The following is a 57470-nucleotide window of genomic DNA, read 5'->3' on the forward strand; positions in this document are numbered from 1 at the left end:
GGCGCGCTGGCCAGGGTTTCGAAGTCGTCGTCGGGATCAGACGTGAAACCGCCGTCCGGCACGAAGCCGCCTTCGGCTTCGAAGGGAATTTCTTCGTCGACCCAGGACGGGGGGCCTTCGCTGTCGTCCACGGCGGGCGCGACGGCGGCAGCGGCCGGCGTCACGGCGAGCGGTGCGGATTTGGTGGCGACGGGCGATCCGGCGACGGGCGATCCTGCGGCAGGCGATCCTGCGGCAGGCGATCCGACGGCAGGCGAACCTGCGGCGGGCGTTCCCGCGGCGGGCGGCGATGCCGGCGAGTCCGTTGCCGCATTCGCAGGAGCAGACGGTTGCGCAGGCGCGGCCGGCGCGACGGATTGCGCCAAGGCGTCAGCGGGGAGTTCTTCCCAGGGCGGGATGCCAGCCGACGGCGCTTGCGCAGCGGCTGCCGGGTTCGCAGCGGCGGCTGCGGCGGCAACTGGAGCGACGGCCGGTGCGGCGGCTGCGGGGCTTGCGGCAGGTTCGTCTGCCACGCTGGCGACCTGCACCGGAGCAGTCGGGGCCGAGACAGGGGCCGGCGCGGGCGTCGCCGCAGCGGCCTGGGCAACCTGCACTTGCGCCGCGTCGGGCTGCGCCGTCGGGGGCGGATTCGTGGCGGCCAGGGTGGCCGGCGCTTGCCCGACGGACGCTTGCGCGGCCTGAGCTTGAGCGGCGGCGGGCGCCTGATCGACGGGTACCTGAACAACGGGTGCCTGAACAACGGCGGCTTGTGCAACGGGCGACGGTGCCACCGCAGCGGGCGCCGCGACTTGCACGGCAGGCGCCGACGACGACGCCGCGGGTGCGGCTGCGACCGGCGCAGCCGGCGCCGGCTGCGCGGCCGCCGTGGCCGGCTCTGCCGTCTGGCGGGCCGGTGTGGCGGGCGCCTCGAGGGCCGTCTGCGGACCGGCGTCGCCATTGAGCGCCAGCATGCGCAGGCAGGCCATGATGAAGCCGGCGTATTCGTCCGGCGCCAGCGTCAGTTCGCCGCGGCTGTGCACCGCCACGGAATAGAACAGTTGCACGGCGTCGGGATGCAGGACCTGGGCCAGGCGGGCGATGTCGGCCGCCAGCGGGTCTTCGGCGGGCATCGCGCCGGTCACGCGCTGCTCGATGGCCACGCGCGACAGCAGCACGGCCAGGTCGGCCAGTGCGCCGGCATAGGACAGGCCGCGCGTCGCCAGTTCGTCGGCCACGGCCAGCACGCTCTTGGCGTCGCCAGCAGACAGAGCGTCGAGCAGGCGCACCAGATGGCGCTGGTCGATCGTGCCGAGCATGCCGCGCACGGCGTCTTCGGTGAGATTGCCGGCGCTGTAGGCGATGGCCTGATCGGTCAGGGACAGCGCGTCGCGCATGGAACCCGACGCGGCCTGGCCGATGAGACGCAGCGCGGGGACTTCAAAGCCCACCTGCTCTTCACCCAGCACCGCCTGCAGGTGGCCCACGATGGAGTCGGCCGGCATCTGCTTCAGGTTGAATTGCAGGCAGCGCGACAGCACCGTGACCGGAATCTTCTGCGGGTCGGTGGTGGCGAGAATGAATTTGACGTGCGGCGGCGGTTCTTCCAGCGTCTTGAGCATCGCGTTGAACGCGTGCCCGGTCAGCATGTGCACTTCGTCGATCATGTAGACCTTGAAGCGGCCCGCGCCCGGCGCGTAGACGGCCTGCTCCAGCAACTGGGTCATTTCCTCGACGCCGCGGTTGGACGCCGCGTCCAGCTCGAGGTAGTCGACGAACCGCCCGGCATCGATCTCGGTACACGCGCGACAGACGCCGCAGGGCTTCGAGGTGATGCCGGTTTCACAGTTGAGGGATTTGGCCAGGATGCGCGACAGCGTGGTCTTGCCGACGCCGCGGGTGCCGGTGAACAGCCAGGCATGGTGCAGGCGCTGGGTGTCGAGCGCATGCGTCAGCGCGCGCACCACGTGATCCTGTCCCACGAGGGTTTCGAACGATCGCGGCCGCCACTTGCGGGCCAGTACCAGATAAGTCATGGCGGGATTGTAGAGCCTTTGCAAGAGCCTAAGCGATGGCCGGCATGAAATGCAAAGGGGACGGAATCATCTTCCGGGGAATCCCCCTTGGAAAACAACCCCGTCCCCTTTGAGAAACCGGTTGGCGAGCCTTACTCCGGCACTGACCCTAAACGACTATGGCTGCTTCGTTCCCGACCTGACCAGGTTCACCGTCGAACCATGCGAAGGGGCCCGCCAATCAAGATTCTAGCAGAGCTTCGCGTTGCTCGCTTGCTAGCCTCTTGATTGGCGGGCCCCAGGGGGCTGTAGGGGGCCCCCTCCCCGGCCCTCCCCCCGGGGGGGAGGGAGAGAGGACTTTGCTTCGCTTGTCCTTTTGGCTCGCTTCGCTTTGCCTTGCTTGCTTGCTCGCTTCGCTTGCTTGCTTGCTTGCCTTGCCTTGCTTTGCTTTGCCTGCTTGCCTTGCTTTGCCTGCTTGCCTTGCTTTGCCTGCTTGCCTTGCTTTGCCTGCTTGCCTTGATTCTTGGCTGGCTTTATTTGCCTGGGTGAGAGTGTGGCTTGCTTGTCTTGTGGTGCGCTGGCTTCGGTTTGTCTTCTTTTGGTTGGGCGCGGGGTATTGGGTGTGGAGTGGCTGACTTAGGGGGGTGGGGTCAGGTCTATCCAGGCTTTGGCGCGGGGGAAGTAGAGGGCGGCGCGGGCGGGGCGGCCGTCCAGGGCGGTGACTTGGGCGCAGTAGCGCAGGAGTTGGTCGCCGTGGCGTTGGCGCATGCGTTGGGCGAAGGCGGGGGGGGATTCGTTGGGTTGGGGGCGGCCGGTTTTGTAGTCGACGATCAGCCAGCCGTCTTCGGTGCTCAGGGCCAGGTCGATGACCGAGACCTTGCCGGCGGCGTCGATCAGGGGCCATTCGCGGCGGGCGCCGGATTGGGACAGGAGCCAGAGGCCGCGGTCGTCGGACAGGGTCGCTTGCAGGGTGTCCAGCACGGCTTCGGAGGCGGCGTCGGCCTGGCTGGCGGGGATGCCGGCGCGGGTCAGTTGGCGGCGCATGGCGGGCAGGCGGTCAGCCAGTGATTCTGCCGGCCAGGCGGCGACGCCGTCTTGGCCGATGCGGGCCAGCCATGCGTGGGCCAGCGTGCCGATGGCGGCGTCGTAGCCGGATTCGAGTTGCCAGGCGGGATGCTCGCCGCTGTCGCCCCAGGCGCCGCGCGCGGCGGCGGCGAAGCCGGGGCTGATGGCGATGTCTGCCTGGCGCGACAGGTGAGCCAGGCCGGTCGTGTCGATACGGCGCAGGGGTTCGCCCTGCCACTCGGGGACATCATCGGGCGGCGCGGCCGCGTCCTCGCTCGCCGACGGCGGCTCGGGCGGAGTCAGGCAGGGCCACAGGCGGCCCAGCAGGCTGGCCGATGAGGGGGGCTTGGGCTGGCCGCTGGCCTCGTCGATCGAGACGTGGCCCACCAGGTGCAGGCGCTTGCGGGCGCGGGTGGCGGCCACGTACAGCAGGCGGTCTATTTCGTAGGAGGCGCGGCGCGCTTCGCGGGCGCCCAGGTAACGCGACACGGGGTCGGCTTCGGTTTCGGCGCGGGGTTTGACGGGGCCGAACAGCACGCGGCCGCCGCTTTGCTCGAAGCGCACCAGCGGCGGTTGGTCGCCGCGCGGCGCGCGGTGCAGGCCGTACAGGATGACAGTGTCGAACTGCAGGCCCTTGGACTTGTGCATGGTCATGATTTCGACCGCAGCTTCTTCGTCGGCCGCATCGGGCGCGGCAAACAGGCGGGCGATGCCGGCGTCCAACGCGGCCGGATCGATGGCGCCGTGGGGCGCCAGGCGTTCGACCAGTTGGAACAGGCTTTCGGCGTCGGTGGCCACCGACGGGCCGCTGTAAAGCGCCGGGCCGCCCAGGCGGCGCCAGAGCGCTTCGACCCAGGCCGCGAACGGCATGGCGCCGGATGCGTTGCGCGTGTCCAGCAGCACCATCGCCACCTGGCGCAGGCGGGCATATTCGTCCGGGCGCAAGAGCGTCTGCGCCAAGGGCGTCGCCGGTGTGTCGGCGGATGGGTCCCCTTGAGGCGGGGCCTCGGTGTCGTCGAACAGCGATCCGTGGGGCGACGTTTCCGTGTGATCGAACAGCGATCCCTGTTGCGCGACATTGGCGTGATCGAACAGCGCCCCCTGTTGCGCGACGTCGGAGCGATCGGACCGCTTCCCTTGTGCCAAGCTCGCGGCGGCATCGAAGGCCCCTGGGGCCGTCTTGGCCGGCACGATGCGCAGCGCGCGTTCCAGCAGCACCGGCACCGGCGTGACGTGGTCGGCGCCGAACAGGCGTTGCAGCGATTCCAGTGTCAGGCCGCAATACGGCGCACGCAGCACCGACAGCCAGGCCAGCCGGTCGCCGGGATGCGACAAGGCGCGCACCAGCTGCACCAGGTCGGCCACCACCGGCCGCAGGGCCAGCGGCACCAGGTCGACGGCGCGGCAACGGATGCCTTCCTGCGCCAGCCGGCGCGTCAGGTTGCCCAGGTGGCTGCGAGCCCGCACCAGCACCGCGACGGGGTGCTTGCTGCCAGCGTTTTCCGCCAGCGCCTGGCGCACCAGGCCCACGGCGATGTCTTCGGCCTGTTCTTCCGCGGGGGCGGCGCCAGCGCGCGACCAGGCAGGATGAAAGCGCACGGCCGGGTCCGGCAGGGCCTCGTGGAACGCGCTGGACGGGCTGTACTTGATGGCGCCCGCGGCGGCGTCGCTGCGCTTGGGCAGCAGCTGCGCAAAGGACTGGTTGACCCAGTCGACGATGCCGGCTTGCGAGCGGAAGTTGTCGGTCAGGTTGAGAAAGTCGGGTTGCAGTTCGCCCACGCCCTGTTCAGCGACTTCCAGGAACAGTCCGACTTCCGCCTTGCGGAAGCGATAGATGGACTGCATCGGGTCGCCCACCAGGAACAGGCTGCGTCCGTCGCCCTGCTGCCAGCCGGATGTGAGGGTGGACAGCAGATCCAGCTGCGTCTGGCTGGTGTCCTGGAACTCGTCGATGAGCAGGTGCCGGATGGAGGCGTCCAGCTTCAGCAGCAGTTCGCCGGGATCGTCGGCGCTGCCCAGCGCGGCGGCGGCGCGCTGCGAGATTTCGATGAAGTCGACCTCGCCCGTGTCGGCAAACCGCAGGCGCAGTTGCGCAACGGCCAAAGCCAGCGTCATCAGCTGCGCGCCCAGCACTTCCCATTGGGCGTCGGAGAAATGGGGCGCGGGAATGTCGCGCACGGCGGCCAGGCGCCGCACCCAGGCGGCGTCGGGGTCGGCGCTTTCCAGCCAGGCCACGAAGGGTTCCTTGTGGGCGCACTTGGCCGGAAAGCCCAGGTTCTTGTTGACGGTCTTGCGCAGCGTGCCGGTACCCGTCAGCAGCAGGTGCGCCACGGCGCGCCATTGGTCCAGTACCTCGGCGTCGGCGGGCAGTTCGTCGGTCCAGTCGAGCAGCGCGGCCAGCTTGTTGTCGTCGTCGCTGTCTTGCAACTGCGTGGCGGCCATGCGGGCCGGCCCCGACAGGGCGTCGGCCCAGCCAAAGGGCATGGCCTCGCACAGGGCGTCGAGATCTTCGCCGATGGCCTCGGCCAGGGTGGCTTCCAGGGCCTCGCGGTCGGAACCGTGGCGTAGCAGCGGCAGCCATTGGTCGCGCTGGCCCAGCATGGCGGCAATGGCTTCCTTGGCGGCTTGCACGTCCACGTCCAGGTGGCGCAGCAGGATGCGCACGGCGTCGTAGTCGTCGGCCAGGTCGAGCGTGGCGCGCGCCGCGGCTTCGTAGTGCGCGCGCGCGTCGTCGGTGATTTCGGGCATGCCGCCCAATTCGGACAGCCACGGCATGCTGCGCACCAGGCCTGCGCAGAAGGAATCGATGGTGCGGATGGCCAGGCGCGCCGGGTGATCCAGCAGATGCCAGCCCAGTTCGTCGTTGCGCGCCAACGCGGCGCGGGCCAGGTCCCAGCTGCGGCGTTCGTGCGCGGCGTCGGGCGGGGCATCCAGGCCGCGGCGCAGCTTGCTGAGCACGCGCGCATGCATTTCGGACGCGGCCTTGCGCGTGAAGGTGATGGCGACGATTTCTTCCGGGCGGTTCACCGTGGCCAGTAGCGCCAGGATACGGTCGGTGAGCAGTTCGGTCTTGCCCGAGCCCGCGGGGGCCTGCACCAGGAACGAGCGCGCGGGGTCCAGCGCGGCCGCGCGCGCGGCGTGGTCCTGGGGCTGGCGTTCTGTATCGGCCATGACTCAGGCGTCCTCGTCATCCAGGTGCAAGCGCAGGAAAGGCAGCGCATCGCAGTATTTCAGGTCATCGCGGCGGTACGCCACGTTGGCGGCGTAACCCGCCACATATTCGTCCGCCAGAGATTCGATGGCGCTGCGCCAGCGCTGGCGGATTTCGGGCCAGGTCAGGCCATCGAAGTATTTGCTGTCGGCAGCGAGGGTGATGCCGGGCATGCCGAGATCTTCGTCGGCCAGGCCCTGCGCCGCCACCTGGCGCGCATGGATCTGGGCCAGCACCAGGCCGGCAACCTCGCCGCCCGCGGCGTCGGCCAGTACCGACGCGTAGAACGGCAACTGCACGTTCACGGGACGGCTGCGCGACCAGTCGGGTTCGGGTTTGGCGGCGGCCACGCCTGTCTTGTAGTCGACGATGACATTGCGGCCGTCGGCCAGGGCATCAATGCGGTCCAGCCGCAGTTTCAGGTGCAGCGCGCCATGGCGCCACTCGTGGTTTTTTTCGACCTGCGCCACGGCGAACGGCAGGCGCTGGGCTTCCATGTCGAGCCACGACGCCAGCACGGTCAGCGCCCGCGCGCATTCCAGCGCCTTGAGCGCCGGGGGGTATTCCTTGAGTTCTTCGTCGGCAGCCTGCGCCACCGCCTGTTCCAGCAAGGCGGGCAGGCGGCCGGTGGCCAGCGTGTCGTGCAGCGCGTCTTGATCGGGCAGCATGCCCCACACCAGTTCCAGCGCCTTGTGCAGGAACTGGCCACGCACGTTCACCGTGGCGGCATCGGCATACGGCGCCAGTTCGCGCCCGCCCAGCCGGTGCCGCACAAAGGCCCAGAGCGGATTGCGAGCCTGGGTGTCGAGCACGTCCAGGCCGCCGCCGCCGCGGTCATCGGGCGCCAACGGCGGGCCTTGCGCGTCGTCCAGGGATTCCTGGGGCAGCGCGGCGATGCCTTGCACAGGCGCGGGCGCCCAGTCGGTGGGCTGCGCCGCCGCGATCAGGGGCGACGGCCGCAGTTCGCGTTCGCCGTCCATGCGGGCATGGCTGACGATGAGGGCAGGCGCGCAGCGGCACAGCGCGGCATACATGCCTTCGGCCCATTCGCGTTCGCGTTCGGGGGTGGCCCGCGGCGCCTTGGCCTGGCGCAGCACGGCCAGCGGCAACAACGGATTGGGCTTGGGCGAAGCGGGCAGCACGTCGTCGGTCAGGCCCAGCATCCAGACGCCGTCCCAGAAGCCGCCTTCGGCTTCCAGCAGGCCCAGCACGTCCAGCCGCGCCAGGGGATCGCGCTGCGGCTGGAACGAGGCCGACCGCGCCACGCTTTGCAGCAGGTTGACTGCCGCCACGCCGCCCAGCTTGCCCGCCGCGGGCGCCAGCGCCGAGAAACTGGCCAGCGCATCGCCCAGCGCACCCAGCACCTGGTAGCCGACGCTGTCCAGCACGCCTTCGCCGGGAAAGCCCAGCGCCGTCAGGGCGGCCTTCATGCGCAGCATCCAGACATCGCAGGATGCGCGGTTGCCGCCCTGCGTCCAGATTTCCATGGCCTGGCCCCAGGCCTGTGCCAGGGGCGGCACCACGGCCAGCTGCTTGCGCCATTCGGCCGCGGCGACGTGCACCTGGCCGCGGCGGCGCCAGCGCGCATCGATGGTGGCCAGCCGCGCGCGTTCGCTGACATCGCCCGCGCAGTGGCCCGCCAGCAGGGCCGCGCCCAGGATGTCGACGCCGCAGCCCTTGCCGGCCGCGCATTCGGCCAGCGCCCGCAGCCAGGCCAGCGCGGCGCGCGCCAGGGGCCATTCGTTCAGCGGCCGACCCACCGCGACGTTGAACGCAAACGCGGGTTCACCGCCCCGGCCAGCCAATGCCTGGCTGAGTATGCGGCGTGCGAATGGCGATTCGGCTTCGAGTTGCGGCGAGACGATGGCGTAGCGGCCTTGGGGATGCTGCTTGAGCTGGCTGGCTGCCCATTCCGCCGCGGCGCGCCATTCGGCGCCCTGGTCGGGCGCTTCGTAGCGTTGCGGCGTGGCCGGCGCGCGCTGCGCGTCGCGCCATTGGGCGATCAGGCAGCCCTGTTCTTCAAAGGCTTGCAGCAGGCGGCGAAAGCGCGGCGACAGATCGGTGAAACCCGCCAGCACCAGATGCCCCGGCGTGGCCAGGCGGCCGTCTTCCAGCGCACGCAAGACCCGGGCGTAACCCTGGTTGGCGTCTTCGGCATCGATGGCGGCCAAGGCCTTGCGGTAGCGCTGGCGCCAGCGTGCGAACCCGCGGTATTCGTCGGTGTCGGCGCCGGACGGCACTTGCAGCGCCCATTCGTCCATGAGCAGGTCGGCGTCCATCGACAGGCGCGCGGCCTGGCTGGCGTCGAGCAGCACGCGTTCGGCTTCTTCGGCGCGGATGGCCTCGGTCCAGACCAATTGGGTGGCGAAGCTGTCCAGCCGGTAGGCGGGCACGCCTTCGTCGGCCTCGAACGCCAGTTCGTTGGCGGATTCGGCCAGCCAGGCGGACAGGGGCAGGATGCGGGGCAGTTCGCTGACCTGGCGCTCTTGGCGCAGCAAGCCGGCCAGCTCGAGCGTGAGCCGGCGCGACAGGCGGTTGTTGACCGTGAGCACGAGCATGTCGGCGGCGGGCAGGCCGCCGATGTCGGGCAAGCCGAGGTCGGGGTAGGAAAGCGGTGTGTCCTGCATGGAAGGCGAAGAAGAATTCACCGCCGTAGGATACCGCGAGCCGCCCCCTTCTACGTGGCTAAAAACCGCACAGTGAGGCCAGGTTTTCCCAGTGGATCTGCATCTCGGGCGTGGTGTAGCCCCAGAAGGCCAGGCCCAGCACCAGCGCCAGCGCGGCCCAGCCGGCCACGCGCCAGCCGGTGTGGCGTCTGGGCGAAGCGGGCGGCGAGGCTGGCGCGGGATTCATGGCGGACCCGGGGTGATTACGCGGACGCGGCAGCCGGTTGCGTCACCGGTTGCTCGCGCACCGGCAGGCACAGCAACGCGGCCACCACCGCCAGCACCACGCCCAGCCACCAGACCAGGTCGTAGTTGCCGGTCGTGGCATAGGCATAGCCGCCCAGCCACACGCCGATGAAACTGCCCAACTGGTGGCCCAGGAACACGATGCCGGACAACGTGGCCGCATAACGCAGGCCGTAGATCTGCCCGATCAGCCCCTGGGTCAGCGGCACGGTGCCCAGCCAGAACAGGCCCATCCAGGCAGCAAAGGCATACAGCACCCAGGGCGACAGCGGCATCCACAACAACAGCAGGATGCCGAAGGCGCGCATGCCGTAGACCACCGCCAGAAGCCGCTTCTTGCTGTATTTGCCACCCAGCTTGCCGGCGTAGAACGAGCCCAGCACATTGAACAGGCCGATCAACGCCACGGCGGTGGCGCCCTGCCCCGGCGTCAGGCCGCCGTCGGTGACGTAGGCCGGCAGGTGCAGCGTGATGAAGGCCGTGTGGAAGCCGCAGACGAAATAGCTCCAGAACAGGAAATGGAACGACGGATGGCGCACGGCTTGGCGCACCGCGGCCGCCAGCGATTGCTGCGGTCCGCCTTGCGCTTGCGGCCGGCCGCGCAGGAAATACGCCAGCGGCGCGGCGCAGGCCACGAACAGCGACAGCACCCACAGCGCGCCCGGCCAGTCCAGCCCGGAGATCAGCACCTGGCCGGTCGGCACCACTGCAAACTGGCCCAGCGAACCGCCCGCGCTGGCAATGCCCATGGCCGTGCTGCGGTAAGCCGGCGGCACGGCGCGCGCCACCACCGGCAGGATCACCGGGAACGTGGTGCCCGCCTGGCCCAGCCCGACCAGCACGCCCGCGCTGAGGTACAGCGTGGCCTCGTCGGTGGCGAAACGCGTGCCGATCATGCCCAGCATGTACAGCACCGCGCCCAGCGCGATGGTGCGGCCGGACCCATAGCGGTCGGCCAGGATGCCCATGAAGATACAGGCCACGCCCCAGACCAGGTTCTGCAGCGCGAAGGCCATGGAGAAAACGTCGCGGCCCCAGCCATGGGCCAGTCCCATCGGCTGCATGAACAGGCCGAAGGTGGCGCGCACGCCCATGGCCAGAAGCACGACCAGAGTGCCCAAAACGAGGGTGCGCACGGAAAGCGTATCGGTATTGCCAGACATGATTGTTGTTATTGATGAAGAGAGACGCCCCCTCCTCGGGACGATCCGGCCGCAAGCCGGACCTTCACATGATAATCAAATCGCCCACCCGTCCCGGCAATAACCGCGTCGCCATGAATGGCGTCCGCCTTCGAATATAGTTGATTTTATCAACCAAATATTCCAGAATGGGATTTTCTCCAGACAAGAAGACCATGACGCTGCAGACCCCGTTGACCCGCTTGCTGGGCACGCGCTATCCGATCATCCAGGGCGGCATGAGCTGGGCCTCGTCCAATGCGGCGCTGGCGCTGGCGGTATCGCGTGCCGGCGGGCTGGGCGTGATCGCCGCCGGCCCGATGTACCCCGACGTGCTGCGCGCCGCCATCCGCGACGTGCGCGACGGCACCGACGCGCCCTTCGCCGTCAACATTCCGCTTTACAACAAGCGCGCGCAGGAACACATGGACATCGCCATCGGCGAAGGCGTGCCGGTCATCATTGCGTCCCAGGGCGGCCCGCAGAAGCACATCGGGCGCGCACGCGAAGCGGGCATCAAGTGGTTGCAGGTCATTGCCAGCCCCGAGCATGCCGCCAAGGCGCAGGCGGCGGGCGTGGATGCCGTGATCGCCGTGGGCTTGGAAGCCGGCGGCCACCCTGGTCCGGACGAGATCGGCCTGCAAGTGCTGGTGCGCGCGGTGGTGCGCCGTGTGACGGTGCCGGTGGTGGCGGCTGGCGGCATCGCCGACGGCGCGGGCATCGCCGCCGCGCTATGCCTGGGCGCGGCAGGCGCGCAATTGGGCACCCGCTTCCTGTTGACGCCCGAAGCCGGCGTCTGCGACGCCTACAAAGACGCCGTGCTGGCGGCCGGCGTGGCCGACACGACCTTGGTAGGCCGCGGCCGTTCGCCGGTACGCATGCTGCGCAATGCCTTCGCGCACGACTACCTGGCCGCCGAACGTGGCGGCGACGCCGCCGCGCTGGACGCGATGTTTGCGGCAAGCTCGCTGAAACAGGCCGCCTTCGACGGCGACGTGCAAGGCGGCAAGGTCGAGGCCGGACAAAGCGCCGGGTTGATCGACAGCCTGCAACCGGCAGGCGCCGTCGTGGAACAACTGGTGGCTGAAACGCGCGAGGCGCTCAAGCGCGTGGCGGCGTTGGCGGAGTGACCTATATGAGACCGTGCCTCTTGCGCCGCGAGGGCTCCTATTCAACTCCTCGGAGATGACCAAAAGTAGGTGGCAATTTGCGGCGCTCTCGCTCGAAAGAGGGCGCAGGCCAATCGATGCCTACCGTCAATAGAACCAGCCGAAAGCGCGGTAAATCCAATTCGATATCAGAGAGCCCTGACATCGACAAAACATCCACAATGCTGCGCCTTTCGCTTGTCGGACGCAGAGACTCGTCAATATTCAGCAATACGTTCGTGGGCTTATCTCGCCATGAGATGCACTCGCGGCCACAAGTAGGGGATTTTGTAGCTCTGATCACATGCCGAGTTGAATCCATACAGGTAGGGGAATATCTTCAGTAGGATGAAGCACCTACAACGTATGTAATGTTAGAGGTACATCACGACCCCAGGAAGACGCAATCAACAAAAATGTTGGAAAGCGGACTGTTTAACGCCGCTTCCGGGCTGCGGCACCTAGCCGCAGCCCGCCCGCCTTACTTCTTCATCAACCCCGCCGCCTGTACCAGCTTGCGCATGGCGGTCTGGTCTTTTTCCACGAATGCCGTGGCTTCCTGCGGTGTCATGTTCCACAGATCCACGCCCTGCGCCTGCATCAGCTTGGCGTATTCGGGATTGGCATTCACCTTCGCCACCGCGTCGTTCAGGCGTTGCAGCACCTCGGGCGGCGTGCCCTTGGGCGCGGCCAGGCTGTACCAGGACGCGGATTCGGCGCCCTTCACGCCGGATTCGGCCAGGGTTGGCACGTCGGGCAACAGCGGCGAACGCTTGTCGTTGGCGTACGCCAGCGCCTTCAGGCGGCCGCTGCGGATGAATTGCAGGCTGGCGGCCAGGTTCAGCACGGCCATGTCTACCTGCCCGCCCACCAGGTCATTGATGGCCGGCGCCGCGCCGCTGTAGGGAATGTGGACGATGTCCACGCCGGCGCGTTCGCGGAACAGTTCAGCGCCCAGGTGCGGCGAGCTGCCCGGGCCGGCCGAGGCGTAGTTGATGCGGCCGGGTTCCTTGCGCGCCATGGCGATCAACTGCTCGATGTTTTCTGCCTTCAGCGTGGGCCGCACCACCAGCATGTTGGGCTGGTTGGCGACGATGGACACGAAGGCGAAGTCCTTGATGCCGTCGTACGGCGTCTGCTGCATGAGCGGCGTGACCACATGCGCGGCGGACGTGCCCAGCAGCAGCGTGTAGCCGTCGGGCTTGGCGCGGGCGACGAAGTTGGCGCCGATGGCGGCGCCGCCGCCCGCCTTGTTCTCGACGATGACGGTCTTGCCCAGCTGCTTTTCCAGCTCGCGCGCCAGGGCCCGGCCCAGCACGTCGGCGGGGCCGCCCGCGGCATAGGGGTTGACCAGCGTGATCGGTTGCGAGGGATACGAATCGGCCGCGACGGCCGAGGCGCTTAACGCGCCCGCCGCCGCGACGCATAACAGGCGCTGCAGAATCTTCATGGGTTGTCTCCTGGAATATTGTTTTTTTGGGGGGGTGAATCAGGCAAGGCCCGGGGCGTCATGCCCCAAGGCCTTGATGCCTGCTGAAACGGAATACGCGCCTGGCACGGCAGTCCTAGATCGCGCCCTGCGCGCGCAAGGCTTCGATCTGCGCGGGCGACAGGCCCAGCCGCCCGCCCAGCACGCTGTCGGTGTGCTCGCCGAGCAAGGGCGGGCGCTCCAGCCGCGGATCGTCAAAACCGTCGAACTTGAACGGCACCGGCACGGCACCGAAGCGGCCGATGGACGGATGGTCGTAGCTGGCCACCATGCCGCGCGCCAGCACATGTTCGTTGTGCAGGATCTCTTCCACATCCAGGATCGGCCCGGCCGGCACGCCGCGTGCATCGCAACGGCGGCACAGTTCGTCGCGGGTCAGCCGCGCCGCGGCGGCCGACAGGCCGGCCATGACTTCTTCGCGGCGCGCCACGCGCACGGCGTTCTTCGCCAGGTCCGGGTCATCGGCCCACTGCGGCAATTCCAGCGCTTCGCACAGCGGCTTCCAGTGCTGGTCGCTGCCGGTGATCTGGACCCAGCGGCCATCGCCGCATTCGAACGCGGCGGACGGCACCCGCCCCGGGTGCTCGGTGCCCAGCCGCGGCGGCACTTCGCCCAGCGCGAAATAGCGTGCGGCGGCCAGCGACAGCAGACCCACCTGGCCATCGAGCATCGAGAAGTCGATATGGCAGCCCTGGCCCGAACGGGCCCGCCCCACCAACGCGGACAGGATGCCGATGGCAGCCCACAGGCCCGACGTCAGGTCGCTGACCGGCAGGCCCGGCTTGACCGGGCCGCCGCCGCGTTCCCCCGTCAGGCTCATGATGCCGCCCATGGCCTGGAACACGGTGTCGTAGCCCTTGCGCGGCGCATATGGCCCAGTCATGCCAAAACCGGTGCACGAGAAATAGATCAGGCCGGGGTTGTCGGGCGCGATGTGGTCGCGGTCCAGGCCGTACTTCGCCAGTGTGCCCACGGGGAAATTCTCGACCACCACGTCGCAGGTCTGCGCCAGGCGCCGGATCACCGCCTGGCCTTCGGGATGCCGAAAGTTCACCGTGACGGATTGCTTGCTGCGGTTGAAGGCCAGGTAGTAGGCCGATTCCGATCCGCCTTCGCCCTGCACTTTCGGTTCGAAGCCGCGCGTTTCGTCGCCGCCGCCGGGTTGCTCGACCTTGATCACATCGGCCCCCAGCTCGGCCAGGATCATCGACGCAAACGGGCAGGCCAGCACGCGCGACAGGTCCAGGATGGTGACCCCATCCAGCGGCCTCATCGCACCGCTCCCTGGCGAAAGCCGCGCATGATGACGTTGGCGTCGCGGCCCACGCCCAGCGCCTCGGCCAGGCCCAGGTCGGCCGTGCGGTGGAATGCACGCTTGGTCAGCCCCATGGCTGCCGGTTCCCAGCCGGCCAGGCGCTGCGCCATGGCCAACGCCTGATCCAGCACCTGCGCGGCGGGCGCGACGCGGTTGGCGATGCCCAGCGCCAGGGCCCGGGCGCCGTCGATCGGCTCAGCCATCGCCACCAGTTCAAAGGCGTGCTTGCGGCCCACCTGGCGCACCAGGTTGGCCATGACCACCGCGGCCACGATGCCGTGGCGCAACTCGGGATAGCCGAAGCGCACGTCGTCGGCCATCACCGTCAGGTCGCAAGCCAGCGCCAGGCCGGCGCCCCCGCCCAGCGCGTTGCCGTGCACCGCGCCCACCACGGGCGTGGCCATGCGCGAGAACACCAGGTGCAGGTCGGTAGTCAAGTCGGCGCGGCGCAGCACGGCATCAGGTTGCTCCAGCGTCAGGGCCGAGAATTCCGTGGTGTCGGCGCCGGCGCAGAACGACTTGCCGTTGCCCGTCAGCACCACCGCGCGCACCGCGGCGTCCTGGTCCGCCTGCCGCAGCGCGTCCAGCAGCGCCGTGGTCAGCGCCGTGTTGAGCGCGTTGTGCTTTTCCGGGCGGTTCAACCGCAGCAGCCGGACGGCGCCCAGGTCTTCGATGATCAGTTCCGACATCACGGATATCCTTTGCCAATGGCGACTTGCAAATTAATTGATTAAATCAACAATAAGGGTAAAAAAAGGCGCGCGCCCCGCGCTCAGCGCGGTTGCACGCCCCGGCCGCGGCGCGCGGGCACTTCCGCCTTGCACTCGTTCAGCATGTCCAACGCGTGGCCCGTCAGTTTGTCCAGCATGCGTTCCATGGCGTCGCGCTCGGCCTGCGTCAGCACCGACAGCATGGCCTCGTTGCGATCGACCGCCGCCGGGAACATCTCGTCGTACAGCGCCCGGCCCGCGCGCGTCAGATCCAGGCTGACACCGCGGCCATCCTGGCTGTCGGCGCTGCGCTGGATCAGGCCGCGCTCGATCAATTCGGAGACGGTGCGGCTGGCCTGGCTCTTGTCGATGTTGGCCTCGCGCGCCACGGTGTTCAGCGACATGTCCGGCGCCGCGCCGAGCAGCGCGATGATGCGCCATTCGCGCGGCCCCACGCCGTAGCGGCTTTCGTTCAGGCCCGCGGCGATGCGGCTGGACACATAGGCCAGGCGGTTCAGACGGTACGAGAACAGTTCCTTGAGCGCTTGCGGGGCGGGGCGCGCGGCGGTGGCAGGCTTGGATGCGGTTCGGGTGGCCATGGCGAGACTCGTCAAATGCAGGGGAATACTAGGCGCGCACGGGGTGCGCGTTGCTGCCCGCATGATATACAAATGCGGCGCGCGGCCATCACGCGGCCCCCGCGGCGGCGATCAGCGGATTGAACCCGCTTTGGGCCACCCGGCTGTGCAGCGCACGCCCCAGCACATCCTGGCAGTGCTGCGACACGGCGGGCAACGCCTGCAGGTCCAGCCCCGTGCGCACACCCATGGATTCGAACAGGTTGACCAGATCTTCGGTGGCGACGTTGCCGGTATGGCCGCCGCCGTAGCGCACCTTGGCCGGGTGGCCGCCGACCCCGCCGAAAGCGCAGTCGAAATACCTGACGCCCGCGTCCAGCGCGGCCACGTAATTGACCAGCCCGGTGCCGCGCGTGTCGTGAAAGTGCGCCACCGGCGTCACCTCGGGCGTCTCGCGCGCCATGCGGCCATACAGCGCCCGCACCGAGGCCGGCGTGGCCATGCCAGTGGTGTCGCCCAAGGTCACGATGCCCACGCCCAGGGCCGCGAAACGGCGCACGTCCGCCAGCACCGCGTCCGGATCGACGGCGCCTTCGAAGGGGCAGCCGAACGCCACCGAGATCGTGCCGATCAGGCGAAAGCGGCCATCGGCCAGCCGTGCCATTTCGGCAATGTTGTCCCATTGCGCGGCGCGGTCGCGCTTGAGGTTGCGCGCCGAATGCGACTCGCTGGCCGAGACCAGCAGGCTGATTTCGTTGGCGCCGATGCCGGCGTCCAGATCGGTCAGCGCGCGTTGCACCGCGCGGGCGTTGGCGCAGGTGGCCTTGTACCAGGCGCCATCCCGTCGCGGCAGCGCGGCCAGCAGTTCGGTCGCGTCGGCGAACTGCGGCACGACCTTGGGGTTGGAGTACGAGGTGGCTTCGACCCGCTCGAACCCCAGCGCGGCGAAGCGGTCGATGAGGCCCGCCTTGACGTCCGTCGCGATGAAGTCGGGTTCATGCTGCAAGCCGTCGCGCGCGAAGCATTCGCACAGCACCACGTCGCGCGCGCTCATGATTGCGGCTCCAGCCCGAACAGCGCCACCGCGTGCGCGCGCAGCTTGTTCTTCTGCACCTTGGAACTGCCCGTCATGCCGATGTGTTCGAAGCTGTCCACGATCTCGACATAGCGCGGCACCTTGAAGTTGGCGCAGCGCGCCTTGCACCAGGCGGTCAGCTCGGCCGCGGTGCAGTCCTGCCCGTCCTTGAGCAGCACGAACGCGGCGGGCACTTCGCCCAGGCGCGCGTCGGGCACGCCCACCACCTGCGCCATGCGCACCGCCGGATGGCCGTGCAGGGTTTCTTCGACCTCGGCCGGCGCGACGTTTTCACCGCCCACGCGGAACATATCCTTCAGGCGGCCCACCATGCGCAGGCGGCCCGAGGCGTCCATCTCGCCCAGGTCGCCGGTGCTGAGCCAGCCGTCCGGGCCCAGCGCGCGCGCCGTGGCCTCGGGCATGTTGTAGTAGCCCTTCATCACGCTCCAGCCGCGCGCCTGGATCTCGCCGGGTTCGCCCGCCGGCAGCGGCTGGCCGGTGCCGGGGTCGACCACCCGCACCTGCATGCCGGGATGCGGCAGCGCCCAGCCCATCGCGCGCAGTTCGAACGGGTCATCGAACGAAGACAGCGTGATGTTCGGTGACGCCTCGGACTGGCCATAGGCATTGCAGATACCCGGCACGCCCATGACGTCGCGGATCTTCTGCATGACCTGCGGCCCCGCCGCCGCCCAGCCGCCGCGCAGGTGGATGCGGCTGCGGTCGAAGTCCGGATGGCCCATCAACATCAGGAAGATGGTGTCGTTGCCGGACGTCAGCGTGCAGCGTTCTTCATCCAGCATGCGCAGCGCGTCGGCCACGTCGAACTTGGGCAGCGTGAGCAGGCAGCAGCCGGTCATCAGGCTGACCAGGATCGACAGCGTGGTGCCGGCCACATGGAAGTACGGCCGGATGCTGAAGTAGCGGTCGTCGGGCCGCACGCCGATGCGCTGCGCCGCGGCCCAGGCGTTGGTCAGCATGTTGGCGTGCGTCAGCATCACGCCCTTGGGGAATGAGGTCGTGCCGGAGGTGTACTGGATCAGCAGTACGTCGTCGGGGGTGACTTCACGCTGGCGGGCGGCGAATTCGGCGTCGTCGGGGGGAGAGACGGGATGGCCTGCCCCGGGATGGCCCGCCCCAATGAACACCTCCCAGGGTTGGGCGCCGGGAGGGCAGCGCTCGCCCAGCACCACCACGCGCCGCAGCCGTGGCAGCCGCGTCCCGGGTAGCGTGCTGTTCAGCGCCGGCTCGACCTGCGTCAGCAAATCCAGGAAATCGATGCCCAGAAAGGTGTCCGCGGTCAGCAGCAGCGTGACGTCGGCCTGCTTCAGGCAGAACTCCAATTCGTCGGTCTTGAAGCGCGTGTTGACCGGCACGGTCACGGCGCCAAGCATGGCGCAGGCGTAGAAGATCTGCACCCACGTGCCGCCGTTGCCCAGCAGCACGCCCACATGATCGCCGCGGCGCACGCCGGCCGCCAACAAGGCGCGCGCGATGCGTTGCGCGCCGTCATGCAGCTCGGCCCAGGTCAGGCGTTCGCCCGGCGCCACGAAGGCTTCTGCCGTCGCGCGCTCGGCCACCTGGCGCGCCAGCGCCTGCGATAGCGTCATCGGGGCGATCATGCTTGGTCTCCCGCGCCGCCAAAGCCGGCGATGGCCTGCTTCCAGTCGGTCCCGCGCAGGTTTTCCTCGATGGCCAGCAATTCGATCGCCATCGCACCTTCGCGCGTGGTCGCCAGGCCCTGGTCGATGCTGCGCTTGGTCAGCCGTACGGTCAACGGCGCGGCGCGGGCGATGGCGGCGGCCATGCTGGCGGCTTCGCGGGCCAGCGCATCGGGTGCGTAGACATGATTGACCAGGCCGATCTCGCGCGCCTCGGCCGCATCGAAACGGCGGCCGGTGAACAGCAGTTCCTTCGCCAGGCGCGCGCCGGCAATGCGCGGCAGCCGCTGCGTGGCGCCCACCGTGCCCCAACCCACTTCGGGATAGCAGAACACCGCCTCGGACGAGGCCAGCACGAAGTCACACGCGCCGGCGATCTCGCAGCCCGAGCCGAACGCCGCGCCCTGCACCACGGCGATCACCGGCTGCGGCATGCGCTCGATGGCGCCATACGCGGCAAAGCCCTGCACGCGCCGCGCCGTCATCTCGGCGTTCGACATGGTCTTGCGCTCTTTCAGGTCTGCGCCCGCGCAAAAGGCGGAGCCCGCCGCGTTGATCAGCACCACGTGCGCGGTCGGCTCGGCCGCCAGCCACTGCATGGCCTGCACCAATTCGGCGCACATGAGGGAATTGAGCGCATTGCGGCTGTCGGGCCGGTTCAGCGTCACCGTGGCGACACGGTCCTGCACGTCCAGCAAGATCGTGTGGAAAGTCGGGGTCATGCCTCACTCCTGGATGTTCTAGGTATGGGGCCGAACGCTGGGCATCGCCTGCCGCGTGGTCCGGCCATGGCATTCAATATAGGGCATATAGTTGATTAAATCCACTACTTTTGACACACACTATCCGATACCCCTTTCGCCCAGGGTCTGCACTGTTACCATTCCCGGACTGTCCCAGGGATATCACCCATGAAAGCCGCTCCCTTCATCACCCGAGTCGTTCTTCGCAACTACCGAAGCATCGGTCAGTGCGACGTCGCACTAGGCCCGCTGACTTATCTGGTCGGACCCAATGGCGCCGGCAAAAGCAATTTCGTCGACGCACTGCATCTGGTGACCGATGCGTTGAGCAGCTCGCTTGATCAAGCCCTGAGCCGGCGCGGCGGCCTCTCGGAAGTTCGCAGGCGGTCCAGCGGACACCCCACTCATTTTGGAATCCGCCTGGAATTCCGAATCGGAGATCAACACGGCCACTACGCTTTCAATGTGGGCGCGTTGAAGAATCGTGGGTTCGAGGTCCAAGCCGAAGAATGCAGCCTGGGCGGCGTCGGCAAGGGCCCGTTCTACCGCATCGAGCGCGGTGAAGTCGTGCAAAGCAGCGAAACGACATTGCCGGCTTTCACGAAAGATCGCCTGGCGTTGGTGGCACTGTCCGGATTGAGCGATTTCAGACCCATTTACGACGCACTCACCAGCATGGGCTTCTACAATTTGAATCCCAAAATGATGCGTGATTTGCAGAAGCCGCAAGAAGGCCGTCTGCTCAAGCCCGAGGGCGAGAACATCGCAAGCGTCATCGGACACCTGGAAAAAGTGAATCCTGGCGCCATCGAAACCATCTCCGAATACCTTCAGACCGTCGTGCCCACCGTCCATGAAGTGACCAGGGTGCAAGTCGGTCCGATGGAAACCTTGGAATTCCGTCAAGACGTGCCAGGCGCCAAAGATCCTTGGCGTTTCTCGGCCCACAACATGTCAGACGGCACACTTCGCGCGTTGGGCGTTCTAACTGCCCTGTTTCAAACCAACCAGGATTTCGCGCCGACCTTGATCGGCATCGAAGAGCCGGAAACCGCCCTGCACCCCGCGGCCAGCGCGGCGCTCCGGGAGGCGCTCGAACGCGCCACGCAGAATACGCAGGTCATCGTTACCAGCCATAGTCCCGATCTGCTGGATGACGTCTCCATCCGAGACGATCAAATCCTGGCCATTGTGTCCGACGAAGGCGAAACCAAACTTGCCCCGATCGATATGGCATCCCGCGAAGCCATACGCCAGCATCTGTTTTCAGCCGGAGAACTTCTCAAGCTCGGTCAATTGGCCCCTGATCCTGCCGCCCTGAGTGACCAAGCCGCCCACCAAGCCCAGCTGTTTGACGGCGGCAATCCATGACCCGTGTGGCGTGCATCGTCGAAGGCCACGGTGAAGTCGTCTCGCTACCCATCCTGCTGCGAAGGATCGGAAACTGGCGCACCCCGGACGCCTACATCGAGGTATGCCCACCCATCCGAGTCCATCGCGACAGATTTTTGCGCCGTGAAGAAGAATTCCAGCGGCACCTGCTATTCGCCGCGGCCAAATGTGGCGACGATGGCTGGGTCATGGTCTTGCTGGACGCCGATGACGATTGCCCCGCCGAACTGGGTGCCAGCGTCCTCGCCCGTGCCCGTGCGGTTCTACCTCATCGCCCCGTGTCCGTCATACTGGCAAATCGAGAATACGAGGCGTGGTTCATCGGCGCAGCCGCTTCACTGAATGGGGAACGTTCATTGAAGATCACAGCCGCCGATCTGCACATTGACGCGGAAGCGCCGAGAAATGCCAAAGGATGGCTGCGGGAACGAATGGGCAATCAGGTCTATGGCGAGACGACAGATCAGCCTGCGTTTTCCGCCAAGATGAATTTGCCGCAAGCCTTGGAGCGATGCCGATCCTTCCGCAAGCTGTGCGACGAATGGGACAGGCAGATGGCTCGCGCCCAGACGTAAGCTCTGATGCCGAATGATAGAATGCGCCTCTCAGCATTTCAGGCATAAAGAATAAATTCTTTATTTTCAATGCCTTGCCAGTCTCGCCGTAGTTAAATGGATATAACCGGCCCCTCCTAAGGGTCAATTGGTGGTTCGATTCCACCCGGCGAGGCCACCCTTCCCCCGGCCTTGACTGCGCCCCCCGCAGCCCCGCCCCTGGCGTTATCCCGCCCCCTGCATCGCCAACCCCAAGAAAATTCAGCCCTTTCAGCAAGATGAGGGTTAATCCGGGCTACGCTCACGCGCCGCGCGACGGTAGCTTCTCGGGACGCCGTTGGTGACAAATTGATCATCCGTCAATATGTCCCCGGTATTTTTTTAGGCGATGATAGCGAATCGTCTTGCGCGCAACTTGAAATTGCTGTTTAAATTCGACGCGTAAGCCTCTAATTCATCTGGACTTTTCCTGACGCACCGCAAGCCCGGACCGGGAAATAATTCTTCACAGACTGACAAGCCTGCTCAAACCATGGCATTTAACTGGAAACGTGCGATTGCGAACGCGATAGCGCCGGCGGCGCTGGCGATGTGCGCGCTCCTGCCCTCCGCCGCGTTCGCCGCGAAAAACACCGACCCTTGCAAGACCAACGCCAAATCGGCGGCCTGCAAGGCGCAACAAGCCAAGAAGACTCCCGCCGCCAAAGCTGGCGCCGGCAAGCAAAGCGCAGGCAAAGCCGCGCCCAAGGCTGCCGCAGGCAAGCAGGCCGCACCGAAGTCCGCCGCCGCCAAGGGCACGCCGAAGGCGGCCGCTGGCAAGCAGGCCTCGGCCAAGGGCACCCCCAAGCCGGCCGCCGGCAAGAAGGCCCCGCCCAAGGGCGGCAAGCAAGCCGTCGCGGCGCAGACCCCGGCCAAGAAGGGCGCCGCCGGCAAGAACGGCAAACCCAACAAGCCCGCCCGCGGCCAGCGCACGGCCGCTGCCGCATCGGCCGCCATGCCGCCGCCCGCCGTGTCGGTGCGCGCCGAAGCCGCCGCGCTGCGTTCCAGCACCGCCTACGTGCAAGACCTGGCCACGTCCACCGTGATCTTCGCCAAGAACGAAAACGTGGTGCGCCCCATCGCTTCCATTTCCAAGCTGATGACGGCCGTGGTGGTGGTGGACGCCAACCAGCCCATGGACGAAATGCTCGAGATCACCGACGAAGACGTCGATGGCCTGAAGCACACCACCTCGCGCCTGCGCGTGGGCACCAAGCTGTCGCGCGGCGACATGCTGCACCTGGCGCTGATGTCCTCTGAAAACCGCGCCGCCAATGCGCTGGGCCGTCACTACCCTGGCGGCCTGCCCGCCTTCGTGACCGCCATGAACGCCAAGGCGCAGTCGCTGGGCATGACCAGCACGCACTTCATCGAGCCCACCGGCCTGTCCAGCAACAACGTGTCGTCGCCGCACGATCTGGCCCGCCTGCTGCGCGCCGCCTCGCAACGCCCGCTGATCCACCGCTACTCCACCGATACCGAGTACGACGTCGAGATCAACAACCGCACGCAGACGTTCCGCAACACCAACCTGCTGGTGCGCAAGCCCGACTGGGACATCAAGGTCTCCAAGACCGGCTACATCAACGAAGCCGGCGAATGCCTGGTGATGCTGGCCCGCATCAACGGCCGCGACCTGGCGATCGTGCTGCTGGATTCGCAGGGCAAGCTCTCGCGTATCGGCGACGCGGTGCGCATCCGCCGCATCGTGCAAAGCGAAGTGGCCATGGCCTCGGCCCAGCCAGGCGGTTGATGCCTGCGGCAAACGCCCACGAAAAAGCCCGATCCTGGATCGGGCTTTTTTTCGCCTGCGCCGCCCTGCCCTGACGGCACGCTTGCCGCTGCGCCGGGGCGTAGGGCCTGCCTGCCGTGACAAGGCCGGCTAGGCGGCCACCGGCCGTTTCTGGCGCAGGGGCTGCGGGTCGTACAGCGACGTCGGCAGGCCTTCGAGCACGGCTTGCGCATTAAGCGACCGTATCGGCACGCCCGTGTCGGCAGGAATGCGGCCTTCGGCCTGCAGCAATTGATAGCGCAGGCAGCAGACACGCAGGAACGAGGTGAAGTTGGCCGCCTCGCCGCGGTACTCGATCAGCTCGTCGTACAGGCGTTCGATCAGTTGCGTGACCCGCATGCCGTCGCGCGCCGCGATTTCTTCCAGCACCTGCCAGAACAGTTGTTCGAGCCGCAGGCTGGTGGCCACGCCATGCAGGCGCAGGGAACGGGTTTCGGGCGCGTAGGACTGTTCGCTCGCGCGGATGAAGATTTCACACATGAGAGCTCCTGGTGCGGGGACGGGGCTGCGGTCCACTGTACGACGACAGGCGCGGGCGCGGCAAGTTGCGGCGTTTTGCCGGAAATCCAGGCGGCATTCTGAAACGACACGTTTCGACCGGCCCCGCATCCGGACACGATTGATATAAATCAAGGTCTCGGACGCGTGCCCATCCGAGCATGGTGAAACTGATCTGACTTCGGAGGTAGTGATGGACAAAACGATGAAGGCCGCAGTTGCACGAGCATTCGGCAAACCCCTGGAAATCGAAGAAGTCGCGGTGCCGCGCCCCCGGGCCGGCGAACTCCTGGTAAAGATTGAAGCCTGCGGCGTGTGCCATACGGACCTGCACGCAGTAGAGGGCGATTGGCCCGTCAAACCCAACCCGCCGTTCATTCCCGGCCACGAAGGCGTGGGCCACGTGGTGGCCGTGGGCGAAGGCGTGACCCATGTGAAGGAAGGCGATCGCGTCGGCATTCCCTGGCTGTATTCCGCCTGCGGCCATTGCGAACACTGCCTGGGCGGCTGGGAAACCTTGTGTGAACAACAGCAGAATGCGGGCTACTCCGTCAACGGCGGCTTTGCCGAGTACGCGCTGGCGGCGGCCGACTATGTGGGGCTGCTGCCCAAGAACGTCGGCTTTGTCGACATTGCCCCGGTGCTGTGCGCCGGCGTCACCGTCTACAAGGGCCTGAAGATGACGGATACCCGCCCCGGCAACTGGGTGGTCATTTCCGGCATCGGCGGCCTGGGCCATATGGCGGTGCAATATGCGCGCGCGATGGGGCTGAACGTGGCGGCGGTGGACATCGACGACGACAAACTCGCCTTTGCCAAGCGGCTGGGCGCCGAGGTCACCGTCAACGCCAAGACCACCGATCCGGCGGCGTACCTGAAGAAGGAAATCGGCGGCGCTCACGGCGCGCTGATCACGGCAGTATCGCCCAAGGCCTTCGAGCAGGCGCTGGGCATGGTGCGGCGCGGCGGCACGGTGGCGTTGAACGGCTTGCCGCCCGGCGACTTCCCGCTGTCGATCTTCGACATGGTGCTCAATGGCGTGACGGTGCGCGGTTCGATCGTGGGTTCGCGCCTGGATCTGCAGGAATCGCTGCAATTTGCCGAGGAAGGCAAGGTGCACGCCACCGTGGCCACCGAGAAGCTGGAGAACATCAACAGCGTGTTCGACCGCATGCGCCGCGGCCAGATCGAAGGCCGCATCGTGCTGGACTTCGCGTAGCAAAAAAAGCGCCTGCCTCGCGGCAGGCGCTTGTTCTTGGGCGACACGCTCAGTGCGTGATCTTCGTGCCCAGCACGGCCAGGAACTGCGACAGCCACGCCGGATGCGCGGGCCAGGCGGGCGCCGTGACCAGGTGACCATCGGTATAGGCCTGATCGATGCCGATCTCGGCATACGTGCCGCCGGCCAGGCGCACCTCAGGCGCGCACGCCGGGTAGGCCGAGCAGGTGCGGCCCTTCAGGATGCCGGCGGCGGCCAGCAGCTGGGCGCCGTGGCACACGGCGGCGATGGGCTTCTTGGCCTGGTCGAAGGCGCGCACGATGTCCAGCACCTTTTCGTTCAGGCGCAGGTATTCCGGGGCGCGGCCGCCGGGGATCACCAGGCCGTCGTAGGAGCCGGCTTCGACGCGATCGAAGTCGTAGTTCAGCGCGAAATTATGGCCGCGCTTTTCGCTGTAGGTCTGCGCGCCTTCGAAGTCATGGATGGCGGTGGCGATGCTTTCGCCGGACTTCTTGCCCGGGCAGACCGCGTGCACCGTGTGCCCCACGGCCAGCAGCGTCTGGAACGGCACCATGGTTTCGTAGTCTTCGGCGTAGTCGCCGACCAGCATCAATAGTCTCTTGCTCATGCTTGTCTCCTGGGATGGGGGCTGGGCCGGTTCAGGCGCCCAAGGCTGGGCGGCCGGTTCTTGATGTTCTTTGGCCATTGTGCCCCCGGCGCCCCGCGCAAGGGTGGTAACGGGATACCACGCGCGGACCGAACCGGCGCGCTGCCGGCCGGCCGACGCAGAACCCGCGCCCTATTCCAGCGCCACCGTCACCGGCTTGGCGCCCAGCAGGCTGACCAGCACGTTCGGGTCGATACCCACCAGGTAGCCGCGGCGCCCGCCGTTGATGTAGACGACCGGGTACTGCAGCACGTCGGCCTCGACCCACACCGGCATCTTCTTGCGCGTGCCGAAGGGGGACGTGCCGCCCACCTGGTAGCCCGAGTGGCGCTGCGCGACCTCGGGTTTGCAGGGCTCGACCTTTTTCAGGCCGGCCTGGCGCGCCAGGTTCTTGGTGGAGACCTCGCGGTCGCCGTGCATGACCACGATCAGGGGCTTGGCCGCTTCGTCTTCCATCACCAGCGTCTTGACCACCGCATGCGGGTCCAGCCCCAGCTGGCGCGCGGCCTCGCCGGCGCCGCCATGATCGACGTAGTCGTAGGTGTGCTCGGTGTAGGCCACCTTGTGCTGCTTGAGGAACTGGGTGGCGGGCGTTTCGGAAACGTGGCGGGCTTTACTCATGGAGATTGCGATTGAAATAGGACGATAAGGCGACGACCCGGCGTCAGCCCCGTGGATGATGCGCGGCGTGGAGCGCCTTCAGGCGCTCGCGCGCCACGTGGGTGTAGATCTGCGTGGTGGAAATATCCGCGTGGCCCAGCAGCATCTGCACCACGCGCAGATCGGCGCCGTGGTTCAGCAGATGCGTGGCAAAGGCGTGGCGCAGCACGTGCGGCGACAACGGCGCATTCACGCCGGCCAGCAGCGCGTATTTCTTCACCAGCTGCCAGAACGCCTGACGCGACATGGCTTCGGCGCGGCCGGTGATGAACAGCGCATCGCTGACGCGGCCGGCGGCCAGTTCGGGGCGCGCGGTCTTCAGGTATTGGTCGATCCAGTGCGCGGCCTCGGCGCCCAGCGGCACCAGGCGGTCCTTGCCGCCCTTGCCCAGCACCACGCGCACCACGCCTTCGTTCAGGCTGACATCCAGCGCCCGCACGCCCACCAGTTCGGACACGCGCAGGCCGGTGGCGTACAGCGTTTCGAGCATGGCGCGATCACGCAGGCCGCGCGGCTGGCCCAGGTCGGGCGCGCGCAGCAAGGCATCCACCTGCTGCTCGGACAACGTCTTGGGCAGGCGCGGCGGCTGCTTGGCAGCCACCAACGTCAGGCAGGGATCGCCCGGTGCGCGGTGCTCGCGCAGCGCCCACGCATAGAAGCGCCGCAGGGCGGCCAGGCGCCGGTTGGCGGTGGTGGCGCGGGTTTCCTCGTGGCGAAAGGCGAACCAGGCTTCGATGTCGCCCTTGTCCGCCTCGGCCAGGGGTTTGGCGGGGCCGGCCGGCAAGGCATGGGAGGACGCCGCGTCGCCGTAGCGATCGGCCATCTCGCGGGCATAGGCCTCGGGGTCTTCCAGCCAGCGTGCGAAACCCGTCAGGTCGCGGCGGTAGGCGGCCAGGGTATTGGCGGACAGGCCGTCTTCGAGCCAGACGGCGTCGATGAAAGCGTCGATGTCGGGCTGGGAAGCTAGCGAGGGGCGGGGTTCTGGCATGGCAAGGACTGAAGAAATTGGCCCCATTCTACGGCGGCGTCAGCGGCCGGCCACCGCGGCGGCGGCCGACTTGAGCCAGGCTTCGAACAGCTTGAGCGCGTCGGATCGTTCGCTGCGCAGCGGATAACCGAAGTAATAGCCCTGGCTGACCGTCAAGGCCTGCGGCACCGGCATGGCCAGCGTGCCCTGGTCCAGCGCCGGCTGCGCCAGGAAGCGCGGCATCAAGCCCACGCCCAGGCCGGCCTGCACCGCGGCCATCACCATGGTGAACAACTCGTAGCGCGGGCCGCCGGCGGCCTGGGGGCCATACAGGTAGTTGTGGGCGCCATACCACTGGCGCCAGGCGTCGGGGCGCGAACTCAGGTGCAGGTGGGTCATGCCGGCCAGCGCGCTGGCGCCGGCCTCGGTGACCCGGGCCGCCAGCGCCGGGGCGCACACCGGCACCAGTTCGCGCTCGGGAAACAGCAGCACGCCCTGGGTACCTGGCCACAGCGTATCGCCGTGGTACAGCGCACCGTCGAACGGCTGGTCCTTGAACTGGAAGGGCAAGGTGCGCACCGACAGGCTGACGGTGATGTCCGGCTGTTCGCGCTGGAAGTCGGCCAGCCGCGGAATCAGCCAGGTGGTCGCCAGCGTAGGCACCACGGCAATGTGGATGCTGCGGCCCATGCCGGTGCGGCTGACCAGGCCGAAGGTGTCTTTCTCGATCTGGTCCAGGTGGTGGCGGATGCGGCCGGCGTATTCCGCGCCATGGTCGGTCAGCACGATGCGCCGCCGCACGCGGGTGAACAGTTGCACCCCCAGGCGGGATTCCAGGCTGGCGACCTGGCGGTGGATGGCGCTGTGGGTCAGGGACAGTTCTTCGGCCGCCCGCGAAAAGCTGCCCAGACGGGCCGATGCCTCGAAGGCCTGCAACGCGCTCAGGTTGGGAATGCCGTTTCTCATGGAGCGGGAACCGCCTGGAAAAAAACCGAAAAACCCGGGAAAACCCGCAGCCCGCTTATCGCGGCGCAGCATCGGGGGTCGTGCCGGGGGGTCACTAGATTGTGCAATTTTATCAATTGCGTTGTGCGATCAAGGAACATTATGCTCGGGAGTCCCAACCTCGGCTTACTACGTCCCCCACCATGTCCCAGCAAGATTCCCGCCTTGGCGGCCATATCCTGGTAGACCAACTGGTCGCCCAGGGCGTCAAACACGTTTTCTGCGTTCCCGGCGAGAGCTACCTGGCGGTGCTGGACGGCCTGCACGATGCCGACATCAAGGTCACGGTGTGCCGCCAGGAAGGCGGCGCGGCCATGATGGCCGACGCGCACGGCAAGCTCACCGGCGAACCCGGCATCTGCATGGTCACCCGCGGCCCGGGCGCGTCCAACGCGCTGGCCGGCGTGCACATCGCCAAGCAGGACTCCACCCCCATGATCCTGTTCGTCGGCCAGATCGAACGCGGCATGCGCGAACGCGAAGCTTTCCAGGAAATGGACTACCGCGCCGTCTTCGGCACGCAGGCCAAGTGGGTCACTGAAATCGACCAGGTCGAACGCATTCCCGAACTGATCTCGCGCGCCTTCCACGTGGCCACCTCGGGCCGCCCCGGCCCCGTCGTGATCGCGCTGCCCGAAGACATGCTGGTCGAAGCGGCCAAGGTGGCCGACGCGCCGCGCTACGAAGTCATCGACGCCGCCCCCACGGCCGGCCAGCTGGCCGACCTGCAACAACTGCTGGCCCAGGCCCGCAACCCGGTCGCCATTCTGGGCGGCACACGCTGGGATGCGCGCGCGGTGCAGCAGTTTGCCGATTTCGCGCAGCGCCATGCGCTGCCCACGGCGGTGTCGTTCCGACGCCAGATGCTGTTCCCGGCCGACCACCCCTGCTTCATCGGCGACGTCGGCCTGGGCATCAACCCTGCCCTGCTCAAGCGCGTGGCCGACGTCGACCTGGTGCTGCTGGTGGGTGGGCGCATGTCCGAAAACCCCAGCCAGGCCTACACACTGTTCGACATCCCCGTGCCCAAGCAGAAGCTCGTGCACGTGCATCCGGATGCCGGCGAACTGGCGCGTGTCTATCGCCCCACGCTGGCCATCAACACGTCCCCCGCGGCCTTCGCCGACGCGCTGGCCGGCCTGAAGGCCCCCGCCCAGCCCGCCTGGGCCGAAGGCACGCAAGCCATGCGCGAGTCGTACCTGAAATGGAGCGACCCGGCCGCCGTCACCACGCCGGGCGTTTTGCAGATGGGCCAGGTCATGGCCTACCTGGAAAAGACGCTGCCGGCCGACGCCATCATGACCAACGGCGCGGGCAACTACGCCACCTGGCTGCATCGCTTTCACCGCTTCACGCGCTACGGCACGCAGTTGGCCCCCACGTCGGGCTCGATGGGCTACGGCCTGCCCGCGGCCGTGGGCGCCAAGCGCGTCTGGCCCGACAAGACCGTGGTGTGCTTTGCCGGCGACGGCTGCTTTTTGATGCACGGCCAGGAATTCGCCACGGCGGTGCAGTACGACCTGCCCATCATCGTGGTGCTGGTCGACAACGGCATGTACGGCACCATCCGCATGCACCAGGAAAAGCACTACCCCGGCCGCATTTCCGCGACCGAGCTGAAGAACCCGGATTTCGCCGACTACGCCCGCGCCTTTGGCGGCCACGGCGAACGCGTCGAGACCAACGAGCAGTTCGGCCCGGCGTTCGAACGCGCCCTGGCCAGCGGCAAGCCGGCGATCCTGCACTGCTTCATCGACCCGCAGGCCATCACGCCATCCACCACGCTGGACAAGATCCGCGACGCCGCGCTCAAGGCCCAGCACTGATCCCCGACCGGCAGCCAGGCCACGAGCGGCGCGCAAGCGCGCGTCGCGCAAACCCCGGCTTGCCGCCCGAATTATTTTAGGTTTAAACTTTCCAGATTCCGAAAACGGAAATCCATAGCGGAGACCCAGCATGTCCTCGAATCCTTCCTTCCATTGGCAAGACCCCCTGTTGCTGGACCAGCAGCTCACCGAAGAAGAACGCATGGTGCGCGATGCCGCCCAGGCCTATTCGCAGGACAAGCTGGCCCCGCGCGTGCTGAACGCCTTCCGCAACGAAAAGACCGACCCGGAAATCTTCTCCGAAATGGGTGAGCTGGGCCTGCTGGGCGCCACCATCCCCGCCGAATACGGCGGCGCCGGCCTGAACTACGTCAGCTACGGCCTGATCGCCCGCGAAGTCGAACGCATCGACTCGGGCTACCGCTCGATGATGAGCGTGCAGTCGTCGCTGGTGATGGTGCCCATCAACGAATTCGGCAGCGAAGCGCAAAAGCAGAAATACCTGCCCAAGCTGGCGCGCGGCGAGTGGATCGGCTGCTTCGGCCTGACCGAACCCAACCACGGTTCCGACCCCGGCGGCATGGAAACGCGCGCGGTCAAGACCGCCGACGGCTACAAGCTGTCCGGCAACAAGATGTGGATCACCAACTCGCCCATCGCCGACGTGTTCGTGGTGTGGGCCAAGTGCGTGGGCGGTGAGTTCGACGGCAAGATCCGCGGCTTCATCCTGGACAAGGGCACCAAGGGCCTGTCGGCCCCCGCCATTCACGGCAAGGTCGGCCTGCGCGCCTCGATCACCGGCGAAATCGTCATGGACGAAGTGGAAGTGTCCGCCGACCAGATGATGCCCGGCGTGTCCGGCCTGAAGGGTCCGTTCACCTGCCTGAATTCCGCCCGCTACGGCATCGCCTGGGGCGCTGTCGGCGCCGCCGAAGCCTGCTGGCACACCGCCCGCCAGTACACGCTGGACCGCAAGCAGTTCGGCCGCCCCCTGGCCGCCAACCAGCTGATCCAGAAGAAGCTGGCCGACATGCAGACCGAAATCACGCTGGCGCTGCAAGGCTGCCTGCGCCTGGGCCGCATGAAGGACGAAGGCACCGCCGCCGTCGAGATCACCTCGATCATGAAGCGCAATTCCTGCGGCAAGGCGCTGGACATCGCCCGCCTGGCCCGCGACATGCTGGGCGGCAACGGCATCTCCGACGAATTCGGCGTGGCCCGCCACCTGGTGAACCTGGAAGTGGTCAACACCTACGAAGGCACGCACGACGTACACGCCCTGATCCTGGGCCGTGCGCAGACCGGCATCCAAGCGTTCTATTGATCGCCTGCGTAACGCCAGGCAGGCAACGGGGCCCTCGATAGCCGCCCCGCTTGCCTGCACCGACAAGCCGCCCCGGGGGTCAGTTCACCCCGAGGCGGCTTTTTTCATGCGCCGCGACACGCCTTCAGGGTAATCAAGAACTAGCCGCCCAACGGGCCTTGCCGTACGCTTTGCGGCATTGGCCTGGCGCCGGCCCGCTGCATCGCCTGCCCGACCCCGGATTTTCCGTCACGACCAGGAGTCGCGCATGCTTCGCAGTCCCTCTATCCGCCTGTTGGCGGGCGTTGTCATTGCCTTCGCGGGCCACGGCGCCTTTGCCGCCACCACCCTCACCATGACCACCGAATACCCGGCCACGTCGATGCCGGGACAAGGCGTGTCCACCTTCGCCGACCTGGTGCGCAGCAAGAGCGGCGGCCAGGTGCTCATCGACGCGAGCTTCGATGCCGCGCGCGGCATCAAGTCGGGCGACATGATCGATGCCGTGCAGGCCCGCAAGGTCGATGCCGGCGACGCCTTTGCCGGGGCCCTGGCGGCGAAGTACCCGCTGTTCGGCGTGTCGTCGCTGCCCTTCCTGGCCGACTCGCTGAGCAAGGCGCGCGCTTTGAACAAGTCCGCCCGCCCTGCTTATGAAAAGCTGCTGGCCGCACACGGCCAGAAGCTGCTCTACACCACGCCCTGGCCGGCCTCGGGCATCTGGTCCAAAGACAAAGTGGACAGCGTGGCGGCGCTGAAGGCGCTGAGCATCCGTACGTACGACACCACGTCGCAGGACGTGATGCAGAAGGCCGGCGCCCGCGCGCAGAACATTTCGTTCGCCGACGCCATGCCGCGCATCGCCTCGGGCGAAGTCAACGCGGTGCTGTCGTCGGGCGACGGCGGCGCAGGCCGCAAGCTGTGGGAACACCTGCCGCGCTTTGCCGAGATCAACTACGCCATGCCGGTGTCGGTGGCGACGATGAACCTGCAGGCCTACCAGGCGCTGGATGCGAAGTCGCGCCGCGCCATCGACCAGGCCGCCGCCCAGACCGAGGCCGAGCAATGGAAGCGCATCGAAGGTAGGCTGCAGCAGAACTACGCGAACATGCGCAAGAACGGCGTGACGATCGACACGGCGGTGCCGATGCCGGTGCGCAAGGCGCTGAAGGACGCGGCGGCGGATTCGGTGAAGCAGTGGGAGACGGCGGCAGGGCCGGACGGGGTGGATGTCTTGAAGGCGATGCGGCGGCCATAGGCGACAAGGCGCTACGCGTATTCCCAGCTGAAACTGGCGTCGACATCGGCATTCACCGCATCCACCGTCCACCATAACCCGGGGGGGACCTGCATGGTGAACCCACATCGCATGCCTGCGTAGCCCCCGGGGAGGGTTTCATAGTGATAGGTCACCGCATCCACGCCGTTGGCAGCTTTGTTGAAGTAGCCGGCAACAAGGATGGTTCCAGCAGCGGTCCCGATGAAGCGCGATCCCACCATGATGGGACGACCCGTCGTGTTCTGATACCAAGTACGCAATACCGTGGTGCGCTGTCGCAGCGTTTGCCCGGTGCCGAATACCTGGCTCTTCAATTGTTGAAGCGCGGACTGCGCCTGGGCAAGGTCGGAGGCCAGTTGTGCCACATCCAACGCGCCCACGTTACTCACGACGCCGAACAGCTTGACCACCCAGCAACCGGTGGCGTTCAACGGACGGGTCTCAGTCGCCGTACGCGCACCCAGCGAATTGTCGAATCTCAACGTATCCCCATAGAACTCAAGGGAGTATGGCGGCGAGGATCGAAACACCCTGTCCCCTTGGGCACTTTTCGAGAACGGGCCGGTACCTGGGCCGGAAATCACGCCGTAGGTAAAGGCTTGTTCCCCCGTGACCTGTTGCATCGCATCACGCTGAATCACCCCGGACGTACCCGCCGACAACGCCCCATCGCCTCGCAACACGACCGCCCCCAGCGCCGCAGCCGACTTACCATTCAGGTCCGGCAGGCGCAGCGTGGTCGTGCCGTCTCCCGTGGTGTAGCTGCCCCGAACCGAGGCATCGCTTTGCCAAGTCGCCTCCGGCACCACCGGAAATTTACCCGCCTGTACGCTCGCCCACATATCCGGATACGTCGCCCGGTTGATCACCTGCCCGTCCAGCGGCGCCCAACCGGCAGGAATCGCCGTACGGCTCGGCCACCACGTCACGAAACCCAGCGGAATGCTGTCGATCGGCGGCAGTTGCGTGGCGGGCACGCGGCCATCGGCGGCCAACGTCGCCACGCCGCCGGGCTGCCCTTTTTCAGCGAGCGGCACGGCATCCTGCATCGCCGGCAATTGCGCGGCAGGCACACGGCCTTCGGCATCCAGCGTCGGCACGCCGCCGGGGCGGCCCTTGTCGGCGGCGGGTATCAACGCGGGCAGTTGGCCCGCCACGATCCTGCCGTCTGCCGCCAAGGTGGCAACGCCGTTCGGCTGCGCCTTTTCGGCGGCGGGAATCAGGTCGGGCAATTGCACCGGCGCGATCTTGCCATCCGCGGCCAGGGTGGCGACGCCGCCGGGCTGGCCCTTTTGCGCAAGCGGCACGGCCGGTTCCATAACCGGCAGGAAATCCACCGGCACGCGGCTGCCTTCGTCCAGCGGCGCGACGCCGCCGGGCGCCGCTTTCTGTGCGAGCGGAATGGCTGGTTCCGGCAGATGCGCGGCAGGCACCTTGCCGGCGGCGTCGAGCGGCGTCACGCCGCCCGCGGCGCCTTTTTCCGCGGCGGGAATGGCGGCGTCCGCCTTGCGCTGCGCGGCGACCGCCGCGACTTCCACGGCGTCGACGCCGCTGCGAGTCTTGGTGAAGTTCTCGTTGACGACGACCATGGCGTCACGCAGCGTATCGCCGGTCTGGTCGTTCGGCGCCTGGCCGACCTTGATGGGTTTGAGGATTTGCATGAGGGAGTCCTTGGATGGAATCAATCTGAAAGGGAAACCGGGCGCAGCGCGTCGCGCAGGCCGTGGTGGCCTGTCTGCATTACCGGTATTCCCGCCAGGTGGAGAGATTCGCGGCCGACGTCGAGGCTCGGTAGGTGGACCCGGGTGGCACCACGGCAGTGGCGACGCAGGTCGAGGACGTGATGGGATAGGAGCCCACGCCCACGGGCTTTTCGTCAATTGCCAGGAAAAGATACCCATTGGGGGCAGTGGAAATGGCATACACGTACACGACGATGGGACGGCCCGTGCCATTCGTGTAGATCACATCCAACTTGCGAGAGGCCGTCACGTCCTGCAAGGTCTGGTTCACCCCGAACGCCTGCCCGCGCAACGTCTGAAAGGCGGCGTTCAGCGCGGCATAGTCGCTGGCCAGTTGAGCGACATCGATAGCGCCCGAATGGGTCACCGCTGCGAAGGCATGTATCGTCCATACCCCCGTGGCGTTCGCCATCCGCGTTTCGTCGCCGGTGTTGGCAATCCACCGATTGCCGGACGTGGTTTGCCGAGTCGTCGTGAATGTGTAGCCAGCGAAATTCCCCGAAGGCATCACGGCGTTCAACGACCCATCGGCCAGAACGTTGGTCGCCTGGTTGAATCCGCTGACCACGCGGTAGTCCATCGGACCCAGTTGATCTGCCTGCAGCCTGCCCGGCGTGCCTGCGGATCTCGCGCCGTCGCCCCGCAACACCATCGCCGCCAGCGAACCGCTGGCGACACCATTCAAGTCCGGCACACGGATGGTGGTGGCACCGTCGCCGAGCGTGTAACTGCCGCGCTTGAGCGGGTCGGCCAGCCAGTCCGATTCCGGCACGACGGGCAACTTGCCCGCCGTCACCATGGCGGCCAAATCGGGAAACGTGGCACGCGAAATGGTTTGGCCGTCCGCCGGAATCTGCCCGGCCGGGATGGACGCGCGTAAGGGCCACCACGCGATGGTGGCCACCGGCGGCCCCATGGGAATCGGCGGCATCTGCTCAGCCGGCACCTTGCCATCCCCTCCCAACGTGGCCACGCCACCCGGCAGGCCTTTTTCCGCCAGCGGCACGGCGTCCTGCACCGCCGGCAGTTGCACGGCGGGCACGCGGCCGTCGGCGCCCAGCATCGCCACGCCGTTGGCGCGGCCTTTCTCGGCCACCGGGATCAGCGCGGGCAACTGCGACGGGTCGATCTTGCCGTCGACGGCGAGCGTCGCAACGCCATAGGGCTGCGCCTTTTCTGCGGCCGGAATCAGGTCGGGCAATTGCAGCGGCGTGATCTTGCCGTCGACCGCCAGCGTGGCAACGCCGCCGGGCTGGCCCTTCTGCGCCAACGGCACGGCCGGTTCCGTGATCGGCAGGAAATCGACCGGCACCCGGCTGCCTTCATCCAGCGGCGCGACACCGCCAGGGGCCGCTTTCTGTGCGAGCGGAATGGCGGGTTCCGGCAGATGCGCGGCCGGCACCTTGCCTGCCGCATCCAATGGCGTCACGCCGCCGGCCGCGCCCTTTTCCGCGGCGGGAATGGCGGCGTCCGCCTTGCGCTGCGCGGCGGCCGCCGCGACTTCCACGGCATCGACGCCGCTGCGGGTCTTGGTGAAGTTCTCGTTGACGACGACCATCGCATCGCGCAAGGTATCGCCGGTCTGGTCGTTCGGCGCCTGGCCGACCTTGATGGGTTTGAGGATTTGCATGAAGGGCCCTTGAAGACAGAACGCGGCAGCGCCGCCGAAAAAAAAGCCCACCGGCACAATGCGGGTGGGCGAGATATGGCTGGGGCGATGCCTGATTCATTGGCCCCATGCAAAAAGCCCGCTCAGTGTCCTGGGCGGGCTTTCGGGATCAATGGACGCAATTCGCCCACGACGCAGTCATGTTAGGGGGCTATCGGCCCGGCCGGCAAGCGAACTGCGACATGGAGCCGGTGGCCGGCGGACGCGGCGCGAACCGAAGGGCGCCTGCGACGGGATCAGTCTCCGGACAGGTCGAACAGGCTGGTGGCGTCCAGTTCCAGCACGCCTTCGTCGTGCTGGTTCAGCACCGTCCAGGCCCAGGTGATGATGCCCAGGTCGGGGCGCGACGACGACGTGCGCACGCCCTGTACACGGGCTTCCAGCCGCAGCTGGTCGCCGGGACGCACCGGCGTGCGCCAGCGCACTTCGCCCAGGCCGGGCGAGCCGAAGGATTCGGAATCGTGCAGCGCCGAGTCCACTGCCATGCGCATGGCCAGCGCGCAGGTGTGCCAGCCGCTGGCGATGAGGCCGCCCCAGCGGCCTTCGGCGGCGCGCTGGACGTCGGTGTGGAACCATTGGGGATCGTACTTGCGGGCGAACTCGAGAATCTCGGCTTCGGTGATGGTGACAGGACCGGCCTTGATCAGCATGCCGTCCTTGAAATCGGCGAACTTCATGGGTGGACTTCCCCTCGTGATGCAAGCGGCGCGCCAAGGCTGGTCGGGCTTGCCACGCCAGGTTTGCCCAGTCTTGCCGCGCCGGTTCCGAGTCGATGGTGCTCGACGTCAGTAGGTTTCGAAGTGCAGCCGCCCCTCGCGGCGCAACACGTCATGCAGGATAGTCCAATCCTGCCCCGATTGCATCGTCACCTCGCGCAGCGCGTCCAGCACGCCGACCTCCATGCCCTTCAATCCGCACACGTAGATGCAGGTATTGCGGTCGGCCAGCAGGCCAAGCACGTCGGCGGCCCGCTCGCGGATCAGGTCCTGCACGTAGCGCTTGGGCTGGCTCGCCTCGCGGGACAGCGCCAGGTTGATGTCGATGAAGTCGCGCGGCAGTTTCATCAGCGGGCCGAAGTACGGCAGCTCGCGCTCGGTGCGCGCGCCGAAGAACAGCATCAGCCGGCCGTTCTCGCCGGTGTCGATGCGGCGGCGATAGCGTTCGGTCATGGCGCGCATGGGCGCCGACCCCGTGCCCGTGCAGATCATGATGAGGTTGGCCCGCGGATGATTGGGCATCAGGAAGGTCTGGCCGAAGGGGCCGATGACCTGCACCGTATCGTGCTTGGCCAGGTCGCACAGGTAGTTCGAACACACCCCGTGGGCGGCGTTGCCCTGATGGTCTTCGGTGACGCGCTTCACGGTCAGCGACAGGTTGTTGTAGCCGGCGCGTTCGCCGTCGCGCGGGCTGGCAAGCGAATATTGGCGCGCGTGGTGCGGCCGGCCCTGCGCATCGACGCCCGGCGGCAGGATGCCGATGGACTGGCCTTCCAGCACCGGGAACGGCAGCTCGCCGAAGTCCAGCACGAGGTGGTGGATGTCGCTGTCGGTGTCCGCGCCGGTGACGCGATAGTTGCCCACCACGGTCGCAGTGACGGGCGTCTTGTGGGTGTAGAGGTTGACGTACGGATGCGCCGCCGACCAGGGCGGCACGCTGGCGCCGGCCGCGGTGTAGGCCACGTTCGCGGGCGGTTCCGGTGCGGTGGCATCGGCCGGCGGCAAGACTGCCGCGGCCGCCTCGGGCAGCGCTTCTTCGCGCGGCAACTCATCCCAGCCCAACTGGTCCGCCAGCGTGTAGGCCTGGGCGCGCACGACCAGGCGCCAGTTGTCGATGGACCCCGTCGGGCACGGCGGCACACAGGCCATGCAACCGTTGCAGATGTCGGGGTCGACCACGTAGTTGTTGCTGTCGTGCGTGATCGCGTCGACCGGACAGGTTTCTTCGCAGGTATTGCAACGGATGCAGATCTCGGGATCGATGAGATGCTGCTTCAGGACATCTACGGGCAGGGCTGCGTTCATCGCGGTCATCCCAATACGCACCGCGGCGGCGCCGGGCGCCGCCGCCGCGCCTCAGTTGAAACGGACGTACTCGAAATTCACCGGCTGGCGGTTCACGCCCATGACCGGCGGCGCGATCCAGTTGGCGAACTTGCCCGGCTCGGTGACGCGGCCCATCAGCGAGGCCACGAATTCGCGGTCTTCGGGCGTGGGCAGCCACTGGTGCCGGTGGGCCTGCCACTGTGCTTCGGACAGCACCTCGCCTTCGGGCGACATGCGGATGCCGGCCAGCGTGCCGATCTGGCGGTTGAAGGCCTTGTGCGGCACTTGCAGGCGAAACGCAATGCCGCTCTTTTCGATGACCTTGTTCCAGCGGCCGATGCCGGCGATGGAGTCACGGATGAAGTCGTCGCGCAACACTTCATTCAGGGCATTGAGCATCGGCACCTCGGCTTCGCCAAGCTTGCCGTTGTTGACCGTCAGCACGCGGTAGGTGTCGTTCTTGAGCTGGTGGTCGTCGGTGCGCTTGCTTTCTTCGTAGCGGCCTTTCAGGCCCGAACCGTAGAAGATGGCGGCGTTGGACGACTGGTCGGCGCCGAAGAGGTCGATGGTGACGCTGTAGTGGAAATTCAGGTAGCGCTGGATGGTGGGCAGGTCGATCACGCCGGCCGCGCGTACGCTGGCCGGGTCGTCGGTCTTCAACTGGTTCATCACTTCGCAGGTGCGCTGGATGACGCGCGAAATGCCGGATTCGCCCACGAACATGTGGTGGGCTTCTTCGGTGAGCATGAACTTGGTAGTGCGGGCCAGCGGGTCGAAGCTGGATTCAGCCAGCGCGCACAGCTGGAACTTGCCGTCGCGGTCGGTGAAGTAGGTGAACATGTAGAACGCCAGCCAGTCGGGCGTCTTTTCATTGAAGGCGCCCAGGATGCGCGGGTTGTCCGAATCCCCCGACGTGCGCTGCAGCAGTGCGTCGGCCTCTTCGCGGCCATCGCGGCCGAAATAGCGGTGCAGCAGGTACACCATGGCCCACAGGTGGCGGCCTTCTTCGACGTTGATCTGGAACAGGTTGCGCAGGTCGTATTGCGACGGCGCGGTCAGGCCCAGGTGGCGCTGCTGTTCGATCGACGCGGGCTCGGTGTCGCCCTGCGTGACGATGATGCGGCGCAGGTTGGCGCGGTGTTCGCCGGGCACGTCCTGCCAGACATCGCGGCCGATGTTTTCGCCGAAGTGGATCTTGCGCTGGCCGTCCTGCGGCGCCAGGAAGATGCCCCAGCGGTAGTCCGGCATGCGCACGTGGTTGAAATGCGCCCAGCCGTCCGGCTCGACGCTGACCGCGGTGCGCAGGTACACGTCAAAGCCGTGCGAGCCGTCCGGCCCCATGTCCTGCCACCATTGCAGGTAGTTGGGCTGCCAGTGTTCCAGCGCGCGTTGCAGTGTGCGGTCGCCGGACAGGTTGACGTTATTGGGGATCTTGTCGGTGTAGTTGATGCCTGACATTGTCTCGCTCCTGGTTCTTTTTGATCGTGGGGCCGCTCAGACGCGGTTCCAGTCGAATGTCGCCTGCTCGCCTTTGCCGTACAGCTTGAGCGCACCCTTCTCGCCCGCGGCGTTGGGGCGGTTGAAAATCCAGTTCTGCCAGGCGGTCAGCCGGCCGAAGATGCGCGTTTCCATGGTTTCGCGGCCGCCGAAGCGCAGGTTGGCTTCCAGGCCGGTGAGCGCATCAGGCGACAGCGCGCGGCGCTCTTCCAGCACCATGCGGACTTCGTCGTCCCAGTCGATGCTGTCGGGGGCAAAGGTCACCAGGCCCAGCGCCAGGGCGTCCTTGGCCGCCAGCGGCTGGCCGGCACGGGCGCGCACCGCGTCCAGCGGCGGCGCTTCTTCGTAGAAGCGCCGTTGCAGGCGGCTCTGGCCATTGACCATCGGATAGGCGCCGAAGTTGGCCTCGCCCACGATCAGGCTGGCGGCGGCCTCGCCCGCGTCGCTGTCCAGCATGTAGCTGCGGTCGGCGGCCAGGGCCAGTTCAAGCAGCGTGCCGGCAAAGCACGAACCGGGTTCGATCAGCGCGAACAGGCTGCGCGAGGTCACGTCCAGCCGCGCCAGCGTGCGGCGCAGCAGGCCGGCGGTTTCGCGCACGAACCAGTGGCCGGCATGGCGTTGCAGCGCGGCGTCGGCGGCCAGCACGGCCTGGGCGTCGCCCTCGGTCTTGAGGATCCAGGTGCCGATGTCCAGCTCGTTGGTGCGCAGGGACAGGATGGCGTCGTCCAGTTCGCGCGCCATCTGCAAGGGCCACCAGGCGGCGCCCGCGGCCAGGATGTCCGGCAGTTCGGATTCGACCGGCGCCAGCGGCGCGCGCACGGTCCAGGTGGCCTGGCGGCGGGCCCGGTCGAGCTGGACGTCGACATAGCGGTACGACAAGGCATCGGCGCTTTCTTCGCGCATCAACGGCGTCAGCGCCACGCCGGTCTCGCCCTGCGGGCGGCCGCTGCCCTCGGCCAGCGCCAGCGCGCGGGCGCGCACCGCGGCCTCGAACTGGGCCGGCTTGACCACATCGTCGACCAGCCGCCAGTCCTTGGCGCGCTGGCCGCGCACGCCTTCGACCAGGGTGCAGAAGATATCGGCGTGATCGTGGCGCACCCGGCGCTTGTCGGTCACGCGGGTCAGGCCGCCAGTGCCAGGCAGCACGCCCAGCAGCGGCACTTCGGGCAAGGCGACCGACGACGAGCGGTCGTCGATCAGCAGGATCTCGTCGCAGGCCAGCGCCAGCTCGTAGCCACCGCCCGCGCAGGCGCCGTTGAGCGCAGCGATGAACTTCAGACCGCCGTGGCGGCTGGAGTCTTCGATGCCGTTACGGGTTTCGTTGGTGAACTTGCAGAAGTTCACCTTCCAGGCGTGTGACGACAGGCCCAGCATGAAGATGTTGGCGCCCGAACAGAAGATGCGGTCTTTCATGCTGGTGACGACCACGCTGCGCACTTCCGGGTGCTCGAAGCGGATGCGTTGCAGGGCGTCGTGCAGTTCGATGTCCACGCCCAGGTCGTACGAATTGAGCTTGAGCTTGTAGCCGGGGCGCAGGCCGCCGTCTTCGGCGACATCCATCGCCAAGGTGGCCACTGGGCCGTCGAACGTCAGGCGCCAATGGCGGTACTGGGCGGGGTCGGTCCGAAAATCGACCTTGGTGGCTGCGCTGCTCATCGCTTGTCTCCTCGTGCACCCTGGCGTACAGGAAAAATACTGCATCACATGAATTATTATGCATATTAGTGCAGGTGAAAATCAGCGTCAAGCAAAAGATGCACAAAAGTGCAGTTTCTTGGAGGCGCGCGGCCGCCGCAATGAACAGGGCCGCCCCAAAGGGCGGCCCTGGCGCAAACCCACCGATGAACCGACCGCTACAACGGCAGGCCGCAGGCCTTGCGCACCTGGGTCCGCAGGCCGGCGAAGCTTTCCTGCACCTCCAGGTGGCTGGTGACCCAGGTCAGGTCGGCCTTGGCGTAGAAGGCCTCGCGGCCGGCCAGGATGCGCTTGAGATCGGCCATGGCCTCGTTGTTGCCCGACATGGGGCGAAAGTCGCCCTGTGCCATGACCCGGCCCATGTGTTCTTCCGGGGTGGCGCGCAGCCACACCGTATAGCAATGGGCCAGCAGCAGGTTGAGCGTCGCCGGTTCGGACACCAGGCCGCCGGGGGTGGCCAGCACCATTTCGGGGTAGATCTGCACCGCCTCTTCGAGGGCGCGGCGCTCGTAGCGGCGGTAGGCGTTGGGACCGTACAGATTGTGGATTTCCAGGATGCTGCAGCCGGCCACGCGCTCGATTTCGCGGTTCAGCTCGACGAAGGGGTAACCCAGGTCGTCGGCCAGCATCTGGCCCAGCGTCGACTTGCCGGCGCCGCGCAGGCCGATCAGCGCCACGCGCTGGGTGCGGTTGGGCCGCTGCGCCCCGGCGCCCACGCCGAACAGCTGCGTCAGGGCTTCCCGCGCCCGTTGCAGGTCCGATTCGGTGCGGCCGCTGAGCAGTTCACGGATCAGCAGCCAGTCGGGCGATTCGGTGGTGACGTCGCCGACCAGTTCGGCCAGCGCGCAATTGAAGGCCTTGGCAATTTGCAGCAATACCAGGATCGAGGCATTGCCGACCCCGTGTTCGAGGTTGGCCAGGTGGCGCTCGGACACGCCCGTCACCTGCGACAGGCCCTTGCGCGTCATGCCGCGGATGGCCCGCAGGCGGCGTACCCGCTCGCCCAGGGCCACCAGGAAGGCTTCGCGTTGGGGTTCTTCGGATGGCGCCGCGTCTAGCGCTTGGTTCATGGTGTAGCTGACTCCGCAAATACCCTGATAACACTCGATTTATGCACTATAGTGCTTGACCCAGATCAATGGAAGCACTATTTTTCCTCCAACAGCTTCAACAGCGTGTCAGGTGCGACAAAACAGCACTGGATTGCATCCCGCTGAAGCGCCGACAGTGTAAAGGAGGAGATACGGTGAGTACGCCTGAACGATTCCACGCCCTGATGCGCCAGGTCACCGACCTGATGGCCGGGCAGGCGCTGGACGGCGCCCTGCAAGACCGCCTGAACCGCGATGCCGGCCCCGGCAGCGCCCTGTACACCGACATCTTCAGTGCCTGTAGACAAGGCGTGGCCGACGGCTGGATGTGCAACCGCGAAGGCGGCGGCATCCGCTACGGCCGCGTCATCAAGCCGGCCGACGACCTGGCCGGCTGTTCCGTCGACGTGGTCGACATGGACGACCTGGCGGGTCCGCACCACGCCCACCCCAACGGCGAAATCGACATGATCATGCCGCTGACCGCCCAGGCCCGCTTCGACGGCCACGGCGCCGGCTGGCTGGTCTACGGCCCCGGCAGCGCGCATGCGCCGACAGTCACGCAAGGCCGCGCGCTGGTGCTGTATCTGCTGCCCGGCGGTGCCATCGATTTCGCGCGCCCCTGAACCCCCACCCCGTCATGCGGCCTTGAGCGCCAGCATGGCCCGCAATGCCGACAAGGGCCGACCACAGGCCCGGGCCCAACGCCCGCCAGAACACCAGGAGACCACCGTGAATGCCTGTCCCGCCGAATTGAATTTCGCCAGTCACCTGGCGGCCCTGAACGCGCCGCGCGCCGCCAAGACGGCCTACATCGACGACACCCGCCAACTGACCTACGGCGAGCTGGCCGAGCGCGTGGCGCGCATGGCGGGCGCGCTGCGACAGCTGGGCCTGCGGCGCGAAGAGCGCGTGCTGCTGCTGATGCAGGACACGGTGGATTGGCCGGTGGCGTTCCTGGGCGCGCTGCACGCGGGCGTGGTGCCGGTGGCCGTGAACACGCTGCTGACGGCCGACGACTATGCCTACATCCTGAGCCACAGCCGGGTGCGGGCCGCCTTCGTGTCCGGCGCGCTGCTGCCGACGTTGCAGGCCGCGCTGGCGCAGGCGCCCGGCGAGGTCGAACACCTGGTGGTCTCGCAGCCGACCGCGCCGCTGCCGGCCGGCGCGCATGATCTGGACGCGTTGCTGGCCGCGGCGCCGCTGGCGCCGGCCGTGCGCACGCTGTCCGACGAAATCGCGTTCTGGCTGTATTCGTCGGGGTCGACCGGCAAGCCCAAGGGCGTGGTGCATACCCACGGCAACCTGTGGCACACGGCCGAGCTGTATGCCAAGCCGGTGCTGGGCATCCGCGAGAACGACGTGGCGTTTTCCGCCGCCAAGCTGTTCTTTGCCTATGGCCTGGGCAACGGCCTGACCTTTCCGCTGTCGGTGGGCGCCACGGTGGTCCTGATGGCCGAACGGCCCACACCGCAGGCGGTATTCCAGCGCCTGACGCAGCATCGCCCGACCGTGTTCTACGGCGTGCCCACGCTGTATGCCAGCATGCTGGCGGCCCCTGACCTGCCGCCGCGCGAACGCGTCGCGATGCGCGTCTGCACCTCGGCCGGCGAGGCGCTGCCGCGCGATATCGGCGAGCGCTTCACGCGCCATTTCGGCTGCGAGATCCTGGACGGCATCGGCTCGACGGAAATGCTGCACATCTTCATCTCGAACCAGGCCGGCCAGCTGCGCTACGGCACCACCGGCAAGCCGGTACCCGGCTACGAAGTGCAGCTACGCGACGACAATGGCGCCCCGGTGGCCGCCGGCGCCATCGGCGACCTCTACATCAAGGGCCCCAGCGCCGCGCTGATGTACTGGAACAACCGCGACAAGACGCGCCAGTGCTTCCTGGGCGACTGGCTGAAAAGCGGCGACAAATACGTGTGTGATGCCGACGGCTACTACACCTATGCCGGCCGCAGCGACGACATGATCAAGGTCAGCGGCCAGTATGTGTCGCCGGTCGAAGTCGAGAACATCCTGGTGCAGCACGAGGCCGTACTCGAAGCCGCCGTGATCGGCGTGCCCGACCACGACGGGCTGGTCAAGACCAAGGCCTACGTGGTGCTGCGCCCCGGCTTCGCGCCCGATGCGCAGACCGGCGCCGACCTGCAGCGCTATGTGAAGCAGCACCTGGCGCCCTTCAAGTACCCGCGCCAGATCGACTTCACCGAGGAACTGCCCAAGACCGCCACCGGCAAGATCCAGCGCTTCCGCCTGCGCCAGCTGGAACAGGTCACGCCATGACGGCCGCCCCCGCTCTCCAGGCCGACGAGGACGCCGGCTGGGTCGACCTGCACGTGCCGGGCCGCCCCCAGCGCCTGGAATACCGCTGGCTTTCGCCCCAGCGGCGCGATGCCCCGCTGCTGGTGTTCCTGCATGAAGGGTTGGGCTCGGTGTCGATGTGGAAAGACTGGCCGCAACAGGTGTGCGAGGCCGTCGGCTGCCGCGGGCTGGTGTATTCGCGCCATGGCTATGGCCGGTCCACGCCCCTGGCCGCGGGCGAAAAACGCGCCGCCGATTTCATGCATCGCGAAGCCGAAGAGGTGCTGCCCGCGTTGTTGGCCGCGCTGGGCGTGGATGCCGGGCGCGATCGCCCCGTGCTGTTCGGCCACAGCGACGGCGGCTCGATCGCCCTGCTCTATGCGGCCCGCCATCCGGCCGCCGTAGCCGGCGTGGTGGCGGCCGCGCCGCACATCTTCGTCGAAACGCGCACCGTGGACCATATCCGCCTGGCGCGGCAGGCCTATCAGGAAGGCAGCCTGCGCGAGCGCCTGGCGCGCCACCACGATGACGTGGATTCCGCCTTTCGGGGCTGGAACGACATCTGGCTGGACCCGGGCTTTGCCCAATGGGACCTGCGGACCCGCCTGCCCGCCATCACCTGCCCCGTCCTGGCGATGCAGGGCATCGACGACGAATACGGCACGCTGGCGCAGATCCGCGGCATCCGCGATGCCGCGCCGCAGACGCAACTGCTGGAGATTCCCGACTGCCGCCATTCGCCGCACAAGGACCAGCCCGCCACCGTCATCCAGGCCATCGCCGGCTTCATCGGCGCGCTGGACCCACCCGGCCGCCGCTAAGGCAGCCCATAACAACGTACGGAGACCCACCATGACCCATGCCCTGTCCCGGGCCGCGCTAGGCGCCGCCCTGATGCTTGCCGCCAGCGGCGCCCTGGCCGCCGACAAGCTCAAAGTCGGTTTCATGCTGCCTTACAGCGGCACCTTCGCCGCGCTCGGCAACGCCATCGAGAACGGCTTCAAGCTGTATGTGGCCGAACAGGGCGGCAAGCTGGGCGGGCGCGAGATCGAATACTTCAAGGTGGACGACGAATCCAACCCGTCCAAGGCGGCCGAAAACGCCAATCGCCTGATCAAGCGCGACCAGGTGGACGTGCTGATCGGCACCGTGCACTCCGGCGTGGCGATGGCCCTGGCCAAGGCCGCCAAGGATTCGGACACCACGCTGATCGTGACCAATGCCGGCGCCAACGCCATCACCGGCCCGCTGTGCGGCCCGGGCATCTTCCGCACGTCTTTCACCAACTGGCAGCCGGCCTACGCCATGGGGCCGGTGGCCAAGGCGCGCGGCCACAAGACGGCGGTCACCATCACCTGGAAATACGCGGCCGGCGACGAGGCCATCGGCGGCTTCAAGGAAGGCTTCGAGCAGGCCGGCGGCAAGGTGGTCAAGGAACTGAGCCTGCCCTTCCCCAACGTCGAATTCCAATCGCTCCTGACCGAGATCGCCGCGCTCAAACCCGACATGGTGTTCACCTTCTTTGCCGGCGGCGGCGCGGTGAAGTTCGTGCAGGACTACCACGCGGCGGGCCTGGACAAGACCATTCCGCTGTACGGCTCGGGCTTTCTCACCGACGGCACGCTGCCCGCGCAGGGTGCATCGGCGCAGGGTCTGCTGACCACGCTGCACTATGCCGACGGACTGAACACGCCGCGCGACAACGCCTTTCGCGCCGACTACGCCAAGGCCTACAACGCACAGCCCGACGTCTATGCGGTGCAGGGCTATGACGCGGCGCAGCTGATGCAATCGGGCCTGACCGCGGTGCAGGGCGACTTCGCCAAGAAGGCGGACTTCCGCCAGGCCATGCGCGGCGCCACGGTGGACAGCCCGCGCGGCCCGTTCACGCTGTCGGCCGCCGGCAACCCGGTGCAGGACATCTACCTGCGCCGCGTCGACGGGCTGGAAAACAAGGTGGTGGACGTGGCCGTGCGCAAGCTGGCCGACCCCGCCCGCGGCTGCAAGCTCTAGGACAGACCCATGGACGCCGGCATCCTGCTCATCCAGAGCCTGAACGCCTTCCAGTACGGCCTGCTGCTGTTCCTGGTGGCCAGCGGGCTGACGCTGATCTTCGGCATCATGGGCATCATCAACCTGGCCCATGGCAGCTTCTACATGATCGGCGCCTACATGGCGTTCGCGCTGGGGCCGGCGGTGGACCGCTGGCTGGGCGGCGGCTTCCTCACCACGCTGGCGGTCTGCGTGCTGGCGGCCGCCGCGCTGGGTTACCTGCTCGAAGCCGCGTTCTTCAGCTACCTGTACCGGCGCAACCACCTGCAGCAGGTGCTGATGACCTACGGCCTGATCCTGGTGTTCGAGGAACTGCGCAGCATCCTGGTGGGCAACGACGTGCACGGCGTGCCGCTGCCCGCCTGGCTGCAAGGCAGCATCGCGCTGGGCGACGTGATGACCTATCCGGTGTATCGGCTGTTCATCTCGGGCGTGGGCATCGGCGTGGCGCTGCTCCTGTACTGGGTCATCGCGCGCACGCGGCTGGGCATGATGCTGCGCGCCGGCGCCAGCAATCGCGAGATGACCGGCTCATTGGGCATCGACATCAACAAGCTCTACCGGCTGGTGTTCGCCGCGGGCGTGGCGCTGGCGGCGCTGGCCGGCAGCATTGCCGCGCCCGTGTCGTCGGTGTACCCCGGCATGGGCAACGGCGTGCTGATCGTCTGCTTCGTGGTGGTGGTGATCGGCGGCATCGGTTCGATCCGCGGCGCGTTCGTGGCGGCGATGCTGGTGGGCGTGGTCGAGACCTTCGGCCAGGTGCTGTTCCCGGCCGCCGCGGGCGTGCTGGTGTACGTGCTGATGGCCGCCATTCTTCTGTGCAAGCCCGAAGGGCTGTTCAAACAGGGCTGACCATGACGCTGAATCGACTCCTTCCTTGCCTGACCCTGCTGGCGCTGGCGGCCTTCGCCTGGAGCGGCAGTGACTACTACACCGGGCTGGCCGTGAAGATCATGATCTACGCGGTGTTCGCGCTGAGCCTGCAACTGCTGGTGGGCGGCGCGGGGCTGGTCAGCCTGGGGCACGCCGCCTTCTTCGGCATCGGCGCCTATGCCGCCGCGTTGCTGTCGCCGGCATCGGAAGCGGGCAGCCTGTGGTGGCTGCTGCCTGCGGCGCTGCTGGCCGCGGCCGTCTACGCCCTCATCACCGGCGCGCTGGCGCTGCGCACTCGCGGCGTGTACTTCATCATGGTGACGCTGGCCTTTGCGCAGATGGCCTATTACGTGTTCCACGACACCAAGGCGGGCGGCGGCAGCGACGGCATCTACCTGTACTTCCGGCCGCAAGCCGACATCGGCGGCTGGCGCCCGTTCGACCTGGACCAGGGCGCCACGTATTACTTCTTCGTGCTGGCCTGCCTGGCGCTGACCTGGGGCTTTCTGGCGCTGCTGCGGCGTTCTCCCTTCGGCGCGGCGCTGGCCGGCATCCGCATCAACGAACAGCGCATGCGCGCGGCCGGGTATTCGACCTATCCGTACAAGCTGGCCGCGTATGTCATCGGCGCCGCGCTGGCGGGGCTGGCCGGCTTCCTGTTTGCCTTGAAGGACGGCTTCGTCACGCCCGAGCTGCTGGCCTGGGAACAATCGGGCCTGGTGCTGCTGATGGTGATCCTGGGCGGCATGGGCAGCCAGGGCGGCGCGGTGCTCGGCACGGCGGCGCTGGTGCTGCTGCAGGAGCTGTTCCAGTCGCAGGCGCTGTTTGGCGACTATGCGCGCCACTGGCACCTGCCGCTGGGCCTGGCCATCATCGCGCTGGTCGCCCTGCTGCCCGATGGCCTGGCGGGCCTGCCCGCGCAGTGGCGCCGCCGCCGCGCGCGCCGCGAAGCGCCCGCCGCCTCCCCCCCGGCGCCGCTGCGCCTGCCCCTACCCGGAGAGCCCCATGCCTGATCCCCTGCTGGCCGCCTGCGGCATCACGCGCCGCTTCGGCGGCCTGACCGCCGTCAATGGCGTGTCGCTGGCGCTGCAACGCGGCGAAGTCCACGCCGTCATCGGCACCAACGGCGCGGGCAAGTCGACGCTGATCAACCTGCTGTCCGGGGAACTGGCGCCCACCAGCGGCGAGGTCTCGCTGGGCGGCCGCGACATCACCGCCTGGAGCCAGCCCGAACGGGCCCAGGCGGGACTGGGCCGCAGCTACCAGCGGTCCACGCTGTTTCCTGAACTGAGTGTGTTCGAGAATTGCCGCCTGGCCGCGCAGGCGCGGCGCCAGCGCTTCTGGCATTGGTGGCGGCCGGCATCGGCCTGCCGGACCAGCGCGGCGCTGGCCGAACAGGCGCTGGCCCGCACCGGGCTGGCGGACGACGCCGGGCAGCCGGCCGGCCTGCTGCCGCATGGCCGCAAGCGCCAGCTGGAAATCGCCATGTGCCTGGCGGGCGAACCGCAGGTGCTGCTGCTGGACGAACCCCTGGCCGGCATGGGGCCGGAAGAAACCGACCGCATCCTGGCCCTGCTGCAAACGCTGAAGGACGGCCACGCGATCCTGCTGGTGGAACACGACATGGACGCCGTCTTTCGCATCGCCGACACCATCACCGTCATGGTCAACGGCAGCAGCATCGCCAGCGGCAGCCCCGCAGCGATCCGCGCCAACGCCGAGGTGCGCACCGCCTACCTGGGCGAAGACCTGGCGGCGGACACCGCTTTCGGAGACCCCGCATGCCCGCATTGATCGAGGCCGGCGGCCTGCACGTGTATTACGGCGCCAGCCATGTGCTGCGCGGCGTCGACCTGCGCATCGCGGCGGGCGAATCCGTGGGCCTGGTGGGCCGCAACGGCATGGGCAAGACCACGCTGATCCGCAGCCTGGTGGGCCAGGTGCCCAGCGCGCGCGGCAACGTCACCGTGCGCGGACGGGACTGCACCCGGGCCCGCCCCCATGCCATCGCACGGCTGGGCATCGCCTACGTGCCCGAAGGCCGCGGCATCTTTCCCAACCTGAGCGTGCGCGAAAACCTGCTGGTGGCCGCGCGCGCCGGCGTCCAGGGCCGCCAGGACTGGCACTACGACCGCGTGCTGGAAACCTTTCCCCGGCTGGCCGAACGCCTGGGCCACGGCGGCCAGCAATTGTCCGGCGGCGAACAGCAGATGCTGGCCATCGGCCGCGCGCTGATGACCAACCCCGACCTGCTGATCCTGGACGAAGCCACCGAAGGCCTGGCGCCGCTGATCGTGGCCGAGATCTGGCGCATCATCCGGCGCATCCGCGAAACGGGCATGTCCACTCTGATCGTGGACCGCAATTACCGCGCGGTGCTGGCCCATACCGACCGCTGCCTGGTGATGGAGAAAGGCCTGATCGCGCAGGATGGCGACAGCGCCGCGCTGGCGGCCAGGCCGGAACAGTTGACGCGCTATCTGGGCGTCTAGAACCCACCATGAAAAAGCCCCGCCGCGCCGATGGCCGGCGCGGCGGGGCTTGCCAGCATTCCGTCAGATCAGATCAGCGCTTCGATCAGGAACGGGCCGCGGCGCTTCAGGCCGTCTTGCAGCGCACGGGCGAAGCCTTCGACCGTGTCGACGCTGACCGCTTCGACGCCCATGCCGCGCGCCAGGTGGGTCCAGTCCAGGTAGGGTTCTTCCAGGTCGAGCATGCGGCGGGCATTGCGGCCCGGTTCCTGCACGCCCACGTTCTTCATTTCGCCGTGCAGCGTGGCGTAGGACCGGTTGGCCAGGATCACCGTCAGGCAATCGAGGTTTTCGCGCGCCTGCGTCCACAGCGCCTGCAGCGTGTACATGCCGCTGCCGTCGGCCTGCAGCGTGATGACCTTGCGATCCGGGCAGGCCACCGCCGCGCCCGCGGCCATCGGCAGGCCGATGCCGATGGCGCCGCCGGTCAGCATCAGCCAGTCGTGCGGGGCGCTGCTGGCGCTGTAGATCGGGAATTCGCGGCCCTGGGTGATCGATTCGTCGCAGACGATCGCGTTTTCGGGCAGGTGATGCGCGACCAGGATATTGACCGCGGCGCCCGTCAGCTTGCCCGTGGCCGGAACCTCGTAGGCGGCGGCCGGCGCGGCCAGGCGCGGCGCGTCGGCGGCGATGCCCAGTTCGTCGGCCAGCCACTCCAGCGCATGCGCCAGGTCTTGCTCGCCGGTGGCCAGCACCACTTGCTGGCAATCGGGCGGGGCCAGCAGGCTGGGCTTGCCGGGATAGGCAAAGAAGCCCACCGGCGCCTTGGCGCCTGCCAGCACCAGGTGGCGCACGTCTTTCAGCTTGGCCACGGCCAGGTCGATGGGGTACGGCAGCCGGTCGACCGGCGTGCGCGCGCCGCCGCGTTCGATACGGCGGTTGGACGTTTCGGACAGCAGGCGCACGCCGGTGGCGCGCGCGATGCGGCCAGCGGCATTGAGCGCGCGGTCGCGCAGCGCGGCGCCGCCCAGCATCAGGGTGGTGACCTCGCCGCTGCGGATCGCCTGGGCGGCGGCGCGCACGGCCTCGATGGACGTGTGCGGCACGGCGGCGTCGGTGACCTTGACCGGCGCGGGCGTATCGGCCGGCAGTTCAGTCCAGGCGGTGTCGGCCGGCAGGATCAGCGTGGCGATGTTGCCCGGCTTGCGGCGCGCCACGGCAATGGCCTCGGCCGCATCGGCGGACATGGCCTGGGCGGTCAGGCTGCGCTTGACCCAGTGCGACATCGGCCGCGCCACGCCTTCGACGTCGCTGGTCAGCGGCGCGTCGTACTGCACGTGATAGGTGGCGTGGTCGCCCACGATGTTGACCATCGGGGTGCGGGCGCGCTTGGCGTTATGCAGGTTGGCCAGGCCGTTGCCCAGGCCCGGGCCCAGGTGCAGCAAGGTGGCGGCCGGCTTGTCGGCCATGCGGGCGTAGCCGTCGGCGGCGCCGGTCACCACGCCTTCGAACAGGCCCAGCACGCAGCGCATCTTCGGCTTGCGATCCAGCGCCGCCACAAAGTGCATCTCGGACGTGCCTGGATTGGCAAAGCAGACGTCCACATCGTTGGCAAGGAGGGTGTCGCAAAGACTGTCAGCGCCGTTCATCGTGTTTCCCTGGTAGTTTTGTTGGCTGGGGCCGGCGGCGGCGCGCCGGCCCATTGGCATGATAGGTAGCGTAGCGCAAACCCGGTAGAGCCATTTGCACCGCCGGACATGGAACCATTTTGCGGGTTCCGGCTGGCGGAATTTATCGGCTGCGGCACCGGATGCTCCACGTCCCTACGCCAGGATCTGCCCCAGGAAGGCCTGCGCCCGTTCGGAACGCGGCGCCGAGAAGAACTGCGCCGGCGTGTCGACCTCGACGATCGCGCCCTGGTCCATGAACACCACGCGGTCGCCGACCTCGCGCGCAAAACCCATTTCATGGGTCACGCACACCATCGTCATGCCGTCGCGCGCCAGCGACACCATGGTGTCCAGCACTTCCTTGACCATCTCGGGGTCCAGCGCCGAAGTCGGCTCGTCGAACAGCATGATCTTGGGCTGCATGCACAGCGCGCGCGCAATCGCCACGCGCTGCTTCTGCCCGCCTGACAGCTGGCCCGGATACTTGGCCGCGTGCTGCGGGATCTTGACGCGTTCCAGGTATTGCATGGCGCGCTGCTCGGCCTCTGCCTGCGCCACGCCCTTGACCAGCATCGGCGCCAGCGTGCAGTTCTCCAGCACGGTCAGGTGCGGAAACAGGTTGAAGTGCTGGAACACCATGCCCACTTCGGCGCGAATGCGCTCGATGTTCTTGACGTCGTCGTCCAGCTCGATGCCGTCGACCACGATGCGGCCCTTCTGGTGCTCTTCCAGCCGGTTGAGCAGCCGGATGGTGGTGGACTTGCCCGAACCCGACGGACCGCACAGGATCAGCTTTTCGCCGGGGCTCACTTGCAGGTCCAGCCCGTCCAGCACCTGGAAGTCGCCATACCATTTCGAGACGCCCTGCATCGTGATGATGGGCGCGATGCGATTCATTCCGTCCATGGCGTCAGGCCTTCGAGATGTCGTGGTTGTCGCCGGCGCCGCTCCAGTAGCCCGGCACAGTCAGGCGCTTTTCAGAGCGGCGGAACAGATAGGCCAGGATGCTGCACAGCGCGAAGTAGATGACGCCGACCATGGTGTAGACCGTCAGCGCCTGGAACGTCGCGCCGGCCAGCATTTCACCGGCGCGCATCAGTTCATACACACTGATCACCGCCACCAGCGACGTCTCTTTGATGAGCACCAGCGCGTAGTTGCCCAGTGCCGGGAAGATCGTGCGCAGCGCCTGCGGCAGCACGATGCGTTGCAGCCGCTGGCCACGGCGCAGGCCCAGCGCGCGCGCGGCCTCGTACTGGCCCGTATCCACCGACTGGATGCCGCTGCGGAACAGCTCGGCCAGATAGGCGCCGAAGTTCAGCGTCAGCCCCAGCACGCCGGCCACGAAGCCGTTGATCACCACGCCCATTTCCGGCAGGCCGTAGTAGATGTAGAACAGCTGCAACAAGAGCGGCGTGCCGCGGATGATGTCGATATACAGGCGCGCGGCGCGGCTCAGCGCCCGATGCCGCGACAGGCGGCACAGGCAGACGACCAGGCCCAGCGCCACCGCCAGGAATGCCGAACAGAAAAACAGCGCCAGGGTCCAGACCGTGCCCTCGGCCAAGGGGGTCAGGTACATGCGCAGGGTAGCGAGATCCAAGTCGTGCTCCTTATCCGTGCCGCGGGGGCCTTATTTGCTGAGCAGGTCCGACACGCCCCACTTCTGCCCGATGGCGGCCAGTTCGCCGTTGCGCTTCATCTCGGCCAGCGCGGCGTTCACGGCCTCGAGCAGCGCGGCGTTGCCCTTCTGCACGGCCATGCCGACCTGCCACTTGCGCTGCGGCTGGTAGCCGGTGTCCAGCTTCACGCCCGGAATGTTCTTGGTCTTGATCTGGTAGATGATGCTGGGCGGATCGACGATGCCAAGGTCGATGCGGCCGGCGCGCACGTCGGCCAGCAGCGTCGAATAGTCCTGGTAGGTCGACACCTTGGTGCCGGGCATGTCCTTGATCATGTTGAACTGCACCGAGTCCACCAGCACGCCGACCTTCTGGCCCTGCATGTCTTCGAACTTGCCGTAGCGCCGGGTGGCCTTGTCGCTGACCACGATGCCCTCGCCCCACTCGTACACCGGCGCCGAGAAGTCGATGGCGCGGGCGCGTTCCTCGGTGATGAACAGCGGCGCGGACATGACGTCGGCGCGACCCGAGGTCAGCGTCGGGATCAGGCCCGAGAACGGCACGTCGGCCAGCTTGTCGGCCACGCCCAGGTGCTTGGCCACGGCGGCGGCCACGTCCACCATGATGCCTTCCAGGCGGTTCGACTGCGGGTTCTTGAAGCCGTGAGGCGGCGCGGACGCGGTGGTGACCACGTTGAGCGTCTTGTCGGCGCGCACTTCGTCCAGCGTGCGCGCCGCAACGGCGCCGGCCTGGGACAGCAGCGCGGCCGAGACCAGGCCGAGCAGGATGGATTTGAGTTTCATGGAATTCCCCTTGTATGAATGAATGCCGCGGGCGCCGTGTCAGGCCGGACGCCCTTCTGGGTACTGCCGTACCGCCACCGCCGCCAGCGCGCAGAATTCCTGCATGACGGTAGCGGCCAGGAAAGCCGTGGCGCCTTGCACGTCCTGCGGCGGCGACACGGTGTTCACGTCGAAGGCCACGAAGTTCATGCCGGCCAGCTGGCGCAGCAGGGCCAGCCCTTCCTTGGGCGACAGGCCGCCCCACTCCGGCGTGCACACGCCCGGCGCGCACGACGGATCGAAGATGTCCATGTCGAAGCACAGGTACACCGGCCGCTGGCCGATGCGCTGCTTGATGTCGTCCAGCGCGCCCTTCTGGTCCGCGTCGAACTCGTCGTACGGCACGATCGTGTAGCCGACCTCGCGGCCGAATTCCAGCACGCCCGGCATGAAGGAACTGCCGCGCGTGCCCACATGGAAGCTGCGCTGCACGTCCAGCAGGCCCTCTTCGGCGGCGCGGGTGAAGGTGGTGGCCGTGTTGTAGCCAGGAATCGGATAGGTATCGGTGTGCGAATCGAAATGCAGCACCACGAAGTCCGGGTGGCGCCGCGCCACGGCGCGCAGTTGCGGCAGCGTCACCGCGCCGTCGCCGCCCATCGAGATGGGAATCGCGCCGGCATCCAGGATGGCGCCGATGCCCGCTTCGATCAGCGGATACGACGCATCCGGGTCGCCCGGATGGCAGGCCACGTTGCCCACATCGATGGCGCGCAGGAATTCCGGCGGGTTGTCGATGCCATGCCGGCGGAAGATGTCCACCGGCCGCAGCAACCGCGACTGCTCGCGGATGGCGTCCGGCCCCTGGCGCGACCCGACGCGGAACGGATGCGTGCCGCAATCGAACGGAATGCCCACGACGCAGGCGCGGGCCTCGCCGGTGCCGGCAAGGCGGGCCGACGGCAGGCCCATGAATCCCGAGGCGGGGTGAAAACAGACTTCGGCGGACGGCTGCACAGCGCGGCTCCCTGGCGGCGGCCGCTCGCGGCTAGGTCGCGGACGGCTGCAAGTTTAGATTCAATCGAATCGCTGTGCGATACGATCGTGTCAAAACTAGAGTAACGCGCACACAAGCAGGCCGCCAATTAGGGTGTTCCCCTGAATGGCGGTCGCAATACTTGACTTATTTAGTATGAATTCAGGCCGCGATGGCACGCCTGTGGTGCACCGCTGGCGCACCCGACCGTCGCCTGCCGGAAAACTGCGTCAGGCCTCGTCGCCCGCAGACGGCATGGCGTCGCGCAGCGAACCGCCGGGCGGCTCCAGTTCGTAGAAGGGATGCGAGCGCCCCAGCGTGCGCGACGCGCTGATGGCGTGCGCGGTTTCCACCACCTGGGGGCCGAACACGGCCTGCGCCTGCTCGAACGACCAGCGGCTGGAAGGCACCGACACATTGACCGCGCCCAGCGGCGTGCCGCCCGCGTCCAGCACGGCAGCGCTGACCGTGATGTCGCCGGGGTAGAACTCGCCGTTGGACCGGGCAAACCCGTGGCGGCGCGCGAAGTCCAGTTCGGCCAGCAGCGCATCCAGGTCCGTGATCGTGGCGGCGGTGTACGACTTGCGCTCGCCGCGTTCCAGCAGCCCGCGCGCCACCGCCGGGTCCAGCCGCGCCAGCACGGCGCGGCCCGCTGCCGTGCAATACAGCGGCAGGCGCATGCCGACCGGCATGTTGACGAACATTTCCTTGTGGGTGGCAAAGCGCGCCACGTAGACCATGTCCAGCCCGTCGGGCTCGGCCAGGCTGCAGGTTTCCTGGCAGTTGCGGTTCAGCGTGTGCAGGAACGGGTTGCCGCCCAGCACCAGCGGGCTGGTCTGCACATACTTCATGCCCAGTTCAAGCGACCAGGGGCCCAGCGAAAACTTCTTGCTGGCCGGGTCCTTGCGCAGATAGCCCAGCGTCCAGAGCGTATGGGCAAAGCGCTGCACCGAGCTTTTGCTCAGGCCCGTGGCCTCGGCCAGTTCGGGCAGCGTCATCGCCGGCCGGCCTTCGCTGAAGGCCCTGAGCACGGAAACGCCACGCGCCAGCGCGGCGATGAACAGGGGGGAATCCTCGGCAGGTCGGGGTTGCGTCATGGCGCGCGGTGCGTCCGGTGGAAAAGCGCATAGCGTACCGCATAATGGTTCGACCATATCGCATGGCGATGCCCATTAACATCCAGGCTGCGACGCAGGCCACGCGCATCGTCCAAAAAAAACGGCCCGCGAACGGGCCGTTTGCTCATGCCGCCGCGTTCAGCGGATCGGCCACGGGTACATGGCGCCGCCCTTGCTCCACAGCGCGTTGGTGCCGCGTTGCAGGCCCAGCTTGCTGTCCTTGCCGACGTTGCGCTCGAACACTTCGCTGTAGTTGCCCACGGCCTTGATGGCGTTGTAGGCCCACTTTTCGTCCAGGCCCATGTTCTTGCCGGCGCCCGGCGTCACGCCCAGGATGCGCGAGACATTGGGGTTGTTGCTCTTGAGCATTTCGTCCACGTTCTTCTGCGTGATGCCGTATTCCTCGGCTTCCAGCAGCGCGAACAGGGTCCAGCGCACGATGCCCAACCAGTTCTCGTCGCCCTGGCGCACCATGGGGCCCAGCGGTTCCTTCGAGAAGCGTTCCGGCAGGATCTCGTAGTCGTCCGGCTTGGCGACCTGGGTGGCGCGCACGGCGGCCAATTGCGAGGCGTCGTCGGTGAAGGCGTCGCAGCGACCCGATTCGAACGCGCGCACGACTTCGGTGACCTTGTCGATCACGACCGGCTTGAATTCGATGTTGTTGGCACGGAACCAGTCGGCCAGGTTGAGCTCGGTGGTGGTGCCCGGCTGCACGCAGACGGTGGCGCCGTTCAGTTCCTTGGCGCTTTTCACGCCCAGCTTCTTGTTCACCAGGATGCCCTGGCCGTCGTAGAAGCTGGCGGCCACGGCCGACAGGCCCAGCGAGGTGTCGCGGGTCTGGGTCAGCGTGACGGTGCGCAGCAGCACGTCGACTTCGCCCGATTGCAGCGCGGTGAAGCGTTGCTGGGTCGACAGCGCCGTGCCCTTGAATTTGGTCGGATCACCGAACACCGCGGCAGCCACGGCGCGGCAGATGTCCACGTCCATGCCTTCCCATTCGCCCTTGCTGTTGGTGGCCGAGAAACCGGACACGCCGTCAGTCAGGCCGCATTGCACATAGCCCTTTTTCTTCACTGCATCCAGCGTGGGGCCGGCCACCGCTGCCTGGGATACGCAAGCCAGGGCCAGGGCGCCGGCAGCAAACGAGATCAACCGCTTCATTATTGCTTCTCCTGAATTAGATGCCCGCGCCGGCCTGTAGGCCCGCTGCGGCTGAAACCGAGCCCATGCTTTGCGGGCCGGCCGCCAGATTACGCGATGTCCACGGCGTGAACAACGCGCACAGGCCTAGTGGAAACCCCAGGTGAAAGTGTCCTGGAAACCTAGGTGAAGTCCGATCACCGAACTTTATCCGCACCCCTCCCCCCCAGCGGCCTCTCCCCTGCGTGCCATACTTTTTTCGCGCCTTGTCCGAAAGGCGGCGCGATCGACATTCCCACAAAAAACCGGCCGCGCCATTCAAAAAAACCTCGGGCGCGCGCTGGCTCAAGGCCGACTCATGGAGGAGACAAATCCATGGCACAAGC

General features: G+C 67.4%; 48 protein-coding genes, 1 tRNA gene and 1 other RNA gene (1 of these 50 running past the window's edge). 18 read left to right on the forward strand and 32 right to left on the reverse strand.

Going from position 1 to position 57470, the window contains the following annotated elements:
* The 6 genes from dnaX to HV798_RS16660 all read right to left on the reverse strand — a co-directional run.
* Positions 1-2012 (reverse strand): DNA polymerase III subunit gamma/tau (gene dnaX / locus HV798_RS16635; protein WP_175216475.1); only part of this gene is annotated, 2012 nt, incomplete at its 3' end.
* Positions 2013-2132: 120 nt separating this feature from the next.
* Positions 2133-2230, reverse strand: an RNA gene (ffs, locus tag HV798_RS16640) — signal recognition particle sRNA small type.
* Positions 2231-2627: 397 nt separating this feature from the next.
* Positions 2628-6227: a UvrD-helicase domain-containing protein gene (locus HV798_RS16645; RefSeq protein ID WP_175195521.1), complete on the reverse strand. Its 3600-nt coding sequence runs from the start codon at positions 6225-6227 to the stop codon at positions 2628-2630.
* Positions 6228-6230: 3 nt separating this feature from the next.
* Positions 6231-8894, reverse strand: a complete 2664-nt coding sequence (locus tag HV798_RS16650) for a PD-(D/E)XK nuclease family protein (protein WP_175195527.1) — start codon at positions 8892-8894, stop codon at positions 6231-6233.
* A gap of 58 nt (positions 8895-8952) precedes the next feature.
* Positions 8953-9120: a hypothetical protein gene (locus tag HV798_RS16655; RefSeq protein WP_175195519.1), complete on the reverse strand. Its 168-nt coding sequence runs from the start codon at positions 9118-9120 to the stop codon at positions 8953-8955.
* 16 nt (positions 9121-9136) lie between these two features.
* The gene (locus tag HV798_RS16660) at positions 9137-10342 is read right to left on the reverse strand and encodes an MFS transporter (protein ID WP_175195516.1); all 1206 of its coding nucleotides are present in this window, start codon (positions 10340-10342) and stop codon (positions 9137-9139) included.
* Between the two features lie 194 nt (positions 10343-10536).
* Between HV798_RS16660 and HV798_RS16665 the strand changes: the two genes are divergently transcribed.
* Positions 10537-11490 carry an NAD(P)H-dependent flavin oxidoreductase gene (locus tag HV798_RS16665; RefSeq protein ID WP_175195514.1) on the forward strand — a complete coding sequence of 318 codons (954 nt, stop codon included), beginning with the start codon at positions 10537-10539 and terminating at the stop codon, positions 11488-11490.
* Positions 11491-11989: 499 nt separating this feature from the next.
* Here HV798_RS16665 and HV798_RS16670 read toward each other — a convergent pair whose 3' ends face one another.
* The 7 genes from HV798_RS16670 to HV798_RS16700 all read right to left on the reverse strand — a co-directional run bounded on the left by HV798_RS16670 (position 11990) and on the right by HV798_RS16700 (position 19058).
* The gene (locus HV798_RS16670) at positions 11990-12958 is read right to left on the reverse strand and encodes a Bug family tripartite tricarboxylate transporter substrate binding protein (RefSeq protein WP_175195505.1); all 969 of its coding nucleotides are present in this window, start codon (positions 12956-12958) and stop codon (positions 11990-11992) included.
* A gap of 115 nt (positions 12959-13073) precedes the next feature.
* The gene (locus HV798_RS16675; protein ID WP_175195503.1) at positions 13074-14270 is read right to left on the reverse strand and encodes a CaiB/BaiF CoA transferase family protein; all 1197 of its coding nucleotides are present in this window, start codon (positions 14268-14270) and stop codon (positions 13074-13076) included.
* Complete coding sequence (locus HV798_RS16680; protein WP_175195501.1) at positions 14267-15001, reverse strand: enoyl-CoA hydratase/isomerase family protein; 735 nt, start codon at positions 14999-15001, stop codon at positions 14267-14269. Before HV798_RS16680 ends, HV798_RS16675 begins: the two co-directional genes overlap by 4 nt.
* Positions 15002-15084: 83 nt before the next feature.
* Positions 15085-15621 carry a MarR family winged helix-turn-helix transcriptional regulator gene (locus tag HV798_RS16685; protein ID WP_025137437.1) on the reverse strand — a complete coding sequence of 179 codons (537 nt, stop codon included), beginning with the start codon at positions 15619-15621 and terminating at the stop codon, positions 15085-15087.
* Between the two features lie 88 nt (positions 15622-15709).
* Complete coding sequence (locus HV798_RS16690) at positions 15710-16654, reverse strand: hydroxymethylglutaryl-CoA lyase (RefSeq protein ID WP_175195499.1); 945 nt, start codon at positions 16652-16654, stop codon at positions 15710-15712.
* The gene (locus HV798_RS16695; RefSeq protein ID WP_175195497.1) at positions 16651-18297 is read right to left on the reverse strand and encodes an AMP-binding protein; all 1647 of its coding nucleotides are present in this window, start codon (positions 18295-18297) and stop codon (positions 16651-16653) included. The genes HV798_RS16690 and HV798_RS16695 overlap by 4 nt, the downstream gene beginning before the upstream one ends.
* Positions 18294-19058 (reverse strand): enoyl-CoA hydratase/isomerase family protein, encoded by a 765-nt coding sequence (locus HV798_RS16700; protein WP_175195495.1) that lies wholly within the window; start codon positions 19056-19058, stop codon positions 18294-18296. Before HV798_RS16700 ends, HV798_RS16695 begins: the two co-directional genes overlap by 4 nt.
* Before the next feature lie 189 nt (positions 19059-19247).
* On the opposite strand from HV798_RS16700, the gene HV798_RS16705 reads away from it, so the two are divergent.
* The 4 genes from HV798_RS16705 to pbpG all read left to right on the forward strand — a co-directional run bounded on the left by HV798_RS16705 (position 19248) and on the right by pbpG (position 22817).
* Positions 19248-20450, forward strand: coding sequence for an AAA family ATPase (locus tag HV798_RS16705; RefSeq protein ID WP_175195494.1), 1203 nt, complete (start codon positions 19248-19250; stop codon positions 20448-20450).
* Positions 20447-21046, forward strand: a complete 600-nt coding sequence (locus HV798_RS16710) for a DUF4276 family protein (protein ID WP_175195493.1) — start codon at positions 20447-20449, stop codon at positions 21044-21046. Before HV798_RS16705 ends, HV798_RS16710 begins: the two co-directional genes overlap by 4 nt.
* Before the next feature lie 82 nt (positions 21047-21128).
* Positions 21129-21203 (forward strand) — tRNA-Arg (locus HV798_RS16715).
* A 354-nt stretch (positions 21204-21557) separates the two neighbouring features.
* Positions 21558-22817, forward strand: coding sequence for a D-alanyl-D-alanine endopeptidase (gene pbpG, locus HV798_RS31710; protein ID WP_246288878.1), 1260 nt, complete (start codon positions 21558-21560; stop codon positions 22815-22817).
* Between the two features lie 129 nt (positions 22818-22946).
* Here pbpG and HV798_RS16725 read toward each other — a convergent pair whose 3' ends face one another.
* Positions 22947-23336 carry a ribbon-helix-helix domain-containing protein gene (locus HV798_RS16725; RefSeq protein WP_025137432.1) on the reverse strand — a complete coding sequence of 130 codons (390 nt, stop codon included), beginning with the start codon at positions 23334-23336 and terminating at the stop codon, positions 22947-22949.
* A gap of 211 nt (positions 23337-23547) precedes the next feature.
* Here HV798_RS16725 and adhP point away from each other — a divergent pair, with 211 nt between their 5' ends.
* Positions 23548-24573 (forward strand): alcohol dehydrogenase AdhP, encoded by a 1026-nt coding sequence (gene adhP, locus HV798_RS16730; RefSeq protein WP_025137431.1) that lies wholly within the window; start codon positions 23548-23550, stop codon positions 24571-24573.
* 49 nt (positions 24574-24622) lie between these two features.
* Here adhP and HV798_RS16735 read toward each other — a convergent pair whose 3' ends face one another.
* The 4 genes from HV798_RS16735 to HV798_RS16750 form a co-directional block, all read right to left on the reverse strand.
* Complete coding sequence (locus HV798_RS16735) at positions 24623-25201, reverse strand: DJ-1/PfpI family protein (RefSeq protein WP_025137430.1); 579 nt, start codon at positions 25199-25201, stop codon at positions 24623-24625.
* A gap of 171 nt (positions 25202-25372) precedes the next feature.
* Positions 25373-25861: a Cys-tRNA(Pro) deacylase gene (ybaK, locus tag HV798_RS16740; protein WP_175195489.1), complete on the reverse strand. Its 489-nt coding sequence runs from the start codon at positions 25859-25861 to the stop codon at positions 25373-25375.
* 43 nt (positions 25862-25904) lie between these two features.
* Entirely contained in the window at positions 25905-26888 is a 984-nt protein-coding gene (gene xerD, locus HV798_RS16745) for a site-specific tyrosine recombinase XerD (RefSeq protein WP_175195485.1), read from the reverse strand.
* Between the two features lie 39 nt (positions 26889-26927).
* A complete protein-coding gene (locus tag HV798_RS16750) occupies positions 26928-27833 on the reverse strand; it encodes a LysR substrate-binding domain-containing protein (RefSeq protein WP_175195483.1) in 906 nt (301 codons plus the stop codon).
* Between the two features lie 182 nt (positions 27834-28015).
* Here HV798_RS16750 and HV798_RS16755 point away from each other — a divergent pair, with 182 nt between their 5' ends.
* The 3 genes from HV798_RS16755 to HV798_RS16765 all read left to right on the forward strand — a co-directional run bounded on the left by HV798_RS16755 (position 28016) and on the right by HV798_RS16765 (position 32256).
* On the forward strand, positions 28016-29698 hold the full coding sequence (locus HV798_RS16755) for a thiamine pyrophosphate-binding protein (RefSeq protein WP_175195481.1): 1683 nt from the start codon (positions 28016-28018) through the stop codon (positions 29696-29698).
* Positions 29699-29828: 130 nt separating this feature from the next.
* Complete coding sequence (locus HV798_RS16760; RefSeq protein WP_175195480.1) at positions 29829-31022, forward strand: acyl-CoA dehydrogenase; 1194 nt, start codon at positions 29829-29831, stop codon at positions 31020-31022.
* A 247-nt stretch (positions 31023-31269) separates the two neighbouring features.
* Positions 31270-32256: a TRAP transporter substrate-binding protein gene (locus tag HV798_RS16765; RefSeq protein ID WP_175195478.1), complete on the forward strand. Its 987-nt coding sequence runs from the start codon at positions 31270-31272 to the stop codon at positions 32254-32256.
* 11 nt (positions 32257-32267) lie between these two features.
* Here the strand turns inward: HV798_RS16765 and HV798_RS16770 are convergent, their stop codons facing one another.
* The 7 genes from HV798_RS16770 to HV798_RS16800 all read right to left on the reverse strand — a co-directional run bounded on the left by HV798_RS16770 (position 32268) and on the right by HV798_RS16800 (position 41992).
* Complete coding sequence (locus HV798_RS16770) at positions 32268-33938, reverse strand: tail fiber protein (RefSeq protein WP_175216476.1); 1671 nt, start codon at positions 33936-33938, stop codon at positions 32268-32270.
* 79 nt (positions 33939-34017) lie between these two features.
* Positions 34018-35649, reverse strand: coding sequence for a phage tail protein (locus tag HV798_RS16775; protein ID WP_175195474.1), 1632 nt, complete (start codon positions 35647-35649; stop codon positions 34018-34020).
* A 275-nt stretch (positions 35650-35924) separates the two neighbouring features.
* Positions 35925-36365 carry a MaoC family dehydratase gene (locus HV798_RS16780; RefSeq protein WP_025137421.1) on the reverse strand — a complete coding sequence of 147 codons (441 nt, stop codon included), beginning with the start codon at positions 36363-36365 and terminating at the stop codon, positions 35925-35927.
* A 108-nt stretch (positions 36366-36473) separates the two neighbouring features.
* On the reverse strand, positions 36474-37709 hold the full coding sequence (gene boxA, locus HV798_RS16785; RefSeq protein ID WP_025137420.1) for a benzoyl-CoA 2,3-epoxidase subunit BoxA: 1236 nt from the start codon (positions 37707-37709) through the stop codon (positions 36474-36476).
* A 51-nt stretch (positions 37710-37760) separates the two neighbouring features.
* Positions 37761-39188 (reverse strand): benzoyl-CoA 2,3-epoxidase subunit BoxB, encoded by a 1428-nt coding sequence (gene boxB, locus HV798_RS16790; RefSeq protein WP_025137419.1) that lies wholly within the window; start codon positions 39186-39188, stop codon positions 37761-37763.
* 36 nt (positions 39189-39224) lie between these two features.
* The gene (gene boxC, locus HV798_RS16795; RefSeq protein ID WP_175216477.1) at positions 39225-40883 is read right to left on the reverse strand and encodes a 2,3-epoxybenzoyl-CoA dihydrolase; all 1659 of its coding nucleotides are present in this window, start codon (positions 40881-40883) and stop codon (positions 39225-39227) included.
* Between the two features lie 197 nt (positions 40884-41080).
* On the reverse strand, positions 41081-41992 hold the full coding sequence (locus HV798_RS16800; RefSeq protein ID WP_025137417.1) for a helix-turn-helix transcriptional regulator: 912 nt from the start codon (positions 41990-41992) through the stop codon (positions 41081-41083).
* 176 nt (positions 41993-42168) lie between these two features.
* On the opposite strand from HV798_RS16800, the gene HV798_RS16805 reads away from it, so the two are divergent.
* From HV798_RS16805 to HV798_RS16840, 8 genes are all read left to right on the forward strand, one after another.
* The gene (locus HV798_RS16805; protein WP_175195471.1) at positions 42169-42639 is read left to right on the forward strand and encodes a DUF4863 family protein; all 471 of its coding nucleotides are present in this window, start codon (positions 42169-42171) and stop codon (positions 42637-42639) included.
* Between the two features lie 106 nt (positions 42640-42745).
* Entirely contained in the window at positions 42746-44305 is a 1560-nt protein-coding gene (locus HV798_RS16810) for a benzoate-CoA ligase family protein (RefSeq protein ID WP_175195469.1), read from the forward strand.
* Complete coding sequence (locus HV798_RS16815) at positions 44302-45144, forward strand: alpha/beta fold hydrolase (protein ID WP_175195467.1); 843 nt, start codon at positions 44302-44304, stop codon at positions 45142-45144. The genes HV798_RS16810 and HV798_RS16815 overlap by 4 nt, the downstream gene beginning before the upstream one ends.
* A gap of 31 nt (positions 45145-45175) precedes the next feature.
* Positions 45176-46336 (forward strand): ABC transporter substrate-binding protein, encoded by a 1161-nt coding sequence (locus HV798_RS16820; protein ID WP_175195465.1) that lies wholly within the window; start codon positions 45176-45178, stop codon positions 46334-46336.
* A 9-nt stretch (positions 46337-46345) separates the two neighbouring features.
* Positions 46346-47227, forward strand: a complete 882-nt coding sequence (locus HV798_RS16825) for a branched-chain amino acid ABC transporter permease (protein WP_175195463.1) — start codon at positions 46346-46348, stop codon at positions 47225-47227.
* 2 nt (positions 47228-47229) lie between these two features.
* Entirely contained in the window at positions 47230-48261 is a 1032-nt protein-coding gene (locus HV798_RS16830; RefSeq protein WP_175195461.1) for a branched-chain amino acid ABC transporter permease, read from the forward strand.
* The gene (locus HV798_RS16835; RefSeq protein ID WP_175195459.1) at positions 48254-49042 is read left to right on the forward strand and encodes an ABC transporter ATP-binding protein; all 789 of its coding nucleotides are present in this window, start codon (positions 48254-48256) and stop codon (positions 49040-49042) included. Before HV798_RS16830 ends, HV798_RS16835 begins: the two co-directional genes overlap by 8 nt.
* Positions 49030-49740 carry an ABC transporter ATP-binding protein gene (locus HV798_RS16840; protein ID WP_175195457.1) on the forward strand — a complete coding sequence of 237 codons (711 nt, stop codon included), beginning with the start codon at positions 49030-49032 and terminating at the stop codon, positions 49738-49740. The genes HV798_RS16835 and HV798_RS16840 overlap by 13 nt, the downstream gene beginning before the upstream one ends.
* Before the next feature lie 68 nt (positions 49741-49808).
* Here HV798_RS16840 and HV798_RS16845 read toward each other — a convergent pair whose 3' ends face one another.
* From HV798_RS16845 to HV798_RS16875, 7 genes are all read right to left on the reverse strand, one after another.
* Positions 49809-51368: an acetolactate synthase large subunit gene (locus HV798_RS16845; protein WP_175216478.1), complete on the reverse strand. Its 1560-nt coding sequence runs from the start codon at positions 51366-51368 to the stop codon at positions 49809-49811.
* A 174-nt stretch (positions 51369-51542) separates the two neighbouring features.
* On the reverse strand, positions 51543-52295 hold the full coding sequence (locus HV798_RS16850) for an amino acid ABC transporter ATP-binding protein (RefSeq protein ID WP_175195453.1): 753 nt from the start codon (positions 52293-52295) through the stop codon (positions 51543-51545).
* Between the two features lie 4 nt (positions 52296-52299).
* Complete coding sequence (locus tag HV798_RS16855; protein ID WP_025137407.1) at positions 52300-52992, reverse strand: amino acid ABC transporter permease; 693 nt, start codon at positions 52990-52992, stop codon at positions 52300-52302.
* A gap of 30 nt (positions 52993-53022) precedes the next feature.
* A complete protein-coding gene (locus HV798_RS16860) occupies positions 53023-53814 on the reverse strand; it encodes an ABC transporter substrate-binding protein (protein WP_175195451.1) in 792 nt (263 codons plus the stop codon).
* A gap of 39 nt (positions 53815-53853) precedes the next feature.
* On the reverse strand, positions 53854-54762 hold the full coding sequence (locus HV798_RS16865; protein WP_175195525.1) for an arginase family protein: 909 nt from the start codon (positions 54760-54762) through the stop codon (positions 53854-53856).
* 294 nt (positions 54763-55056) lie between these two features.
* Complete coding sequence (locus HV798_RS16870; RefSeq protein ID WP_175195449.1) at positions 55057-55923, reverse strand: IclR family transcriptional regulator; 867 nt, start codon at positions 55921-55923, stop codon at positions 55057-55059.
* A gap of 159 nt (positions 55924-56082) precedes the next feature.
* Positions 56083-57105 (reverse strand): amino acid ABC transporter substrate-binding protein, encoded by a 1023-nt coding sequence (locus HV798_RS16875; protein WP_175195447.1) that lies wholly within the window; start codon positions 57103-57105, stop codon positions 56083-56085.
* Between the two features lie 354 nt (positions 57106-57459).
* Between HV798_RS16875 and HV798_RS16880 the strand changes: the two genes are divergently transcribed.
* Positions 57460-57470, forward strand: the 5' end (the start) of a protein-coding gene (locus HV798_RS16880) for a Bug family tripartite tricarboxylate transporter substrate binding protein (protein WP_175195445.1). Its footprint extends 1009 nt past the window's final position; the window shows 11 of its 1020 coding nt (coding positions 1-11); the start codon lies at positions 57460-57462; its stop codon lies off the right edge, out of view.

Origin of the sequence: Achromobacter deleyi (genome assembly GCF_902859705.1) — a bacterium.
Classification (GTDB): domain Bacteria; phylum Pseudomonadota; class Gammaproteobacteria; order Burkholderiales; family Burkholderiaceae_B; genus Achromobacter; species Achromobacter deleyi.

Coding starts and splice junctions, on each gene's coding strand:
- HV798_RS16695 (WP_175195497.1), bottom strand. CDS start 18,297: ATGATCGCCCCGATGACGCTATCGCAGGCGCTGGCGCGCCAGGTGGCC.
- boxC (WP_175216477.1), bottom strand. CDS start 40,883: ATGAGCAGCGCAGCCACCAAGGTCGATTTTCGGACCGACCCCGCCCAG.
- xerD (WP_175195485.1), bottom strand. CDS start 26,888: ATGCCAGAACCCCGCCCCTCGCTAGCTTCCCAGCCCGACATCGACGCT.
- HV798_RS16765 (WP_175195478.1), top strand. CDS start 31,270: ATGCTTCGCAGTCCCTCTATCCGCCTGTTGGCGGGCGTTGTCATTGCC.
- HV798_RS16755 (WP_175195481.1), top strand. CDS start 28,016: ATGTCCCAGCAAGATTCCCGCCTTGGCGGCCATATCCTGGTAGACCAA.
- HV798_RS16875 (WP_175195447.1), bottom strand. CDS start 57,105: ATGAAGCGGTTGATCTCGTTTGCTGCCGGCGCCCTGGCCCTGGCTTGC.
- HV798_RS16865 (WP_175195525.1), bottom strand. CDS start 54,762: ATGGGCCTGCCGTCGGCCCGCCTTGCCGGCACCGGCGAGGCCCGCGCC.
- HV798_RS16830 (WP_175195461.1), top strand. CDS start 47,230: ATGACGCTGAATCGACTCCTTCCTTGCCTGACCCTGCTGGCGCTGGCG.
- boxA (WP_025137420.1), bottom strand. CDS start 37,709: ATGAACGCAGCCCTGCCCGTAGATGTCCTGAAGCAGCATCTCATCGAT.
- HV798_RS16775 (WP_175195474.1), bottom strand. CDS start 35,649: ATGCAAATCCTCAAACCCATCAAGGTCGGCCAGGCGCCGAACGACCAG.
- HV798_RS16860 (WP_175195451.1), bottom strand. CDS start 53,814: ATGAAACTCAAATCCATCCTGCTCGGCCTGGTCTCGGCCGCGCTGCTG.
- HV798_RS16870 (WP_175195449.1), bottom strand. CDS start 55,923: ATGACGCAACCCCGACCTGCCGAGGATTCCCCCCTGTTCATCGCCGCG.
- HV798_RS16780 (WP_025137421.1), bottom strand. CDS start 36,365: ATGAAGTTCGCCGATTTCAAGGACGGCATGCTGATCAAGGCCGGTCCT.
- HV798_RS16645 (WP_175195521.1), bottom strand. CDS start 6,227: ATGGCCGATACAGAACGCCAGCCCCAGGACCACGCCGCGCGCGCGGCC.
- HV798_RS16840 (WP_175195457.1), top strand. CDS start 49,030: ATGCCCGCATTGATCGAGGCCGGCGGCCTGCACGTGTATTACGGCGCC.
- HV798_RS16725 (WP_025137432.1), bottom strand. CDS start 23,336: ATGTGTGAAATCTTCATCCGCGCGAGCGAACAGTCCTACGCGCCCGAA.
- HV798_RS16685 (WP_025137437.1), bottom strand. CDS start 15,621: ATGGCCACCCGAACCGCATCCAAGCCTGCCACCGCCGCGCGCCCCGCC.
- HV798_RS16660 (WP_175195516.1), bottom strand. CDS start 10,342: ATGTCTGGCAATACCGATACGCTTTCCGTGCGCACCCTCGTTTTGGGC.
- HV798_RS16675 (WP_175195503.1), bottom strand. CDS start 14,270: ATGAGGCCGCTGGATGGGGTCACCATCCTGGACCTGTCGCGCGTGCTG.
- HV798_RS16750 (WP_175195483.1), bottom strand. CDS start 27,833: ATGAGAAACGGCATTCCCAACCTGAGCGCGTTGCAGGCCTTCGAGGCA.
- HV798_RS16710 (WP_175195493.1), top strand. CDS start 20,447: ATGACCCGTGTGGCGTGCATCGTCGAAGGCCACGGTGAAGTCGTCTCG.
- HV798_RS16670 (WP_175195505.1), bottom strand. CDS start 12,958: ATGAAGATTCTGCAGCGCCTGTTATGCGTCGCGGCGGCGGGCGCGTTA.
- HV798_RS16700 (WP_175195495.1), bottom strand. CDS start 19,058: ATGACCCCGACTTTCCACACGATCTTGCTGGACGTGCAGGACCGTGTC.
- HV798_RS16760 (WP_175195480.1), top strand. CDS start 29,829: ATGTCCTCGAATCCTTCCTTCCATTGGCAAGACCCCCTGTTGCTGGAC.
- pbpG (WP_246288878.1), top strand. CDS start 21,558: ATGGCATTTAACTGGAAACGTGCGATTGCGAACGCGATAGCGCCGGCG.
- HV798_RS16815 (WP_175195467.1), top strand. CDS start 44,302: ATGACGGCCGCCCCCGCTCTCCAGGCCGACGAGGACGCCGGCTGGGTC.
- HV798_RS16800 (WP_025137417.1), bottom strand. CDS start 41,992: ATGAACCAAGCGCTAGACGCGGCGCCATCCGAAGAACCCCAACGCGAA.
- HV798_RS16850 (WP_175195453.1), bottom strand. CDS start 52,295: ATGGACGGAATGAATCGCATCGCGCCCATCATCACGATGCAGGGCGTC.
- HV798_RS16845 (WP_175216478.1), bottom strand. CDS start 51,368: ATGAACGGCGCTGACAGTCTTTGCGACACCCTCCTTGCCAACGATGTG.
- HV798_RS16655 (WP_175195519.1), bottom strand. CDS start 9,120: ATGAATCCCGCGCCAGCCTCGCCGCCCGCTTCGCCCAGACGCCACACC.
- boxB (WP_025137419.1), bottom strand. CDS start 39,188: ATGTCAGGCATCAACTACACCGACAAGATCCCCAATAACGTCAACCTG.
- HV798_RS16825 (WP_175195463.1), top strand. CDS start 46,346: ATGGACGCCGGCATCCTGCTCATCCAGAGCCTGAACGCCTTCCAGTAC.
- HV798_RS16680 (WP_175195501.1), bottom strand. CDS start 15,001: ATGTCGGAACTGATCATCGAAGACCTGGGCGCCGTCCGGCTGCTGCGG.
- HV798_RS16705 (WP_175195494.1), top strand. CDS start 19,248: ATGAAAGCCGCTCCCTTCATCACCCGAGTCGTTCTTCGCAACTACCGA.
- HV798_RS16690 (WP_175195499.1), bottom strand. CDS start 16,654: ATGAGCGCGCGCGACGTGGTGCTGTGCGAATGCTTCGCGCGCGACGGC.
- HV798_RS16665 (WP_175195514.1), top strand. CDS start 10,537: ATGACGCTGCAGACCCCGTTGACCCGCTTGCTGGGCACGCGCTATCCG.
- HV798_RS16770 (WP_175216476.1), bottom strand. CDS start 33,938: ATGCAAATCCTCAAACCCATCAAGGTCGGCCAGGCGCCGAACGACCAG.
- HV798_RS16650 (WP_175195527.1), bottom strand. CDS start 8,894: ATGCAGGACACACCGCTTTCCTACCCCGACCTCGGCTTGCCCGACATC.
- adhP (WP_025137431.1), top strand. CDS start 23,548: ATGGACAAAACGATGAAGGCCGCAGTTGCACGAGCATTCGGCAAACCC.
- ybaK (WP_175195489.1), bottom strand. CDS start 25,861: ATGAGTAAAGCCCGCCACGTTTCCGAAACGCCCGCCACCCAGTTCCTC.
- HV798_RS16835 (WP_175195459.1), top strand. CDS start 48,254: ATGCCTGATCCCCTGCTGGCCGCCTGCGGCATCACGCGCCGCTTCGGC.
- HV798_RS16735 (WP_025137430.1), bottom strand. CDS start 25,201: ATGAGCAAGAGACTATTGATGCTGGTCGGCGACTACGCCGAAGACTAC.
- HV798_RS16820 (WP_175195465.1), top strand. CDS start 45,176: ATGACCCATGCCCTGTCCCGGGCCGCGCTAGGCGCCGCCCTGATGCTT.